The 57,671-nt window shown below is 60.7% G+C and carries 44 protein-coding genes, 1 tRNA gene, 3 pseudogenes and 2 riboswitches (1 of these 50 running past the window's edge); of the genes and pseudogenes, 34 read left to right on the top strand and 14 right to left on the bottom strand.

Annotated elements, in window-relative coordinates; all coding sequences use genetic code 11:
• Positions 1 to 720, bottom strand: a pseudogene (locus ACYVIS_RS00440) (cytochrome C assembly family protein); it reaches 123 nt to the left of the window's first position.
• A gap of 102 nt (positions 721 to 822) precedes the next feature.
• Between ACYVIS_RS00440 and ffh the strand changes: the two are divergent.
• Entirely contained in the window at positions 823 to 2,238 is a 1,416-nt protein-coding gene (gene ffh / locus ACYVIS_RS00435) for a signal recognition particle protein (RefSeq protein ID WP_460872942.1), read from the top strand.
• 135 nt (positions 2,239 to 2,373) lie between these two features.
• Here ffh and pip read toward each other — a convergent pair whose 3' ends face one another.
• Together pip and trmB are read right to left on the bottom strand one after the other, a co-directional pair.
• Positions 2,374 to 3,309 carry a prolyl aminopeptidase gene (gene pip / locus ACYVIS_RS00430; protein WP_460872941.1) on the bottom strand — a complete coding sequence of 312 codons (936 nt, stop codon included), beginning with the start codon at positions 3,307 to 3,309 and terminating at the stop codon, positions 2,374 to 2,376.
• Between the two features lie 26 nt (positions 3,310 to 3,335).
• Positions 3,336 to 4,070: a tRNA (guanosine(46)-N7)-methyltransferase TrmB gene (gene trmB, locus ACYVIS_RS00425; protein ID WP_460872940.1), complete on the bottom strand. Its 735-nt coding sequence runs from the start codon at positions 4,068 to 4,070 to the stop codon at positions 3,336 to 3,338.
• Positions 4,071 to 4,208: 138 nt separating this feature from the next.
• On the opposite strand from trmB, the gene ACYVIS_RS00420 reads away from it, so the two are divergent.
• Positions 4,209 to 4,282 (top strand) — tRNA-Gly (locus ACYVIS_RS00420).
• Between the two features lie 42 nt (positions 4,283 to 4,324).
• Here ACYVIS_RS00420 and yghU read toward each other — a convergent pair.
• A complete protein-coding gene (yghU, locus tag ACYVIS_RS00415; protein ID WP_460872939.1) occupies positions 4,325 to 5,203 on the bottom strand; it encodes a glutathione-dependent disulfide-bond oxidoreductase in 879 nt (292 codons plus the stop codon).
• 343 nt (positions 5,204 to 5,546) lie between these two features.
• On the opposite strand from yghU, the gene ACYVIS_RS00410 reads away from it, so the two are divergent.
• From ACYVIS_RS00410 to ACYVIS_RS00395, 4 genes are all read left to right on the top strand, one after another.
• The gene (locus tag ACYVIS_RS00410; protein ID WP_460873181.1) at positions 5,547 to 6,269 is read left to right on the top strand and encodes an amino acid ABC transporter ATP-binding protein; all 723 of its coding nucleotides are present in this window, start codon (positions 5,547 to 5,549) and stop codon (positions 6,267 to 6,269) included.
• A gap of 88 nt (positions 6,270 to 6,357) precedes the next feature.
• Positions 6,358 to 7,254, top strand: a complete 897-nt coding sequence (locus ACYVIS_RS00405; protein ID WP_460872938.1) for a glutamate ABC transporter substrate-binding protein — start codon at positions 6,358 to 6,360, stop codon at positions 7,252 to 7,254.
• 37 nt (positions 7,255 to 7,291) lie between these two features.
• Complete coding sequence (locus ACYVIS_RS00400) at positions 7,292 to 7,936, top strand: amino acid ABC transporter permease (RefSeq protein WP_232742453.1); 645 nt, start codon at positions 7,292 to 7,294, stop codon at positions 7,934 to 7,936.
• Positions 7,933 to 8,778: an amino acid ABC transporter permease gene (locus ACYVIS_RS00395; RefSeq protein WP_232742454.1), complete on the top strand. Its 846-nt coding sequence runs from the start codon at positions 7,933 to 7,935 to the stop codon at positions 8,776 to 8,778. The genes ACYVIS_RS00400 and ACYVIS_RS00395 overlap by 4 nt, the downstream gene beginning before the upstream one ends.
• A gap of 31 nt (positions 8,779 to 8,809) precedes the next feature.
• Here ACYVIS_RS00395 and ACYVIS_RS00390 read toward each other — a convergent pair whose 3' ends face one another.
• On the bottom strand, positions 8,810 to 9,715 hold the full coding sequence (locus tag ACYVIS_RS00390; protein WP_460872937.1) for a cation diffusion facilitator family transporter: 906 nt from the start codon (positions 9,713 to 9,715) through the stop codon (positions 8,810 to 8,812).
• 174 nt (positions 9,716 to 9,889) lie between these two features.
• Between ACYVIS_RS00390 and kch the strand changes: the two genes are divergently transcribed.
• Positions 9,890 to 11,092, top strand: a complete 1,203-nt coding sequence (gene kch / locus ACYVIS_RS00385) for a voltage-gated potassium channel protein (protein ID WP_460872936.1) — start codon at positions 9,890 to 9,892, stop codon at positions 11,090 to 11,092.
• Here the strand turns inward: kch and metG are convergent.
• On the bottom strand, positions 11,085 to 13,157 hold the full coding sequence (metG, locus tag ACYVIS_RS00380) for a methionine--tRNA ligase (RefSeq protein ID WP_232742457.1): 2,073 nt from the start codon (positions 13,155 to 13,157) through the stop codon (positions 11,085 to 11,087). The genes kch and metG overlap by 8 nt on opposite strands.
• 185 nt (positions 13,158 to 13,342) lie before the next feature.
• The gene (locus ACYVIS_RS00375; RefSeq protein WP_460873180.1) at positions 13,343 to 14,320 is read right to left on the bottom strand and encodes a Bug family tripartite tricarboxylate transporter substrate binding protein; all 978 of its coding nucleotides are present in this window, start codon (positions 14,318 to 14,320) and stop codon (positions 13,343 to 13,345) included.
• Positions 14,321 to 14,457: 137 nt separating this feature from the next.
• Here ACYVIS_RS00375 and ACYVIS_RS00370 point away from each other — a divergent pair, with 137 nt between their 5' ends.
• A complete protein-coding gene (locus ACYVIS_RS00370; RefSeq protein WP_460872935.1) occupies positions 14,458 to 15,381 on the top strand; it encodes a LysR family transcriptional regulator in 924 nt (307 codons plus the stop codon).
• A gap of 31 nt (positions 15,382 to 15,412) precedes the next feature.
• On the opposite strand, the gene ACYVIS_RS00365 is transcribed toward ACYVIS_RS00370, so the two are convergent.
• The 3 genes from ACYVIS_RS00365 to ACYVIS_RS00355 form a co-directional block, all read right to left on the bottom strand.
• Positions 15,413 to 17,143 (bottom strand): hydantoinase B/oxoprolinase family protein, encoded by a 1,731-nt coding sequence (locus ACYVIS_RS00365; RefSeq protein ID WP_232742459.1) that lies wholly within the window; start codon positions 17,141 to 17,143, stop codon positions 15,413 to 15,415.
• A 13-nt stretch (positions 17,144 to 17,156) separates the two neighbouring features.
• A complete protein-coding gene (locus ACYVIS_RS00360; protein ID WP_460872934.1) occupies positions 17,157 to 19,193 on the bottom strand; it encodes a hydantoinase/oxoprolinase family protein in 2,037 nt (678 codons plus the stop codon).
• 246 nt (positions 19,194 to 19,439) lie between these two features.
• The gene (locus ACYVIS_RS00355; protein WP_232742461.1) at positions 19,440 to 19,688 is read right to left on the bottom strand and encodes a hypothetical protein; all 249 of its coding nucleotides are present in this window, start codon (positions 19,686 to 19,688) and stop codon (positions 19,440 to 19,442) included.
• A 101-nt stretch (positions 19,689 to 19,789) separates the two neighbouring features.
• Here ACYVIS_RS00355 and apbC point away from each other — a divergent pair, with 101 nt between their 5' ends.
• The 10 genes and pseudogenes from apbC to ACYVIS_RS00305 all read left to right on the top strand — a co-directional run.
• A complete protein-coding gene (gene apbC / locus ACYVIS_RS00350; RefSeq protein WP_460872933.1) occupies positions 19,790 to 20,875 on the top strand; it encodes an iron-sulfur cluster carrier protein ApbC in 1,086 nt (361 codons plus the stop codon).
• A gap of 8 nt (positions 20,876 to 20,883) precedes the next feature.
• Complete coding sequence (locus ACYVIS_RS00345) at positions 20,884 to 22,656, top strand: autotransporter assembly complex protein TamA (protein ID WP_460872932.1); 1,773 nt, start codon at positions 20,884 to 20,886, stop codon at positions 22,654 to 22,656.
• A gap of 17 nt (positions 22,657 to 22,673) precedes the next feature.
• Positions 22,674 to 26,234: a translocation/assembly module TamB domain-containing protein gene (locus ACYVIS_RS00340; RefSeq protein WP_460872931.1), complete on the top strand. Its 3,561-nt coding sequence runs from the start codon at positions 22,674 to 22,676 to the stop codon at positions 26,232 to 26,234.
• A gap of 74 nt (positions 26,235 to 26,308) precedes the next feature.
• The gene (dcd, locus tag ACYVIS_RS00335) at positions 26,309 to 26,872 is read left to right on the top strand and encodes a dCTP deaminase (RefSeq protein WP_232742465.1); all 564 of its coding nucleotides are present in this window, start codon (positions 26,309 to 26,311) and stop codon (positions 26,870 to 26,872) included.
• A gap of 9 nt (positions 26,873 to 26,881) precedes the next feature.
• Positions 26,882 to 29,143, top strand: coding sequence for an arginine/lysine/ornithine decarboxylase (locus ACYVIS_RS00330; protein ID WP_232742466.1), 2,262 nt, complete (start codon positions 26,882 to 26,884; stop codon positions 29,141 to 29,143).
• 3 nt (positions 29,144 to 29,146) lie between these two features.
• Complete coding sequence (locus tag ACYVIS_RS00325) at positions 29,147 to 30,367, top strand: BaiN/RdsA family NAD(P)/FAD-dependent oxidoreductase (protein WP_460872930.1); 1,221 nt, start codon at positions 29,147 to 29,149, stop codon at positions 30,365 to 30,367.
• A gap of 70 nt (positions 30,368 to 30,437) precedes the next feature.
• Positions 30,438 to 30,526: riboswitch (glycine riboswitch) on the top strand.
• Positions 30,527 to 30,552: 26 nt separating this feature from the next.
• A riboswitch (glycine riboswitch) is annotated at positions 30,553 to 30,665 on the top strand.
• Positions 30,666 to 30,716: 51 nt separating this feature from the next.
• Entirely contained in the window at positions 30,717 to 31,814 is a 1,098-nt protein-coding gene (gcvT, locus tag ACYVIS_RS00320) for a glycine cleavage system aminomethyltransferase GcvT (protein WP_460872929.1), read from the top strand.
• Between the two features lie 42 nt (positions 31,815 to 31,856).
• The gene (gene gcvH, locus ACYVIS_RS00315) at positions 31,857 to 32,237 is read left to right on the top strand and encodes a glycine cleavage system protein GcvH (protein ID WP_232742468.1); all 381 of its coding nucleotides are present in this window, start codon (positions 31,857 to 31,859) and stop codon (positions 32,235 to 32,237) included.
• Between the two features lie 45 nt (positions 32,238 to 32,282).
• Positions 32,283 to 35,180: an aminomethyl-transferring glycine dehydrogenase gene (gene gcvP, locus ACYVIS_RS00310; RefSeq protein ID WP_460872928.1), complete on the top strand. Its 2,898-nt coding sequence runs from the start codon at positions 32,283 to 32,285 to the stop codon at positions 35,178 to 35,180.
• A pseudogene (locus ACYVIS_RS00305) lies at positions 35,165 to 35,353 on the top strand (arginase family protein); the annotation flags it as partial. The gene gcvP and the pseudogene ACYVIS_RS00305, both read left to right, overlap by 16 nt.
• Before the next feature lie 110 nt (positions 35,354 to 35,463).
• Here ACYVIS_RS00305 and aptA read toward each other — a convergent pair.
• Entirely contained in the window at positions 35,464 to 36,789 is a 1,326-nt protein-coding gene (gene aptA / locus ACYVIS_RS00300) for an omega-aminotransferase AptA (protein WP_232742470.1), read from the bottom strand.
• Between the two features lie 141 nt (positions 36,790 to 36,930).
• Here aptA and ACYVIS_RS00295 point away from each other — a divergent pair, with 141 nt between their 5' ends.
• On the top strand, positions 36,931 to 38,358 hold the full coding sequence (locus ACYVIS_RS00295) for an aminotransferase-like domain-containing protein (RefSeq protein ID WP_460872927.1): 1,428 nt from the start codon (positions 36,931 to 36,933) through the stop codon (positions 38,356 to 38,358).
• 28 nt (positions 38,359 to 38,386) lie between these two features.
• Here ACYVIS_RS00295 and ACYVIS_RS00290 read toward each other — a convergent pair whose 3' ends face one another.
• From ACYVIS_RS00290 to ACYVIS_RS00280, 3 genes are read right to left on the bottom strand one after another with little or no spacing between them, the layout of a single operon-like run.
• A complete protein-coding gene (locus ACYVIS_RS00290) occupies positions 38,387 to 38,881 on the bottom strand; it encodes a dihydrofolate reductase (protein ID WP_460872926.1) in 495 nt (164 codons plus the stop codon).
• A gap of 11 nt (positions 38,882 to 38,892) precedes the next feature.
• Positions 38,893 to 39,687: a thymidylate synthase gene (locus tag ACYVIS_RS00285; RefSeq protein WP_460872925.1), complete on the bottom strand. Its 795-nt coding sequence runs from the start codon at positions 39,685 to 39,687 to the stop codon at positions 38,893 to 38,895.
• A gap of 35 nt (positions 39,688 to 39,722) precedes the next feature.
• Positions 39,723 to 40,145, bottom strand: coding sequence for an OsmC family protein (locus ACYVIS_RS00280; RefSeq protein WP_232742474.1), 423 nt, complete (start codon positions 40,143 to 40,145; stop codon positions 39,723 to 39,725).
• Between the two features lie 265 nt (positions 40,146 to 40,410).
• Between ACYVIS_RS00280 and ACYVIS_RS00275 the strand changes: the two genes are divergently transcribed.
• From ACYVIS_RS00275 to ACYVIS_RS00205, 15 genes and pseudogenes are all read left to right on the top strand, one after another.
• Entirely contained in the window at positions 40,411 to 42,075 is a 1,665-nt protein-coding gene (locus tag ACYVIS_RS00275; RefSeq protein WP_232742475.1) for a cbb3-type cytochrome c oxidase subunit I, read from the top strand.
• Positions 42,076 to 42,077: 2 nt separating this feature from the next.
• Positions 42,078 to 42,674 carry a cbb3-type cytochrome c oxidase subunit II gene (locus ACYVIS_RS00270; RefSeq protein ID WP_232742476.1) on the top strand — a complete coding sequence of 199 codons (597 nt, stop codon included), beginning with the start codon at positions 42,078 to 42,080 and terminating at the stop codon, positions 42,672 to 42,674.
• Positions 42,675 to 42,725: 51 nt separating this feature from the next.
• On the top strand, positions 42,726 to 43,319 hold the full coding sequence (locus tag ACYVIS_RS00265) for a c-type cytochrome (protein WP_232742477.1): 594 nt from the start codon (positions 42,726 to 42,728) through the stop codon (positions 43,317 to 43,319).
• 21 nt (positions 43,320 to 43,340) lie between these two features.
• Entirely contained in the window at positions 43,341 to 43,988 is a 648-nt protein-coding gene (locus tag ACYVIS_RS00260; RefSeq protein ID WP_232742478.1) for an SCO family protein, read from the top strand.
• Positions 43,985 to 44,605 (top strand): hypothetical protein, encoded by a 621-nt coding sequence (locus tag ACYVIS_RS00255; RefSeq protein WP_460872924.1) that lies wholly within the window; start codon positions 43,985 to 43,987, stop codon positions 44,603 to 44,605. Before ACYVIS_RS00260 ends, ACYVIS_RS00255 begins: the two co-directional genes overlap by 4 nt.
• Before the next feature lie 45 nt (positions 44,606 to 44,650).
• Positions 44,651 to 45,331, top strand: a complete 681-nt coding sequence (gene coq7 / locus ACYVIS_RS00250; RefSeq protein WP_460872923.1) for a 2-polyprenyl-3-methyl-6-methoxy-1,4-benzoquinone monooxygenase — start codon at positions 44,651 to 44,653, stop codon at positions 45,329 to 45,331.
• A gap of 594 nt (positions 45,332 to 45,925) precedes the next feature.
• A complete protein-coding gene (locus tag ACYVIS_RS00245) occupies positions 45,926 to 47,041 on the top strand; it encodes an MraY family glycosyltransferase (protein ID WP_232744773.1) in 1,116 nt (371 codons plus the stop codon).
• Between the two features lie 78 nt (positions 47,042 to 47,119).
• Positions 47,120 to 48,394 (top strand): Vi polysaccharide biosynthesis UDP-N-acetylglucosamine C-6 dehydrogenase TviB, encoded by a 1,275-nt coding sequence (gene tviB, locus ACYVIS_RS00240; RefSeq protein ID WP_232742481.1) that lies wholly within the window; start codon positions 47,120 to 47,122, stop codon positions 48,392 to 48,394.
• A gap of 18 nt (positions 48,395 to 48,412) precedes the next feature.
• Entirely contained in the window at positions 48,413 to 49,438 is a 1,026-nt protein-coding gene (locus ACYVIS_RS00235; RefSeq protein WP_232742482.1) for an SDR family oxidoreductase, read from the top strand.
• Position 49,439: 1 nt separating this feature from the next.
• Complete coding sequence (gene murJ / locus ACYVIS_RS00230) at positions 49,440 to 50,792, top strand: murein biosynthesis integral membrane protein MurJ (protein WP_232742483.1); 1,353 nt, start codon at positions 49,440 to 49,442, stop codon at positions 50,790 to 50,792.
• A gap of 46 nt (positions 50,793 to 50,838) precedes the next feature.
• Positions 50,839 to 51,933 carry a glycosyltransferase family 4 protein gene (locus ACYVIS_RS00225; protein ID WP_232744774.1) on the top strand — a complete coding sequence of 365 codons (1,095 nt, stop codon included), beginning with the start codon at positions 50,839 to 50,841 and terminating at the stop codon, positions 51,931 to 51,933.
• A gap of 38 nt (positions 51,934 to 51,971) precedes the next feature.
• Positions 51,972 to 53,888, top strand: a complete 1,917-nt coding sequence (gene asnB / locus ACYVIS_RS00220; RefSeq protein WP_232742484.1) for an asparagine synthase (glutamine-hydrolyzing) — start codon at positions 51,972 to 51,974, stop codon at positions 53,886 to 53,888.
• Entirely contained in the window at positions 53,888 to 55,024 is a 1,137-nt protein-coding gene (locus ACYVIS_RS00215) for a glycosyltransferase family 4 protein (RefSeq protein WP_460872922.1), read from the top strand. The genes asnB and ACYVIS_RS00215 overlap by 1 nt, the downstream gene beginning before the upstream one ends.
• Positions 55,021 to 56,043, top strand: a pseudogene (locus ACYVIS_RS00210) (glycosyltransferase family 4 protein); the annotation flags it as partial. The gene ACYVIS_RS00215 and the pseudogene ACYVIS_RS00210, both read left to right, overlap by 4 nt.
• A 126-nt stretch (positions 56,044 to 56,169) precedes the next feature.
• Positions 56,170 to 57,342, top strand: coding sequence for a glycosyltransferase family 4 protein (locus tag ACYVIS_RS00205; RefSeq protein WP_460873179.1), 1,173 nt, complete (start codon positions 56,170 to 56,172; stop codon positions 57,340 to 57,342).
• The last annotated feature ends 329 nt before the right edge of the window (positions 57,343 to 57,671 follow it).

Genomic DNA, 57,671 nt, shown 5'->3' with positions numbered 1-57,671 from the left:
GCCCAGCAGCAGGCCCCCGAAGGTCAGCCACGACAACAGGGTGAACACGGTTTTGTGATCCAGGGGAAACATTTTCCCGGTCAGGCCCATGGAAACGATGGCGCCGGAAATGACCGCCAGGGTCAGGACGAAAAAACCTATCCAGATCAGGCGAAACAGCAGATGCTCCTGCACCAGCAGGGGCGGCATGGAGTCGAGCGCCCGGCTGATGAAATTGCGGTTGGCTTCCTGTTCGACGGGACGGTGCAGATGGCGGTCCAGCGCGATCATGAGTATGGCGTGCAGCGCGGCAATGGTGATAAGCCCGTAGGCGGTCAGCGCAATAAGCAGGTGCGCGCGCAATCAGTCGTTGTGAGCGTGAGCCACGATATAGCCCTGCGGAAACACGGCGGCGACCAGCGAGACGAGCGTGACCGCGGGGAGTAAAATGAGCAGCAGCCCATCGATGCGCAAGATCAGGCTTTCGAGCCAGAATATGATCATGCCTACCCATATGGCGGCCGACATGCCCAGCGCCCAGCTCAGGCGCAGGCTGTTGTCCAGAAGGATGGACTGATGCAGCGCTATGCCGTGCAGGACGATGGCGCTAAGCAGGCATATCCGCCCGACTTTGCCGGCATGGGCCTGGGCGCCGCCAAGGGTGAGGGGGCGCCAGAGCGAAATGGCCAAAATGGCATAAGCCAGCGCGGCTAACGAGTGAAATACAATGCCTGCAGACATATTCCCTGAAGTTCTGATTTGACCGGGTAGGGCATAATGCCCGCTTAAGGCGATTTTAGACCTTATCCCCAGAGATCAACTAGTTTAAGCGAAACAATCGTTATGCTCGACAATCTGACTCAACGCCTGTCGCGCGTGGTGAAAACCATGCGGGGCGAGGCCCGGCTTACCGAAGCCAATACTCAAGAGATGCTGCGCGAAGTGCGCATGGCGCTGCTCGAGGCCGATGTGGCCTTGCCCGTGGTGCGCGATTTCGTCGCCCGCGTGAAAGAGCGGGCGCTGGGCCAGGATGTCGTGGGCAGCCTGAACCCGGGCCAGGCGCTGGTGGGGGTGGTGCATAAAGAATTGACGTCCCTGATGGGCGGCGACCAGAGCGCCGAAGCCGGCGAGCTTTCGCTGGCGGCCCAGCCGCCCGCGGTGGTGCTGATGGCCGGCCTGCAGGGCGCGGGCAAGACCACCACAACCGGCAAGCTCGCCAAATGGCTGAGCGAAGGCGGCCACAGCCAGAATGGGCGCAAGACCGGCAAGAAAAAAGTGCTGGTGGTCAGCGCCGACGTGTATCGTCCGGCCGCCATCGAGCAGTTGAAAATGGTGGCCGAGCAGGTCAAGGTCGATTTCCTGCCTTCCGATACCTCGCAAAAGCCCGAAGACATTGCGCGTGCAGCGCTCGATCATGCCAAGCGCTACCACTACGATGTATTGATCGTCGATACGGCCGGGCGCCTGGGCATCGACGAGGTCATGATGCGCGAGATCCGCGCTCTGCACGATCTTTTGAACCCCATAGAAACCCTGTTTGTGGTGGATGCCATGCAGGGCCAGGACGCGGTCAATGTGGCCAAGGCCTTTGCCGATGCCCTGCCGCTGACCGGTGTGGTGCTGACCAAGCTCGACGGCGATGCGCGCGGCGGCGCGGCCCTGTCGGTGCGCCATGTTACCGGCAAGCCTCTCAAGTTTGTCGGGGTATCGGAAAAACTCGACGGCCTCGAGCCTTTCCATCCGGAACGCATGGCGCAGCGCGTGCTGGGCATGGGCGACATCGTGTCCCTGGTCGAGCAGGCGCAGAAAAATGTCGATATGGCCGAGGCGCAAAAGCTGGCGGCCAAGATCAAGTCGGGCAGCCGCTTCGATTTGAACGATTTTCGCGACCAACTGCAACAGGTCAAGAAAATGGGCGATATGGGTTCGCTGCTTGAAAAGCTGCCGGCCCAGTTCGCGCAGGCGGCCGGGCAGTTGCAAGGCGGCCAGGCCGAGAAACAGCTGCGGCGCACGGAAGGCATATTGAATTCGATGACGGCCGCCGAACGGGTCAAGCCCGAACTGCTCAAGGCGTCGCGCAAGCGCCGTATCGCGGCCGGCGCGGGCGTGCCCGTGCAGGAAGTCAATCGCCTGCTGGCGCAGTTCGACCAGATGCAGGGCATGATGAAGCAAATGAAAAAAGGCGGCATGGCCAAAATGATGCGCGCCATGGGTGGCCTGAAAGGCCTGGGCAAAGGCGGTTTCGGGGGCATGCGCTAGGCAGCTTGCCGGTTCGGGCGGGCACAAGGCCCGCCTCTACGAAGCCACTGCTCGGCGACGGGCGATGGGTGCTTCCACGTTTTGTGGCCCGCCCCTGTCGATTCAGCTACTCCTTCATGTTTCGCGAGCCCACGTCTACTGGCTGTAGCGGTCGGTGGCGGCGAGCAGCTTGGCCAGAATGCCGGGTTCGTCGAAGGCGTGCCCGGCATCGGGCACCAGGTGGAACTCGGCCTGGGGCCAGGCCTTGTGGAGCTCCCATGCGGTTTTCGCCGGCGTGCAGGCATCGTAGCGGCCCTGGATAATAATGCCGGGTATATGCTGCAGCACATGGGCGTTATTCAGGAGCTGTCCTTCTTCCAGCCAGCCTTTGTGCACAAAATAATGATTTTCGATGCGTGCAAAGGCCAATGCCGAGTCGTCGCCCGCATGCGACTGCTGGTGTTGCGGGCTGGGCAGCAGGGTGATGGTCTGGCTTTCCCATTGGCTCCAGGCGTGGGCGGCTTCGAGCTGGATGCTGCGATCGGGGCTGGTAAGACGCTTGCGGTACGCCGCGATCAGGTCGCCGCGCTCTTTGGGCGGGATCGGCGCAAGGTATTGTTCCCACAAGTCGGGAAAGAGCCACGATGCGCCTTCCTGGTAGAACCAGTGCAATTCGGTTTGCCGCATGGCGAAAATGCCGCGCACCACAAGTTCGCTCACGTGCGACGGATGGGTCTGGGCATAGGCGAGCGCCAGGGTCGACCCCCATGATCCGCCAAACACCAGGCTTTTTTCCGCTGCCAGGATTTCGATCCGCAAGCGCTCGATATCGGCCACCAGATGCCAGGTCGTATTGTTTTCAAGGCTGGCATGCGGGGTCGAGCGGCCGCAGCCGCGTTGATCGAACAGCAGCACTTTGTAGCGTTCGGGATTGAACAGGCGGCGGTGCGCCGCCGAACAGCCGCTGCCCGGGCCGCCATGCAAAAAAATGGCGGGCTTGCCCGCCGGGTTTCCGCATAGTTCCCAATAGATGCGGTGTCCGTCTTCCGTGTCCAGAAAGCCTTGCCGGTAGGGCTGTATTTCAGGGTACATTGCTTCCCTTTTAGCGTTATCAGGCCCTAGGCCTGGCGCGTGAAAATCAGGTCCCAGACGCCATGCCCAAGACGCAGCCCGCGTGTTTCGAATTTGGTCTGGGGGCGAAAATCGGGCCGCGGCGCATAGGCCTCGCAGGTGTTGCACAAGCTTGGTTCGGCGCCCAGCACCTCCAGCATTTGTTCGGCATAGTTTTCCCAGTCGGTGGCGCAATGGATATAGCCTCCGGGGGCCAGGCGGCTGGCCAGCAGTGCGATAAACGGGGGCTGGATCAGACGGCGCTTGTGGTGGCGCGTTTTGGGCCAGGGGTCGGGAAAATAGATGTGTATGCCCGCCAGGGAATCCGGCTCGAGCATATTGCGCACGACTTCCACGGCATCGTGCTGGATGATGCGTATGTTTTGCAGCCCCGATGTTTCAATTCTTTTAAGAAGAGCCCCTACGCCGGAGTTGAAAACCTCGATACCCAGGAAATTGTCGCCTGGGCGCGATGTGGCTATTTTCTCGGTGGTTTCGCCCATGCCAAAACCGATTTCGAGTATTGTCGGCGCAACCCGGCCAAAGGTCTGGTTGAAACTCAGGGTCGAGGTTCGATAGGGCAGCGCCCACAAGGGCATCAGGCGGTCGAGTGCTTCTTTCTGCCCTGGCGTGATATGGCTGCGGCGGTGCACAAAGCTGCGGATATGGCCGGGCTGCCCCGCCGGCGGCTCGCCCGTCGCGCCGGGGGCCTCGTTGTTCAAGGGATCGTCGTTCGTATTCATAAGCTGAATTGTAGTGATTGCGGGCCGTTCTTTCACGCTTGTCCGTGAAGAAAAAGCGCGGGGCTTGCGTAACAGTTGGAAGCTGGCGCTATAATGCCTGCGCTGTACGATTGGCTCCGCGTCAATTCACCAGCCTTTGCGGGTGTAGTTCAATGGTAGAACGGCAGCTTCCCAAGCTGCATACGAGGGTTCGATTCCCTTCACCCGCTCCATCGCCTCGATCCACGGAGCTGTGGCCGTCTACTGAAATTCCCTCACGATGGTTCTTCCGCAAGCTTGTCTTGTGTTTTCGTATTGAAGTCGTCGGCGTCGTGGCGTTCGTGCAGTTGCGTGGAAAGATCGCCCGATACGCGATTGACCATGCGCCCGCGAATCACTGCGGGCCGCTCCAGGATTGTGTCGGCCCAGCGCTGTATGTGCTTGTAGTCCTGCACCGACAGGAATTCGGCCGCGCCGTACTGCCAGCCCTTGACCAGGCCGCCGTACCAGGGAAACACCGCGATGTCGGCGATGGTGTAGTCGGCCCCGCTCAGGAACTCGCTTTCGGCCAGGCGGCGGTCCAGCACATCGAGCTGGCGCTTGACCTCCATGGCATAGCGATCGATGGCGTATTCGATCTTGGTCGGCGCATAGGCGTAAAAGTGACCGAAGCCTCCGCCCAGATAGGGTGCGCTGCCCATCTGCCAGAACAGCCAGGACAGGCATTCGGCGCGGGCTGGCTGTGTGGTGGGCAGCAAGGCGCCGAACTTTTCGGCGAGGTAGACCAGGATCGCGCCGGACTCGAACACCCGCACGGGTTCCGGGCCTGAACGGTCCATCAGCGCCGGGATCTTGGAGTTGGGGTTCACTTCGACGAAACCGCTGCTGAACTGCTTGCCCTCGCGGATCTTGATCAGCCACGCGTCGTACTCGGCGCCGGAGTGGCCCAGAGCCAGCAGCTCTTCCAGCATGATGGTGACTTTCTGGCCGTTGGGCGTGGCGAGCGAATAGAGCTGCAGCGGGTGGCGCCCCACCGGCAAGGCCTCGTCGTGGGTCGGGCCGGCGATCGGCCGGTTGATGCTCGCGAAGTTGCCGCCATTGGGCTTGTTCCAGGTCCAGACCTTCGGGGGGGTGTACTCAGGGGTATCTGTCATATTTCATCTCCAGAAAAAACAAAGAGCTCTCGGCCATCATGTCGATCATAGCGTTGTGAGGGCAAGCCTCGATGACCCACTTTATTGCGCCTGCTTACCGACGGTAGTAGACTGTAGTACATTTTCTACGCCATGGTTGACCCGTGGCGTATCTGATCAATCAAGGAGGTCTCACTGTGCGCAAGACCAACAAACAGGCACTCGACCAGCATGCGGGACGCACAAGGGCTCCGAACAACTATCAGTTTATTGCCTAAGCCGCATGTTACGCCGTAGCGCATGGTCGAGGGCAGAAAACACAGGTCTTACGAAAGACGCCAGGGACACGTCCGGCAAGGAAGCCATTGTCGAATTCCGGGGGGTATGGAAACGCTTTGGCGATCTGGAAGTTCTAAAAGATATCAATCTGGCCGTCGGGCGAGGCGAGGTGGTGGTGGTCATTGGCCCCTCCGGGGCAGGCAAGTCCACCCTGTGCCGAACAATCAACAGGCTGGAAATCATCGACAAAGGATCGATATTCGTCGACGGCAAGCCTCAGCCGGTCGAGGGAACAGAGCTATACGAATTCCGCGCCGGGATTGGAATGGTCTTTCAATCCTTCAATTTGTTTTCACATAAGTCGATTCTGGAAAACGTGACGCTGGCGCCGCGTAAAATCCTCGGGCAAGACAGAGCCTCGGCGCAGGCCAATGCTTACCGTCTACTCGACATGGTCGGAATCCGCTCGAAGGCGAATTCGATGCCGGCGCAACTTTCAGGAGGCCAACGCCAGCGCGCGGCAATCGCTCGCGCCCTCGCGATGGATCCCAAGGTCATTCTCTTCGATGAACCCACTTCTGCGCTAGACCCGGAGTCAACCCAGGAGGTCCTGGCAACCATGCAGCAGTTGGCCGGGCAAGGAACCACCATGATCGTTGTCACACACGAAATGTCATTCGCCAGGTCGTGCGCCGATCGGGTGGTCTTCATGGCGGATGGAGCGATCGTCGAGGTTGCAGGCCCGGAAGCCTTCTTCAGTGCGCCAGAGAGCGAGCGTGCCCGCAGCTTTCTCGCCTCCGTGCGTTGAAAGGGCTTGGTTTCTTCGTTGGTCGGGGCGCAGGTGCCCGGGCTGTTTGATCACAAGACAGGTAAAAGGAGTGTCGGATATGAAGTGTATGAAACGGTCGAAAATCTTCGCCTCGATGGCTGTTGCCGCCGCGTTTGCTCTGGGCGCCAGCGAGTGCGCCATCGGCGCGGAGCATACCAACGAGGGCGCTTCATCGGCCGTCAAGGCCTACCCGGCGGGTACGACGATGGCCAAAATACAGCAACGCGGCAAGATAATTGTGGGAGTCAAAGTCGATTTTCCGCTGTTTGGATTGAAAAACCCGGTTACCGGCAAACTGGAAGGAATGGACATTCAGCTCGCTCAGGGAATTGCCAAGGATTTGACCGGCAGCGCCAGCAATATCCAATTCGTTGAAGTCAATAGCGGCAACCGCGAAGTATTTCTGCAGCAAAACAAGGTGGATATCGTGATTGCGACTTACCCGCCAAATCCGAAACGCGAGAAAGCCGTCGATTTTGCCGGGCCTTACCTCATGAGTCCGATCGGCACCATGGTGAACAAAGGCGACGATTCCATAAAGAAGGTGTCGGACCTCAACGGCAAGAATATCTGCGTGACCAAGGGCTCGGGGTCGGAAACCTATGTTCCTTTGAATGCGCCCAAAGCGAAGTTGACGGTATTCAGCTCGATGACGCAATGCATGGAGGCGCTTCAGCAGAGGCGGGTCGACGGTGTTACAACGACCCAGAGTATTTTATTGGGGCAGATGAGCCAGAATCCCGGCAAGTTCAAGCTCGTACCGACAGAGCTGCTGAACACGGCTGGGAAAAAAGCCTCGGATAACGACTCCATCGGCTTGCCGAAGGGCGATAAGGCGCTTCACGACTATCTCGATTCGTACTTGAAGAAAATCTTTGCCAACGGCGAGTGGAAGAAGATGTACGACAGCACACTCGGCTCGGTGATGCCGGGCGACGCAACGCCACCACCCATTTTGTATTAGAGGAAAACGTGGCCAGCGGGACACTTTAGGGGTACCTATGTCGTTTTTGCTCCCCCACCTTGGCGAGTTCGCATGGGGTATCGCGTTTACAGTAGGGCTTGTGGTGCTGGGCTGGATCGGCGCCATGATTCTAGGCACGGTGCTCGCGATAATGCGCGTAAGCCCCATTCGCGCGGCACGGATAGCGGCCACCGCCTATATTCTGGTTTTTCGCAATATTCCGATCCCGGTTCAAATGGTGTTGTTCGTGTTCGGGTTCCCGCTGCTGGGCATTGTGTTTTCATTATTCTCTTCGGCCGTAATCGTCCTTATCGCGTATCACGCGGCGTTCGTTTGCGAGACGCTCAGATCCGGCCTGAATACGGTGGCGGTAGGCGAACTGGAGGCGAGCCGGTCATTGGGGTTTGCTCCATTCGGTACGATGCGTTATCTAGTTCTTCCGCAGGCTTTTGCGGCCGTAGTCCAACCAATGGGCAATGTGTTGATCCTGCTGGTGAAGAACACCTCGGTGGCCGCAATAGTTGGAGTCGCCGAGTTGACTTTCACCGCGGACAAAGTTGCGATCGAGGAAGTGCAGGCATTTATTGTGCTCGGTGGGGCCGCGCTCGCTTATGTCCTCATTTGCATCGTACTCAAACGGCTCGTGTCCTTGCTTGAACGCAGGGTCGCTTTCAGCAAATGAGCACGACGACATTATTCGAAGAGCCCGGGCCTCGTGCCCGGCGCCGCAACCGTGCGCTCGAGATCGTTTCGTGGGTAATCGTGGCCGGCCTGGCGTACGTTGTCATCCGGACATTGAACAAGAGCGGCGCATTCGACGCGGCTGCATGGCAACCGTTTGCTCAATGGGGCGTTTGGCGGCAGCTCGGGCTTGGCTTGTTCAATAACCTGAGGGCGGCTGTCGTTGGCATGTTGTTGTCCATGCTCTTTGGTTGCTTCCTGGGCTGGGGGCTTCTATCGAAGCGAAAAATAGTCCGACGTCCTTGCCGTGTGTTCACCGATGTCTTCAACGGTATTCCGATACTGCTGTTGCTGTTCTTCACCTCGCTGGTACTTCCGTCGTGGGGATTGCCTCTTTCCGATTTCTGGTTTTTGGTCATCGCGTTATCGCTCTATAGCACCGCTGTAGTCGGAGACCTGGTTCGAGCGGGCGTCCTGGCTTTGCCGCGCGGCGAGTCGGAGGCCGCCACCGCGCTCGGATTTTCCGAGATCCAAAGTATGTGGCTGATTCTTCTGCCGCAGGCGCTGCGCTTGATGAGCCCCGCGCTGGTGAGCCAGATGGTGATCGTGTTCAAAGGCACCACATTGGCGTTCGTGCTGGGTGGCTACTTCGATCTGCTCCGCTCGGCAACGGTACTCGGTGCGTACTTCAGCCGTTCATTGCTGCAAGCCCAAGGCGTCGCCGCGATCGCGTTTATGCTGATAAACATCGTTCTATCGCAAATAGCGGCGGCAATCGATCGAAAGGAAAAGCAACGGTACGGGGTTCAAACTGTTGCGCTCGACGAATTGGACACTCACTGAGCTGCCCCACCTCTGGCCCGCTGATTCCGTGTTACGGCAGCGCGCCGCCGCGATTGACTTGCACCGGATCAAAATGGGTTGTCACATCGAGCACGGCTTCGTGCTGCATGACGCGCTTGCGCGCGTCTTCGGCGATGGCATGGCCCTGGGCAATGGTCAAGGTGGCATCCATTTCAAGATCGACCTCGACCCAGATCATGTCTCCCATCTTGCGGGTTTTAAGCCCGTGTATGCCCTGGACGCCGGGCGTGGAGAGAAGATGGCCGCGAATCCGGCTCTCGGTTTCCACGTCGACCGCGCGGTCCATCAGGTCGTTGAAGGCGCTGAAGAAAAATTTCCAGCCCATGCGGGCCACCATGATGCCGACGATAAGCGCCGCCAGGGGATCCGCCATCGGGAAGCCGACCAGATTGGCAATAATGCCTATTGCCACCACCAGCGACGACGCGGCGTCGGAACGGGCATGCCAGGCATTGGCGATCAGCATGGATGAGCGCACGCCCTGGGCGACCCGCAGCATGTAGCGGAACAGCGCTTCCTTGGACAGCAGCGCCACGATCGCCACGATCAGGGCAATGGCATGCACTTTGGGGATGGCGGCGGGATTTTGCAGCTTGACGAAGGCCGCCCACAACATGCCCAGGCCGACCGCCAGCAGCAATGCGCCCAGGATCAGCGAGGCAGCCGTTTCGAAACGCAGGTGCCCGTAGGGGTGATCGGCGTCGGGCGCTTTCTGGCTGTGCTTGTTGGCCACCAGGACGACGGCGTCCGATATCAGGTCCGACAGCGAATGGATTGCGTCGGCGATCAAGGCCTGCGAGTGGGCCAGGACGCCGACAATGATCTGGAGCAGGGTCAATATGATATTGACCGCTACGCTTACCAGCGTGCTGCGATGTCCTGCGGTCTGGCGTTTTGTTTCGAAGCGTGCGTCCATGGGAAATTCTTATGGCGGGGGCGATATCAAGACTCGGCTCATATTAACAGGCAACGATAGGCGGGCCGGATGTTACTGATCGGGAAGCCGCAAATACGAACGCCGGGCTGCCGGATCTGGTTCGCATACGCTAAACTTGGCCGGTTCCGGGCCGGATATTGTTCGAAGGATCCGATGCATTTACGATTTCGCAATCGACTGAAGCGGTTTTACGCCGTCTTGCCGCTGAACTGGTTTCTTGCACTGCTCGTCGCGCTGGATGGCTACCTGTTCCTGCAGCCCGGGCTTCTGGCGGTGCGCCAGGCGCAGCCGCAAAGCTGGCTGGACTGGTTCACGGTCGACAACCTGAATCTTTTCCTGCAGTCGATAGGCTTGGTGGAAATCCCGCGCCTGATGCTGGGGGTGGGCCTGCAGGTCATGGCCATAGGCTTGATACTTCGGGCGCGCATAGCCTGGGCATTTTCCCTGCTTCTACTGGTGTTGACGGGCACGTTTGCGCTGTGGCAGGCCCATGGCCATTTCGGCATGGCGATCTACACGCTGGTGCTGGTGCTGGTATTGGTCGGCTATTGGCGCCGTTTCGATCGGTCCAGCCTGGCGGCGGGCAGCCTGTTTGCCATACTGAGCATCTTGTCCTTGCTGATATACGCGGTTTTCGGGACCTTGTATCTGGGCGAGGAGTTTCAGCCCCAGGTGCGCGACATGGCGACCGCTTTTTATTTTTCGATCGTGTCGATGTCGACGGTCGGCTACGGCGACATTACTCCGCAAACGGTCAGCGCGCGGCTGTTTTCCGCTTCTATCATTATTTTGGGCATTACGGTGTTTGCGACGTCGATCAGCGCGATTGTAGGCCCGCTTATCGGAGGTAATCTTAAACGCTTGGTCAAAGGGCGCTTATCCAATGTCATGAGAAAAAATCACATTATCATCGCCGGGGCGACCCCTCTGGCGCAAAGCGTGTACAAGGGGCTTCGTAAAAGGGGAAATGACGTTACGGTGATTGTGCCCGCGGGCCTGCCGCACGACTACCCCGCCGAGACCGACCTGATTATCGGCGACCCATCCAACTCGGATACTCTGGGCGAGGCGGGCGCCGCCAAGGCCCAGTATGTATTGGCCTTGCGCGACGATGACGCCGAGAACGCGTTTATCGTGCTGGCGGCCAAGGAAGTGGGCGGGCCCGCCACCAAGACGGTGGCCCTGGCCAACACCAGCACGCATCTGCAGAAAATCAAGAGCGTGAAGCCCGATATGGTTTTTTCGCTGCAACTGCTGGGGGGCGAGATTTTGTCCCGCACCCTGAGCGGCGAGCCGTTCGACAGCGAACTGATCACCCAGCTGTTTTTCGCCCGGACCGACGCCGCGGCTAGTTGATGCGCATGCCAGGCTGGGCACCTGCCCAGGGCTCCAGAATGTAAATGCCGGCATCGACGGCTTCGTCGTTATGGCTGGCGGCCAGCACCATGCCCTCGGAGATGCCGAAGCGCATCTTGCGCGGCGCCAGGTTGGCCACCAGCACGGTCAGCTTTCCAACCAGGTCCTGGGGCTTGTAGGCCGACTTGATGCCCGAGAATACCTGGCGATGGCGGCCTTCGCCGGCGTCCAGGGTCAGGCGCAACAGCTTGTCGGAGCCGTCCACCGCCTGGCATTCAATGATTTTGGCAATGCGCAGATCGACCTTGGCGAAATCCTTGATGTCGATGGGTTCGGCAATGGCTTCGCCTCCCGGCATCGGGGCCGCGGCGACCGGAGGCTCGAACAGATCGTCCAGCATTTTTGGATCGACGCGCTGCATCAGGTGCTTGAACGCGGCAATGTGGCCGGGCAGTTGCCCCGCGTCGGACCACTGGTAGGGTTTGGCCGCGCCGAAGAGCTCCAGCGCTACGGTTTTAACGAGCTGCGGCAGAACCGGGGCCAGCATGACCGACAAGGCCTTGAACCCTGCCAGGGCACGCGAACATATGTCTTGCAAGGCGGCTTTCTGCTCGGCATCGGCGTTGGCCAGGCCCTTGGCCATGACCCAGGGCTGGGCCGTATCGAAGGCCTGGTTGATGCGGTCGGCGTGCGCCATGATCTGGCGTATGGCCCGGCCGTATTCGCGCGCCTCGAAATCGGCGCGCACGCTTTCGGTAACGGTTTGCAGCTCGGTTTGCAGCGCCTGCGTGTCACCCCGATACGCCAGTTGGCCGTCGAAGTGCTTGCTGATGAAATTGGCGGCGCGACTGGCAATGTTCACATATTTGCCAATCAGGTCGCTGTTGACGCGGGCGATGAAGTCCTCGGGGTTGAAGTCCAGGTCTTCGACGTGCGAGTTCAGCTTGGCGGCAATGTAATAGCGCAGCCACTCCGCGTTCATGCCGATTTCCAGATAGCGCAGCGGCGAGATTCCCGTACCGCGGCTTTTCGACATTTTTTCGCCGCTGACGGTAATGAAGCCGTGCACATGCAAGGCATCCGGTGTTTTTCGCCCGGCGAATTTCAGCGTGGCGGGCCAGAACAGGGCGTGGAAATACACAATGTCCTTGCCGATGAAATGCACTTGTTCTGTGGTGCCTTGCGGGTCGAGCAAAGCGTCGAAGTCCAGGCCTTGCTTGGCGCAATAGGCTTTGAGAGAGGCCAGGTAGCCCACGGGCGCATCAAGCCAGACATAAAAGAACTTGCCCGGCGCGTCGGGAATGGGGATGCCGAAGTAGGGCTCGTCGCGGGAAATATCCCAGTCGGCCAGATTGGCTTCGCTATCGGCGCCGCCGCTGCCCAGCCATTCGCGGGTCTTGGCCAGTACTTCGGCCTGCAGGCGCTTGTTGCCGCCCGGCGTGCTGCCGGTGGTCCATTCCTGCAGGAACTCGACGCAGCGCGGGTCGGACAATTTGAAGAAAAAATGCTCCGATGACTTGAGCACCGGCCTGGCCTTGGTCAGGGTGGAGTAGGGCTCGATAAGATCGGTGGGCGCGTAGACGGCGCCGCAGGACTCGCAGGAATCGCCGTATTGATCCTTGGTGTGGCAGTTCGGGCATTCGCCCTTGATGTAGCGATCGGGCAGGAACATGCCTTTGACGGGATCGTAGAACTGCTCGATGGTGCGTGTGGCGATGAAGCCGGCCGCTTTCAGGTGCCGGTAGATATCCTGCGACAGCGCCACGTTTTCGGCCGAATCGGTGGAGTGCCAGTGGTCGAACTCGATATGGAAGCCGTTCAGGTATTGCGGGCGTTCGCTGGCGTAACGCGCCACCAGGGCCTGCGGGGTGATGCCTTCGCTTTCGGCCTTGAGCATGATGGGCGCCCCATGCGCGTCGTCCGCCCCGACGAAATGCACGGTATGGCCCGCCATGCGCATGGTGCGGACCCAGATATCGGCCTGGATATATTCCATGATGTGGCCGATGTGGAAGGAGCCGTTGGCATACGGGAGGGCGGTGGTGACAAATAGCGTGCGCGACATGAGTGATGCGTATGGGAATGTGAAAAAGCGATTTTAGGGCTTTTGGGCGGAGCATGCAGTATGGCATACCGCCCAGTTCCTGCGCCGACGGCGGGATTCCGTCGGGCAGGGCCGTCTGTACGGTTATGTCATTGACATCCCCAGGCCATGAAAATCGTTTCCAGGCCGATGGCCGGCCGTCGCATCTACTGGGGCTTGATGTTGGCGATCTGCGCGATTCGACGCCATTTTTCGGTGTCGGCCTTGATGGTTTGCGCCAAAGGGGCTGGCCCGGTGCCGACGGCTTCTATGCCTTGGCTCAAGAGGAATTGCTTCATGTCCGGCGCGGCCAACACAGCGTCCAGGTTGTCGGCGATCTTGGTTTGCAGGGCCGGGGGCATATGGGCGGGGGCCAGGATGGCGAACCAGATAATGGCCTCGAAGCCTGGCAGACCGCTTTCGGCTACCGTGGGCACATTGGGCAGCAGCGGCGAACGGGTCTTGGATGTAACGGCAAGAGCCTTGAGCTTGCCTGCCTTGAGAGGTTCGAGCGAAGTCATGATCACATCGAGCATCATGTCCACATGACCGCCCAGGACGTCGATCAGGGCCGGCCCCGATCCGCGATAGGGAATGCCATTGAGGCTGATGCCGGCTTCGGCGGCGAAGTAAGCGGCGCCCAGATTGCTGGAGGTGCCGGGCCCGGCCGAAGCGTAGCTGATTTTACCGGGACGGGATTTGGCAAGCTTGATGAAATCGCTCAAGGTGTTGGCCGGAACCGTGGGATTGACGACAATCAGGTCGGGTATCGTGCCTATCGTGGTGATGGGCGTGAAGTCCTTGCTCACGTCGTAGGGCAAATTGGCGGTGACGCTGGGTGCGATCGCGTGGCTGGACACCGTGCCTATCATCAAGGTGTAACCGTCCGGCGGCTGGCGTGCGACATAAGAGGTGCCGATCACGCCGCTGGCACCGGCCTTGTTTTCGACCACAACGGTCTGGTTCAGGCGCTTGCCGAGCGCATTGCCGATTTGCCGCGCGACCAGATCGGTGGACCCGCCATTGGCATAGGGCACGATAAGATGTATGGGTTTGCTGCCAGGCCAGGCATCACCCGCAGATGCTGTTCCGGCGAGAGGGAGGGCCATGGCTGCCAATGCCAGTTGCACCAGCGTTTTCCGCATATTCAGCACTGCATTTCTCCTTGGATTTTTAGCTTTGGCGGTCGCTTGTTGGATAAAATGCTACCGTGTTGAAATAGTACGCGGGGCTCTCTGGGGCGTCGACAATGCCAGACTTATAAGCGCATAACTTTTACCTTATGAAATCAACTGATCTGAACCTGCTCGTTCACTTCGATGCATTGATCACATGCAAGAGTGTGTCCCAGGCGGGGGAGGCCCTGGGAATCAGCCAGCCGGCGATGAGCTCGGCCTTGAGCCGTTTGCGCTATTTGTTTGGCGATCCTCTTTTGGAGCGCGACGGCAATAAGTGGACGCCGACGCTGCGCGCACAGGAATTGCATCGCACATTCCAGCCTTTGCTGCATGCCTGGCAGCGTTCGACGTCGCCGGAAACTTCCTTCAATCCCGCCACCAGCGCCCATGGCTACACCATCTACGCCAGCGACTACCTGCAGTATGTGGTGTTGCCGCGCGTGCTGCCTCGCTTGAAGGCCGAGGCGCCGAATATTCAGATTCAATGCCTGCCTCCCAAGGTTTCCGGCGCGCTCGATATGCTGTCGGGCAACTATATCGAGTTGTACATAGGGCACTACCCGCAGCCGCCCGACAGCTTGCGGGCGCGATTTTTGTTTGAAGAGGCCAGCGCCTGCCTGGTTCGCAAGGGGCATCCGGCGCTGGGCCGCGAATGGAACATGGCGGCCTATCTGCAATACCAGCACATGGATGCTTCAGGCTATGCCGGCTACTTCAATACACAGGTCGACGCCGCCCTGCTCGCGCAGGGGCAGCGCCGCACGGTGGGGATTGTGCTTAGCAGCTATGTGGCCACGCCGTTCGTGCTGGCGGCCACCGATATGGTGGCTACCTTGCCATCAAGCATTGCGCAAAGCCTGGCGGCGGCCTCCGGAACGGTCGTGCTGCCCGCGCCGCTGCCTTTGCCGCCGTTGAGCATTTCGCTGTATTGGCACGAGCGTTACCAGAACGACCAGGCGCATGCCTGGCTGCGCCAGTGCATAGGGGCGGCATTCGGCGGCGCCGGCCCGAAGCTTGCTCCGTCATAGCGCCGGCGGCGCGGCCGTTGGACCTTTGCGCCTACTTGGCGGGAGACTTCAGTTGGGCAAGCGCCAGGTCCACCAGTGGACCGTAGGCCATCCGTGCCGCGCCCTCACCCATGAGTCCGTCGGCCAGGTCGCGAGCCAGGGCCTTGGCCGAGCGCTCGGCGGGTATGCCGAAGCCGCCCGCGCCGGAGGTTTCCAGGCGTACGCTTTCACCTCGCCTGAGCGCAATATTGGCCGTCTTTGACGACAGGGTTTCGGCTGTTCCGTCGGCCGCGAAGCGCTGCAGCCGGGATTGCCGCCCGTCGCCGCCGCCCAGAACGCCGATGGAGCGGCCGGCGGTGTGGTTATCCGACCTGGCGGAAAACACGATTCCATCAGCCAGGGAAGATATCTGGCGCGCAATGGCCATGCCGCCGCGCGTACGGCCGATGCCGCCCGATTCCGGCACGAAGGAGTACTCGTCGACCTGCAGCGGATATTCGTTTTCCAGCGCTTCGATGGGCAGGTTCGACGAGTTCGTCATATGCACATGCACGCCGTCCATGCCGTCCAGGTCGGCCCGCGCGCCGGCACCGCCGGCCACGGTCTCCAAATAGACGAAATCGCCCGTGCGGCGTTCAAGCCTGCCCGAGAACACAATGGCGGGGCAGACGTCGTTTCCGGAAGCCATGATGCGCGATTCCGGAAGCACGCCGCGAAAAGCGCCGAAAATGGCGCCCGCCACCTTTTGGGCGGTCAGCGACCGCGCACCGACCGCGGCCGGTGCCAGCGGATTGACGATAGTACCCGCCGGCGCCGTGATATCCAGGGGGTCGAAAAGGCCGGCGTTGGCGGCCAGTTCAGGATCGAGCAAGGCCTTGACCGAATAATATACGCAGGCGTTCAAAGCGCTGACCGGCAGGTTCATCGCGCCGCGCGCCTGTCTTCCCGAACCGGTGAAATCGAACGCCAGACGTCCATCGCCCACGGTTACTTTGACGTGGATCTCTACCGGTTCGCCGCCGCCCAGGCCGTCGTCGTCCATTACGTTCACAAATGAATAAGAACCGGTCTTGAGTTCGGAAATGCGCCGCACCAGCCGGGCCCGGGTGTAGCGTATGACATCTTCGACGGCTGTCAACGCGCGCTCCACACCCATCTGGCTCAACAGGCCCTTGACTGCCTCTGATCCGCGGCTGTTGGTGGCGACCTGTACCTTCAGGTCGAGCATGCGCTCTTCAGGGTCGCGTGTATTGCCGCAAATCAGGCGCAGCATGCCGTCATCGATCTTGCCCTCGCGCGCGATGCGCACCACCGGAATACGTATCCCTTCTTCGAAAATCGTGCGCGAGCCGCCGGCTATCGAGCCTGGCACCGAGCCGCCTACGTCCGAATGATGGCCGACATTGGCTGCGAAAAATACCAGCTTGCCCTGGTGAAATACCGGTGTCACTATATTTATATCGGGTAAATGGCTGCCGCCCGCCATATAGGGGTCGTTGCTGATAAAGGCATCGCCGTCCTTGATCGCCGCCGCTCCGAACTGTGCCAGCACCGCCGCCATGGCGCCGTTCAGGGACCCCAGGTGCAGGGGAATTTGCGTGCCCTGGGCAACCAGGCGTCCGCGTGCATCGAACAGGGCGACCGAGCAGTCTTTGCGTTCTTTTATGTTCGTGGAAAAAGACGATCGAACCAAAGTGTTGTTCATGTCTTCCGTAATCGACAACAGCCGATTGGTGAAGACTTCCATTTCGATCGGGTCGCTGATGATATCTATGTCGTTCATGGCTGTTTCCTGTTCAGGCGATACGTACGATGAGGTTGCCGTAGTCGTCGATGCGCGCGTGCTGCCCCGGTGCAATCACAGTGGTCGAGCTCATTTCCTCGATCACCACCGGGCCTGTGAATTCGGCGTTTGCGCCCAACTGGTCCCGATCGTATACGTCCGTGGGCAGCCAGCCGTGGCTGGCGCCGAAATAAACCTCGCGACGCGACACAGGGGCCGGCACCGGTTTGATGGCCAGCCTGGCCAAGGGTGCCTTGACGACGGCGCCTACCGCCTTGACGCGGCAGTTGATGACCTCGATGGCGCGTTCCGGCACGTTGTATCCGTACTCGCGGAGATGCGCAGCGTGAAAATTCGATTCGAAACTCGCATAATCCAGGGCGGTGCCGCGCGCCATGGCCACTTGCACTTCGAAGTTCTGTCCGACATAGCGCGCATCGATTACCGTGTCATAGGCGCGGTCGGCGGTATCCACGCCTTCGCTGGCCAGCCATTGTTCCGCGTCGTGCGTCAATCGCTCGATCTTTTCGGTGATGCGCGCCCAGCTCGACGCGTCGACCAGTGCGATATCGCTCTCGACGAAGTCAAACGAAATATCGGTCAGCAGCATGCCGCGCGCGCACATGGTGCCGGGTTCCTGCGGCACCACGACGACGGGAATACCGCATTCGTGGGCCACGTCCATGGCGTGCAGCGGACCGGCGCCGCCAAAGGCAAACAGGGCGAATTTCGACAATTCGTAGCCGCGTTCGGTGGAAACCGAGCGGATCGCCCGGCTCATGTTGGCGTTGGCGATGCGGATGATGCCTTCGGCGGCCGCCTCCAGCGTCAAGCCCAGCGGTTCGGCGACTTTTTCCATGATGACCGCGCGCGCCGCGGCTGCCTGAACGGCCATCTTGCCCTTGAGCAGGCTATGGGGATTGAGGCGCTGCAGCGCAAACATGGCGTCCGTGATGGTGGGCAGCGTGCCGCCGCGGCCATAGCCGACCGGCCCGGGCACGGCGCCCGCGCTGTGCGGGCCGACTTTCAGGGAGCCCGAATCGTCGAGCCACGCGATACTGCCTCCGCCTGCTCCGATCACATGGATGTCAACCATGGGAGTCTTCACCGGATACCCCGCGACCTGGCGGTTCGAGGTGAAGATCGGCTTGCTTTCGTGTATGAGCGACACATCGGTGCTGGTGCCGCCGACGTCGAAGGTCACCAATTCGGGAAATCCGGCGACGCGGCCCACTACGGCCGCCCCCACCACACCGGCCGCGGGGCCGGACAGGCAGGTACGCACCGGGTAGTGACGCACTGTTTCCACCGACATCAGGCCGCCGTTGGAGTGGATGGTGAGCGGTTCCGCCGGAACTCCCGCCGCGGATACCCGATCCAGGAAACGCTGCAGGTAGCGCTCCATGCGCGGCCCGACCGTGGCATTGAGCGCGGTGGTCGAGAGCCGTTCATATTCGCGGAACTCCGGCAGGACGTCGCTGGATATGCTGATATACACATCAGGCGCTGCTTCCTTGACGATATCGCGGGCGCGCTGTTCGTGCAGCGGATTGCGGTACGAATGCAGGAAGCAGATGGCGATGGCTTCCACGCCCGCGTCGCGCAGATATCTCGCGGCGGCGCGCACTTCATCCTCGTTCAGGCCAAGCTGGATGGCGCCTTTGGCCGAAATGCGCTCGGCGGCTTCGCAGCGCAGCGCCCGCGGCACCAGCGGTGGCGGTTTGACGACGCTATAGTCATACAGGTGCGGGCGAACCTGGCGCCCGATTTCCAGGACGTCGCGGAACCCCTTGGTGGTGATCAGCCCGCACAAGGCGCCCTTGCGTTCGATGATCAGGTTGGTGGCAACCGTGGTGCCATGGCCGATATGGCTGATCTGGTCCGGTGCGATGCCGTGTTCGTTCATCAACCCGCGGATGCCGTTGTCGATGGCCTCGGACGGATCGTGCGGCGTGGACGGTTCTTTGAAAAATGCGACGCCGCCCTCGTTCTCGTTCACCAATGTGAAATCCGTGAACGTACCGCCGACGTCGATACCTATTCGATACATGCTTGCGCCCCTTGTGGCTTGATGTCATAACCAGCACAGATGGTACGAGCCGGGCTGGGTAGCGTGAAGGGGGGGCGCAGTTATGGTGATATACAGTCCGGCTTATGGCAATCCGGCGTGGGGTGCTTCTTCGAGTCTGCCTGTTGGCGATGCGCGCGAATCGTCGGGGTTCGCCAAGTTTGGTGCGCTCACGAATGGTCACGACTGGTTGCAGTCGGGCGCAAACGCGTGCTGCGTCTGTGCGCCTTAGGGAATTTCGCGCATTTCGACGTCGACCACGTCTTTGTTTTTAAAGGTGTTTTTCCTGGGCTCGGTTTTATGGCGCTGATCCCAGTAGGCTCGCACGCCGAACGGGCGACCCTTTATACGGGCCACGACGTATAGAACGGCAATTGCAATTGCCGTGGAAACCATGAAAATAAACGCCATCACCGTGCCGAAAATAGCCAGCACCAGAAAAAACGCCATGCGAAGTATTTGATTAAATGTATTCATCGTATATGTGTAGACCATTCGTGCAGAAAATAATTCCGCCAATCCGCTATTCTTTAGGCTGATGCAGCAAGTGTAATCCCCTAGACAAGGCTTCGATTGATATGAATTTGAACTCTGAACAAATACGTACTGTACTGGCAGAGGTGATTGACCCTAATACCGGGAACAAATTGAGTATTACGACCAAGAACAGCGACATACAGTTAAACGGAACTGAATTACACCTTACTTTAGCCCTAGGCCAGCCTTTGCACAATCGGCAAACCGAGCTTAGGAAACGAATTGAAACGGCTTTGCAGCCGCACGGGCTGAATTTGAGCGATCTGCGGGTCACCACGGCGATGGTGGCAACGCACGCCGTGCAGCGCGGCCTCAAGCCCTTGCCCAATGTGCGCAATATCATTGCGGTGGCTTCGGGCAAGGGCGGTGTCGGCAAGAGCACCACGGCCGTCAATCTGGCGCTGGCGCTTTTGCGCCAGGGCGCGCGTGTCGGCTTGTTGGATGCCGACATCTACGGCCCCAGCGTACCCATGATGCTGGGCCTGTCGGGGCGCCCCAAAAGCCTGGATGGCAAAACGATGGAGCCCATGGTGGGGCATGGCCTGCAGGCCAATTCCATAGGTTTCCTGATCGACGCCGATGCCCCCGCCATATGGCGCGGCCCCATGGTCACCCAGGCGCTGGAGCAGTTGCTGCGCCAGACAAACTGGGACAATCTGGATTATCTGATCGTCGACATGCCGCCGGGAACGGGCGACATCGCCCTGACGATGGCGCAGAAAGTGCCGCTGACCGGAGCGATTATCGTGACGACGCCGCAGGATCTGGCCTTGGCCGACGCCCGCAAGGCGCTGCGCATGTTCCAGAAAGTCGATGTTCCCGTGCTGGGGGTGGTGGAGAACATGTCCATGCATATCTGCTCCAATTGTGGCCACGCCGAAGCCATTTTTGGTGAAAACGGCGGCAGGAACATGGCGGCGGAATTCAATCTGCCGTGGTTGGGCGCCTTGCCCCTGGTCATGGATATCCGCGTGCAAACCGATTCGGGGCGCCCTACGGTCATTGCCGACCCCGACGGCGAAGTCGCGGCCCTGTACCATGCCATTGCGCACGAAATCACGACGGTCGTGGCCGAATTGCCGCGCGATATGGCGGGCAAGATGCCGCCCGTCGTAGTCCAGCATTAATTGTCTTGATGCGTGCGACGGTTGCTGGTTTTCTGATCATTGTAGGTTTGGGCGATTGCGCGTACGCCGCCCAGCCCGAAGTCGTGATCGATCCCGGCGGCGTCGGGCCTGCGGCCCTGCAGTCGATCACCAGCGCCGTGGGCGTCATTACCCGCCTTGCCGAAGACCAGGACGCCAGCGAAATGTCGCGCCTGCAGCGCCGCGCCCGCCAGGCCACGATTTCGGCACTGGAAACCCAGGGGTATTTTTCGTCCAAAGTCACGCTCGATGTCGGCGAAGACGTGGGCGGCCAGACCTGGAACATCACTATAGAGCCTAACGAACGCACGACGGTCAAGACGGTCGAACTATCTTTTACGGGCGGCATCGCGGCACCGGAATTCGCCGGCCGCCTCAAGTCCATTCGGGACCAATGGCTGCTCAAGGAAGGCATGCCTTTTGTCAATGAGCGCTGGGGCAAGGCCAAGGCCGACCTGATCGACAACGTCGGCACCAAGGATTTCTACCTGGCCCGCCTGGTCAGTTCGCGGGCCGCTATCGATGCCGATGCCGCGAAGGCCGATTTGCGCATGGCCGTGGACAGCGGCCCGCGGGTGAGGTTGGGGAAAATGACGGTCACCGGGCTCAAGAGAGTCCCCCAGAAGCTCGTGGACCGTTATGTGGATTACCAGCCCGGCGAGCCCTACGACCAGACGCAGCTCGATGAATGGCAGCAGGCTTTGCAGTCGACCACGTTTTTCCGCGGGGCATTCGTAACGCTGGATAATGATCCCCAGCATCGCACCGTCTTGCCCAATGGCGATGTCGAGTTGCCGGTGCAGGTCAAGTTGACCGAAGCGCCGGCGCGGCGTTTTTCCACGTCGCTGGGCGTGGATAGCGACAATGGTGTTCGCGCGGAGGTCTTGTATCGCCAGAATGTGGTGTTCGGCGAGCCGATCTGGATAGAAACCGGCGCGGGGGTCGACAAGAATCGCCAGCGGGCGTTCTACGACGTGCATTTCGCGCCGACCGCCAGTGGCTACAACGACAGCGTGGGCGCGCTTTTCAGCCACTCCAACATCGAGGGGCTGGATACGACGCGCACCGGCCTGGGATGGAAGCGCACGCAGACGCGCAATGCCGCCGGCAACAGCCGGGTGCAATTCGAAACGCAGTGGTATCTGGCCGCCGCCTACGACAAAGTCAAGATTGCCGGGGCCACCGGGTACGAAGTCCCCACCCTGGTGGGCACCTGGGATTGGCTGCGCCGCGATGTCGACGACAAATACGATCCGCGCGAGGGCAACCTGATCGATGTGGGCCTGGGTTCGGGAGTCACTCTGGATAAGGGTGAGCCCTTTTATCGTGCCGGCCTGCGAGCCCAGAAATGGTGGCCGGTAGGCCGGCGCGACGTCCTGACCCTGCGCGGCGAGGTAGGCAAGGTGTGGTCCAAGACCTCGCGGCTGCCTGAAGATTTTGGATACCGCACGGGCGGCGCGCGCAGCATACGCGGCTATCGCTATCAGAGCATAGGCTTGCAGCAGGGCGCCGCGGTAGTTGGAGCGCCGGCCCTGGCGGTGGCCAGCATCGAGTACATGCATTATTTCAACGAGCGTTTCGGTATGGGCGTGTTCGTCGATGCCGGAGATGCCGCCGAGTCGTTCAGCGCCATGAAATGGGCGGTCGGCTATGGGGTGGGGGCGCTGGTGCGTACGCCGGCGGGCCCTTTCAATATAGATGTGGCTTATGGCCAGCGCGATCATAAATTGCGTTTGCACTTTTCCCTGGGTATTGCGTTTTGAACAGTCTGGCGCGATGGATGCGGCGTATTTTCGTCGGACTGGGTCCGACGGCCGTTCTGTTGCTCGCCGTGGCCTGCGGCTTTGTGTACTGGTGTGTCGGCACGCAGGCCGGCACGCGCTGGGTGTTCCTGACCGCGGCCGAACAACTGGATGGCAAGGCGGAAGGAATTCAGGGCTCCATCTGGAACGGTGTGCAGATAAGCACCTTGCAGATCAAGGTGCCCGGCATGAACATGGCGGCGGAAAACCTGCAAGTCCAGGTCAACTGGGGGGACTTTCTGGATCACAGCTTGCACATACGCATGCTGTCGGCCGACAAGCTGGATCTGGATTTGATCAGCTCGCCTCCGAAGTCCCCGAACGAGCCATTCAAGATGCCCGGCCTGCCCGTGGGAGTGGAGCTGGACCGGTTCGCGCTGGGCGAATTGGCCATCCGCCAGGACGGCAAGGCGCTGCCCCTTACTGTAAGGGATGTGGTGGCGTCCTTGTCGCTGTCGGAGCTTGGGGCGCAATTGTCGCTGCATCATATCGGGCTGGGTCGCGATTCCATGAAAGTGGACGCGGACGGCGAGGTGAAGCTGCTGAAGCTGAAAGATCCCTGGCCGGTTCAGGCGAGCCTGGTCATACATGCGCGCGACCTGCCGCCCGATTCGCTTTTATGCGCGCGCCATTTCGTGCCTACCTTGCCCGAAGGCGACAAGGAGAATGCGTCGATCGAGGCCTGCGTGGTCGATTTGACGGCCAAGGCGGAAGGCTCGCTCGATGCCTTGAAAGTCGTGCTGGCGGCCAATGGCCAGGGCCTGCAGCTCGATGGCGATGTGAATCTTGCGCCGCGTGCCGCATTTCCCCTGCGCGATGCGGTCGTGAATCTGAGCCTGATGGATGGATCCTCTTTGCATGCCAAGCTTGGCTGGCAGCAGGAAACCGTGGGCAACGCCGTCCAGGACCATGTGCAAGGCACGGTCAGCACCCAGAAACTGAATGTGGGGCTGCTTGCCGGCCCGACGATTCCCTCCTCGCTGCTGACTTCGACCATCAAGTTCGATGCGCAGCTGCGCAACCGCAGCGATTTGCTGGCCGCCAGCCTGGACGTGGCATTTGGTCCGGGATCGCGCTGGAATAAGCAGCCCTTGTCGGGGACCATCAAGACCAAAATCGTCAACACGGCGCCGCCACCCGATGCGTCAGCCACCTCGGCCGTGAACGCGGAGGAATGGAAGTTCCTGCAGATCCAGGAACTGGCCATGGATGTACGCTTGGGCAAGAATCGCATGCGGGCGGACGGTTCGCTTGGGCGTGTCGATGGCCATATGAAGCTGGACGTACAGGCCCCCGAGCTGGCTGCCTTCTGGCCGGATGCGGTTGGCGGGCTCTCCCTCCAGGGCGAAATAAACGGCTGGTGGGCCAAACACTCCACCGATCTGAAGATTGTGTATTCTCCTCCCGGTCAGGGGAAACCGGCTGGTCAGTCCGCCAAGCGTGGGGGTGGGGCGGCGGGCAGGCAGGTGCAGCTCCATATGGCCACGACAGGCGCGTGGGGGCCTTCCAAGACTGGCCTTGACAGCTGGCAGGGCAAGATTACCCAGTTCCAGCTCGCCCAGTCGGGGGCCAGCGTAGGTATCCAGGGGCCTATTGCCGTTTCCATGAGCCCCGGGGCGGTGGCGCCTGAGTGGGAATGGCAGGTCGGGGCCGCGTCGCTGGATTTTCGCCTGCCGTCCAAAGCGGGTTTTGTGATGCAGCACAAAGGGTCGCGCGGCCGCGCCGGAATCTGGGAAACTCAGGGGGGTATCGGCCAGTTGACCCTTTCTCCCCAGTTGATCCAGGAATTGCGCCAGACCTTCAACATGACAGACAAGGCGAAGGCCGATCGGGGCGGCGTCAATGTCAAGTCAAAGCGTGCCGGCCAGATCAAGGACCTGGTGCTGGCCGCCGACTGGCATTTCAAGTTTGCGGGGACGCTGGGGGGGCAGGCCACGATCAAGCGCATTTCCGGAGATCTGGTGGTTCCGGGCGATCCGCCATACGCGCTCGGGCTCCAGGACCTGATCCTGGACTTGAAGGCCGGCAAGGCGGGCGCCGCCGCCAGCCGCCTGAATGTCGATTTGAAAATGAATACGGCCAGGCGGGGCCAGATTACCGCGAGCGGCAGCACGCTTCTAAGAACCACGCCGCAGGGGCAGTTGAATTATGATTCCAAAGAACCCCTGAACCTGGCTGTGCGTGCGGATATTGCCGATATTGCCTGGCTCAGCAGGTTTATCGGCGACAACACCGACCTGGGCGGTTCGCTGCATGCCGACGTGCAGGCCAAGCGCGCGGCCAATGGGTCATGGGCAACGACAGGCGTCATCAACGGGAAAAACATCAAGTTCGTGCGCCTCGACGATGGGGTTCGCCTTTTTGAGGGTACGCTCGAGGCGCATTTGGCCAACGAACGCCTGATACTCGACAAGCTGAGCTTTCCAGCCCGCCTGAGGGTCGATCCCAAGGAATGGCGCACCAATGAGTGGGTGCACACCAGCCCGGATGCCAAGAACGGCCACCTGACCCTGAGCGGCGACTGGGACCTTCTGCATTCGACGGGGGTGGTCAACATCGATCTGTATCGCTACCCCATTCTGCAGCGTTCTGATCGTTACGCCATGATCAGCGGCAAGCTGAAGATCGATGCGCAGATTCCGAAGATTTCCATCGTGGGCGATATCAAGGCGGACGCGGGCTGGTTCGACCTGGACATGCTCAGCAGCGTGCCGACGCTCGACAGCGATGTCGTGGTCCTGCGCCCCGGCGTCGAGGTGGCCCCCAGTACGCCCATGGCTATTTCCATGGACCTGAAAGTGGACCTGGGGCCGCGGTTTTACATCACCGGTTTCGGCCTGGACTCGGGCCTGATCGGCAGCATGCGGATCATCATGGCCGACGGCAAGCTGACGGGCGAGGGTGCCCTGAGAACGCGCGGCGGCGCCATTTCGGCCTATGGCCAGCATTTGCAGCTCAGGCGCGGGACGATTACTTTCCAGGGCGATATCGCCAACCCGGTTCTGAACATCGAAGCCTTGCGCACCGGCGTGGCCGTTGAAGCCGGCGTGCGTGTGGCGGGCACGGGCAAGCGCCCGCGCATCGACCTGGTGTCCTATCCGAATGTCAGCGATGTGGAAAAGCTTTCGTGGCTGTTGCTGGGCCGCGCGCCGGATGAAGGCGGAGGCGACGCCGCGCTGCTGCTTTCGGTGGGCACATCGCTGATCGGCGGCGGCGCGCCTTTCTATCGCAAGCTGGGCCTCGACGAAGTCAGCATACAGTCGGGCGAGCTGGCCAGCACGGGCAGCCTGTTGCCGGTCCAGACGGTGGTCAATGACATCAGCAACAGCAGCAGCAACAACAGCACGCTCGAGCAGCAATTCGTGCGCGCCAGCAAGATTCTTTCCAAGGGCATTACCGTGAGCGTCGAGCAGGCCCTGTCCCAGACGGGTACGGTGGGGCGGCTCAGCTACTTGCTGGCCAAGGGCTTGACCGCCGAACTGAGCGTCGGTACGGTAAGCGGAATAGCCTTGGTTTACCGTACTTTCTTCAAAGATTAGCGGTTTCTTGCCGCCGCCGTACATCTTCCCTGGCTAAGGGATAAAATAGGCGCCCACGCAACTAGGTGATGGATATGAGCATTAAAAGTGATCGCTGGATCAAGCGCGTTGCCGGGGGCGGCATGATAGAGCCGTTCGAGCCGGGCCAGGTGCGCACGGCCAATGGCGGCAAGATAGTCAGCTACGGGACCAGCAGCTATGGCTACGACGTGCGCTGCGCCCGTGAGTTCAAGATTTTCACGAACATCAATTCGACTATCGTCGACCCCAAGGCCTTCGATGAAAAGTCGTTCGTCGATTTCGAAGGCGATGTCTGCATCATTCCTCCGAACTCGTTCGCCCTGGCGCGCACGGTCGAGTACTTCCGCATTCCGCGCAGCATCCTGACCATCTGCCTGGGCAAGAGCACCTATGCGCGCTGCGGCATCATCGTCAACGTCACCCCGCTCGAACCCGAGTGGGAGGGCCATGTCACGCTCGAGTTCTCCAACACTACGCCGCTGCCCGCCAAGATCTATGCCGGCGAAGGCTGCGCGCAAATGCTGTTTTTCGAAAGCGACGAAGTCTGCGAAACCTCGTATCGCGATCGCGGTGGCAAATATCAGGGGCAGCAAGGCGTCACCTTGCCTCGCACCTAGGAGTTCCCCATGAAATTTCGTTTTCCCATCGTCATCATCGATGAAGACTATCGCTCCGAGAATGCCTCGGGTTTCGGCATCCGCGCCTTGGCCTCCGCCATCGAAGCCGAGGGCGTGGAAGTGCTGGGGGTCACGAGCTACGGCGACCTGAGCTCGTTCGCCCAGCAGCAAAGCCGCGCCAGCGCCTTTATCTTGTCGATAGACGATGAGGAGTTCGACGTCGATTCGCCCGAAGACGTGGCCAACGCGATCAAGAATCTGCGCCTATTCATAGGCGAGCTGCGATTCCGCAACGAAGATATCCCCATTTACCTGTATGGCGAGACGCGCACTTCGCAGCATATCCCGAACGATATCCTGCGCGAGCTGCATGGCTTCATTCATATGTTCGAGGATACGCCCGAGTTCGTGGCGCGGCACATTATTCGCGAGGCGCGTTCCTACCTCGATGGCCTGGCCCCGCCGTTTTTCCGCGAGCTGGTCAAGTATGCGTCCGACGGCTCCTATTCCTGGCACTGTCCGGGGCATTCGGGCGGCGTTGCCTTCCTGAAAAGCCCGGTGGGGCAGATGTTCCACCAATTCTTCGGCGAGAACATGTTGCGGGCCGACGTCTGCAATGCCGTCGATGAATTGGGGCAGCTGCTGGACCACACCGGCCCGATTGCCGAGTCCGAGCTCAACGCGGCGCGCATATTCCATGCCGACCATTGTTTTTTCGTGACCAATGGCACGTCGACCTCGAACAAGGTGGTATGGCACGCCAATGTGGCCTCGGGCGACGTGGTGGTGGTCGATCGCAATTGCCACAAGTCCATCCTGCACGCCATTACCATGACGGGGGCCATTCCGGTATTTCTGCGCCCCACCCGCAATCACCTGGGAATTATCGGGCCCATACCGCTCGATGAGTTCGAGCCCGAAAACATCCGCAAGAAAATCGAGGCCAACCCGTTTGCCCGCGAAGCCAAGGACAAGCGGCCGCGCATCCTGACACTGACTCAAAGTACCTACGACGGGGTAATCTACAACGTCGAAATGATCAAGGAAAAGCTCGGTTCCGAAATCGATACGCTGCACTTCGACGAAGCATGGCTGCCGCATGCGGCATTCCACGAGTTTTACCAGGACATGCACGCCATTGGCTTGAATCGCCCGCGCAGCAAAGATGCCATGGTGTATGCCACGCACTCCACGCACAAGCTGCTGGCGGGTATTTCCCAGGCCTCGCAAATCATTGTGCAGGAATCCGAAACGCGCAAGCTCGACCGCAACATTTTCAATGAAGCGTACCTGATGCATACCTCCACCTCGCCGCAGTACGCGATCATCGCTTCGTGCGATGTGGCCGCGGCCATGATGGAGCCGCCCGGGGGCACGGCGCTGGTCGAGGAAAGCATACGCGAAGCCCTGGACTTTCGCCGCGCCATGCGCAAGGTCGAATCGGAGTTCGGCAAGAACGACTGGTGGTTCAAGGTGTGGGGCCCCAACCGGCTCGTGGGCGACGGTATCGGCAATCGCGACGAGTGGATGCTCGAGTCGGGCGAAGAATGGCATGGCTTCGGCGATCTGGCCGAAGGCTTCAATATGCTCGATCCCATCAAGGCCACGATCGTCAATCCGGGGCTGGACATGTCGGGTACGTTTGCCGAAACCGGCATCCCCGCCGCCCTGGTGTCCAAATACCTGACCGAACACGGCGTGGTGGTGGAAAAAACCGGCCTGTATTCGTTCTTTATTCTTTTCACCATAGGTATCACCAAGGGCCGCTGGAATACGCTGTTGACCGCCTTGCAGCAATTCAAGGACGATTACGACCGCAACCAGCCGCTCTGGCGCATTCTGCCGGATTTCTGCCGCGGCCATCGGCATTACGAAAAAATGGGTTTGCGCGATTTATGCCAGATGATCCATATCGCTTATCGCGAGCACGATGTGGCGCGCCTGACGACCGAGATGTACCTGAGCGATATGGTGCCCGCCATGAAGCCTTCCGACGCCTATGCCAAGATGGCGCACCGCGAGGTCGAGCGGGTATCCATCGACGATCTGGAAGGGCGGGTAACCGGCGTGCTGCTGACTCCCTACCCGCCCGGCATTCCCCTGCTGATTCCCGGCGAACGATTCAATCGCCGCATTGTTCAGTACTTGCAGTTTGCGCGCGAGTTCAATGCCAGGTTTCCGAGCTTTGAAACCGATATACACGGCCTGGCTGAAGAAAAAATGCCCGATGGCGAATCGCGTTTCTACGTCGACTGTCTCAGAGAAGACTAAGGCGTGTCGGCGGGGCGCTTTGATGTAGCGGTTATCGGGGCCGGGGCCGCCGGCATGATGGCGGCTGCCGTGGCCGGCCAGCGCGGCTTGCGGGTGGTGCTGGTCGAGCACGCCGCCAAGCTGGCCGAGAAAATCCGCATTTCAGGCGGCGGCCGCTGCAATTTCACGAATATCGGCACAACGCCCGCCAATTTTCTGTCGCAAAATCCCAATTTTTGCCGGTCGGCGCTGGCGGCCTACACGCCGCGCGATTTCATCGATCTGGTCGAGAAGCACGGCATACGCTGGCACGAAAAACATCGCGGCCAGCTTTTTTGCGACGATTCCAGCGAGTCGATCATCGAGCTGCTCAAACGTGAATGCGATATGGGCCGCGTGACCTGGCGCATGCCGTGTTCCGTGGCGGAGCTTGAGCACGACAAGACCGATTTTGTCTTGCGGACTTCGTTGGGTGAAATACGGGCGGCCCAACTGGTGCTGGCCTGCGGCGGCATGGCGATCCCTCAATTGGGGGCCACCGATTTCGCCTTGAAGGTAGCGCGCCAGTTCGGCCTGAAAGTGGTGGAACCCCGTCCTGCCCTGGTTCCGCTGACCTTCGATCCGGAACACTGGAAGGCGTTCGGGGCCCTTAGCGGCGTCGCGCTCGAAGTGGGCGTCACGGGCGGCCAGGGCAAGGGCCGTGCTGAATTTCTGGAAGACCTGCTGTTTACGCACCGAGGTTTGTCGGGGCCCGCCATTTTGCAGATTTCGAGCTTCTGGAATCCGGGCGAGCCGATCACGCTGGACCTGGCTCCGGGGCGCGACCTGGAGCGGGAACTGCTGGTGGCCAAGCCGGGCAACCGGCAGCAGCTCAATTCGGTCCTGTCGGACCTGTGGCCCAGGCGCCTGGCCGAGCAATGGCTCTCCAACGTCGACGGGGTCGAACACGGAGTAACGAGCCTGCGCATGGCCGATGCGCCCGACCGGCTGCTGCGCCGGTTGGCCGGGCAGATTCATCGCTGGTCGCTGACGCCCACCGGAACCGCCGGCTATAAAAAGGCCGAGGTCATGCGTGGAGGCGTGGATACCCGGGGCCTCGATCAAAAAACCATGCAGGCCAAGGCTGTGCCTGGCCTGTATATTGTCGGCGAAGCGCTCGATGTCACGGGCTGGCTGGGTGGTTACAATTTTCAATGGGCCTGGGCTTCCGGCATGGCTTGCGGGCGCGCCCTGCAGGCGAAATAAACCCCTGTCAGGTCCGCCGAATTCGCTTGGTGTTCGATCCCCTTTCGAGTTATGCTTTGCGCTGCTGTCATTACATGTGGCGGGAGAGAGCCGATTTTTCGGCCGCCGAAGGCGCAATTCGCCCAGAATCGCTCAGGTACCCGGTACCGTCCATGTATTGTCTGTGTCGCTATCCGAGGCAGGCAGGGCAGCAATCTGGAGAGACTTGCGCGGCACTCGTGGGTGACGCGGCAGGCGCCGAAGGTGAACACTCGCTGCGTGCGGGTCAACTCTCAGGCAAAAGGACAGAAGGGCGGCACTCGCCAATCAGCTTGTTGGCATCCGTCGTTCCCTGTTTCTCGGAGTCTCCATGTCTTCTGCGCTCAAGCGTACCCCTTTATTCAGCGTCCACATCGAGTCGGGCGCCAAAATGGTCGATTTTGGCGGCTGGGAAATGCCGTTGGCCTACGGGTCGCAGCTCGAGGAGCACCACGCCGTGCGCCAGGACGCCGGCATGTTCGATGTGTCGCACATGCTCAATGTCGAGGTCAAGGGGCCCGATTCCAAAGCCTTTTTGCAGCGCCTGCTGGCCAACGATGTGGCCAAGCTGAGCGTGCCCGGCAAAGCCCTGTATTCGTGCATGCTGAATTTCGAGGGCGGCGTTATCGACGACCTGATTGTCTATTTTTTTGCCGCCGACAATTGGCGCATTGTGGTCAATGCCGCCACGGCCGACAAGGATGTTGCCTGGATGCAACGCGTTGCGCATGCCGGGCATTTCAATGTGACGCTTAATCCGCGACGCGATCTTGCCATGATTGCGGTGCAAGGCCCGAATGCGCGCCAAAAGGTCTGGGCGGCACGGCCTGCCTGGCAGACTCCCACTGAAGCGCTGACCCCTTTCGTGGGCACTTTTATCGATGAACTTACCCTAGTGGCGCGCACCGGCTATACGGGCGAAGACGGCTTCGAAATTGTTTTGCCCGCAACCCAGGCCGAGGCCCTGTGGCGCGACCTTGCCCGGCAGGGCGTCAGGCCATGCGGGCTGGGCGCGCGGGACACCTTGCGTCTCGAGGCGGGCATGAACTTGTATGGCCAGGATATGGACGACTTTGTGCATCCCCAGGAAGCCGCGCTGTCCTGGACGGTGTCGCTCAAAGATCCGCAGCGCCAGTTCGTTGGCCGGGCCGCCATCGAAGCCGTGCCGGCCGCACGGTCTCTGGTCGGGCTCAAGCTGCTGGAACGCGGCGTGATGCGCGCTCACATGAAGGTTCGCACCGCGCAGGGCGAAGGCGAAATCACCAGCGGCACCATGTCGCCCACCATGGGCGTGTCGGTGGGCATGGCCCGTGTTCCAGCCGGTGCGCAAGCCGGCGATAAAGTCGAAATTGAAATACGTGGCAAATGGGTTCCGGCCCAGGTCACGCCCATGCCTTTTGTCCGCAACGGCAAAGTCCTTGCGGCCTGAACTGTTTTTTCGAAAACTTCATTACTTTTAACGAGGTCTATCATGAGTCTTCCTTCCGATCGCAAGTACACGTCGTCGCACGAATGGGTTAAAGCCGAGGGCGATGTGTTCCTTGTGGGCATTACCGATGCCGCCCAGGATCAACTCGGCGACCTGGTTTTCGTGGGCGATGTCAATCCCGGCGCAGTGCTGGCCGCCGGCGAAACCGCGGGTGTGGTGGAATCCGTCAAGGCGGCGTCCGATATCTATGCGCCGGTCGATGGCGAGATCGTGGCATTCAACGAGGCCCTCGATTCCGAACCCAATCTGATCAACGATGCGGCTTTCGATACCTGGATTTTCAAGATCAAGCCGAAAAATGCGTCCGACATCGACGGCCTGCTCGATGCGGCCGGTTATGAAGCCGTGGTCAACGCGGGTTGAGCTTTCATTTTTTTATTAGCCATTCGTTCTGTTTAGGTTGTGCATATGCTGCGTGAATTAGACCCCCATACCGATTTTGTGCCTCGCCATATCGGGCCCGCCCAAGCCGATCAGGCAAAAATGCTGTCGGCGATCGGGGTTGCAAGCCTGGAAAGCCTGATTCAGGAAGTCGTGCCCGCCAGTATCCTGAGGCGCGGGGCACTGGATTTGCCGGCGTCGCGCAGCGAGGCCGATGCCTTGGCCGAATTGAAAGCGATCGCCGGGCAAAACCAGGTGTTTCGCAACTACATCGGGCAGGGCTACTACGGCACGCAGGTGCCCAACGTCATCCTGCGCAATATTCTTGAAAATCCCGCCTGGTATACCGCCTACACGCCTTATCAGCCCGAGATTTCCCAGGGGCGCCTCGAAGCATTGCTGAATTACCAGACCATGGTGGCCGACCTTACCGGCCTGGGCATTGCCAACGCCTCCCTGCTCGACGAAGGCACGGCGGCAGCCGAGGCCATGACTCTGGCGCGCCGCGGTTCACGCGCCAAAAGCAATGTGTTCTTTGCCTCGCGGCATTGCCACCCGCAAACGCTGGAAATCCTGCGCACGCGGGCCAGCGGCCTGGGCATCGAAGTCGTCGTGGGCGACGAGTCGCAAGGCGTGCCCGAGTGCTTCGGTGTACTGCTGCAGTACCCGCACAGCCTGGGCGCAGTCGCAGACTACCGCGGCCTGACCGAAGCCGTGCATGCCAAGGGCGGCGTGGTTGCGGTCGCCACCGACTTGCTGGCGCTGGCCTTGCTTGCCCCGCCGGGAGAGTGGGGCGCCGATATCGCCATAGGCTCGGCCCAGCGGTTTGGCGTGCCATTGGGTTTTGGCGGCCCGCATGCGGGCTTCATGGCCTGCAAGGATGCGTTCAAGCGCAATATGCCCGGCCGCCTGGTCGGGGTTTCCAAAGATAGCCAGGGCGCAGCGGCCTTGCGCCTGGCGCTGCAAACGCGCGAACAGCATATACGCCGCGAAAAAGCCACTTCGAACATCTGCACGGCGCAGGTGCTGCTGGCCGTCATGGCCGGCATGTATGCCGTATGGCATGGCCCGCGCGGCATCAGGCGCATTGCCGAACGGGTGGCCTGTCTGACCGCCTATTTAAGGCAATCGCTGCAGGCGCTGGGGCTGGTCAGCCGCAATGACAGTTTCTTCGATACCTTGCTGCTCGACAGCGGCGAGCACACTCAGGCGATCGTGCGCGCCGCGGAAGCGGCCTCCATCAATTTGCGCCAGGTCGGCGCGGCTCAGTTGGCCGTGTCGCTGGACGAGACCGTGACCGTATCGGATATCGCCGATTTGCTGCGGGTGTTTGCGCAGGCCCTGGGCAAGACCTGGAACGAGCCCGACTGGGCCAGCCAGGCCCTGCCGGCCAGCCATGGTATTCCCGCCGCCTTGCAACGCTCTTCGGCGATCTTGTCTCACCCGGTATTCTCCAAAGTCCAGTCCGAGACCGATATGCTGCGCTACCTGCGCAGCCTGGCCGATAAAGACCTGGCCCTGGACCGGACCATGATTCCCCTGGGCTCGTGCACCATGAAGCTCAATGCCACGGCCGAGATGATTCCCGTCACCTGGCCCGAGTTCGGCGATATGCATCCCTATGCGCCGGTGGCGCAAACCAGGGGCTACCAGGAACTTATTCGTCGCCTGTCGGCGGCGCTGTGCGAGATTACCGGTTACGACTCGGTCAGCCTGCAACCCAATTCGGGCGCGCAGGGCGAGTATGCCGGCTTGTTGGCCATACGCGCCTATCATCGGGCCAATGGGCACCATCAGCGCAATGTCTGCCTGATCCCGTCTTCGGCCCACGGCACCAATCCCGCGTCCGCGCAATTGGCCGGCATGGAAGTGGTGGTCGTAGCGTCCGACGATCAGGGCAATGTCGATGTGGCCGATCTGCAAGCGAAGATTGCGCAGGTGGGCGATCGCCTGGCGGCGCTCATGATTACCTACCCCTCCACGCACGGCGTGTTCGAAGTGGCGGTGACGCAGATTTGCGATTTGGTGCACGAGGCCGGCGGCCAGGTGTATCTTGACGGCGCCAATATGAACGCCATGGTGGGCCTGGCCCAACCCGGCAAATTCGGCTCGGATGTGTCGCACCTTAACCTGCACAAGACATTTTGCATTCCGCACGGCGGCGGCGGACCGGGCGTCGGGCCGGTGGCGGTGCGGGCCCATCTGGCGCCGTACTTGCCGGGTATCCTGAACGAGCAGGGAGAACTGTCGAAAGAGGCCGTGGTGGGGCCGGTTTCGGCGGCGCCTTATGGGTCGGCCAGCATCCTGCCCATTCCCTATCTGTACATAACCCTGATGGGGGCCGAGGGCCTGCTGCAGGCGACCGAAGTCGCCATACTCAATGCGAACTACATCGCCGAGCGCTTGCGTGGGTATTATCCGGTCTTGTATGCGGGGCATAATGGCCGCGTGGCGCACGAATGCATACTCGACATACGCCCCATCAAGGAAAGCAGCGGAATCTCGGCGGAAGACATTGCCAAGCGCTTGATCGATTATGGGTTCCATGCCCCGACCATGAGTTTCCCGGTGGCCGGAACGCTGATGGTCGAGCCGACCGAGTCTGAAGGCCTGGCCGAGCTGGATCGTTTTATCGATGCCATGATTGCCATCCGTGCCGAAATCGCACAGATTGAAAGCGGTGCGAAAGATGCCGAAGACAATGTCCTGAAAAATGCTCCGCATACGGCGCAGATGCTTCTGGTGACGGAGTGGCATCACGATTACACGCGCGAAGAGGCGTCGTATCCCGTGCAGAGCTTGCGCGACAACAAGTACTGGCCGCCGGTGGCGCGCGTCGATAATGCCTATGGCGACCGCAATCTGGTTTGCGCCTGCCCGCCGCTCGAGGCTTATACCGACGCCGGAGAGAAATCCCTGGCCTGACGGTGCCCCAGGCGCTTGAAATCATTCGTGGCGCCTGGGGGCTCGATATAGTGGGCGCGGATCTCGTCGAGATCGCGCCCCCGTACGATCCCCATGGCACGACGGCGCTGCTGGGAGCCAACCTGGCTTATGAAATGTTGTGCGTACTGCCAGGAGTTCCGCGCCGAGCTTGACTGTAGTGGCACGCTTTGTGGGTGCCCGAAACGAATTTATGACCATACGGCAGGGCGGCCACAACGGCCGCCCCTAAGCATGATGTAAAAAGAGTGTCCCGCTACAGGTCTCAATCGATGGTTTTGAGAACCGCCGCTATGGTTTCGAATAGCTGGGCGATCTGCGCCTCGTCGATGATGAGCGGCGGCGAGACAGCCAGGATGTCCCCCGTATATCGAACCATCAGGCCCTGGTCGAAACATTTCTTGAAGGCTTCGGCGGCGCGTGCTCCGGGCGCGCCGCTGCGCGATTCGAGTTCGATGCCGGCAACCAGGCCCAGGTTGCGCACATCGACCACGTGCCGCGCGTTTTCGAGCCCGTGGGCCGCTTTTTCAAAAACGGGAGCCATGGTGTTGGCGCGTTGAAAGAGCTGGTCCCGTTCATAGATGCCCAGCGTGGCCAGTATGGCGGCTGTGGCCAGCGGATGGCCCGAATAGGTGTATCCGTGGAAAAACTCAATGCCGTTGGCGGCGGCGCCCACAATGGTGTCGTGGACCTCGCGTTTGACGGCCACGGCGCCGGCCGGGACGCTGGCGTTGCTGATCCCCTTGGCCAGGGTGATCAGGTCGGGCGTAACACCGAAACGTTCGCTGGCGGTGGCGGCTCCCAGGCGGCCGAAGGCGCTGATGACTTCATCGAAAATCAGTAGGATGCCGTATTTTTCGGTAATGGCGCGCAGGCGTTCGAGGTAGCCTTTGGGTGGGATCAGCACGCCGGTGGATCCGGCCATGGGTTCGACGATGACAGCCGCTATCGTGGATGCGTCATGCAAGGCAACCAGGCGTTCGAGGTCGTCGGCCAGATGCGCGCCCCACTCCGGTTGCCCGCGCGTGTTGGCGTTTTTGGACAGATCGTGGGTGTGCGGCAAGTGATCGACGCCAGGCAGCAGGGCGCCCGAAAATGCCTTGCGGTTGGGCGCGATGCCGCCCACTGAAATTCCCCCGAAACCTACGCCGTGGTAGCCGCGTTCGCGGCCTATCAGGCGCGTGCGCTGGCCTTCGCCGCGTGCGCGATGGTAGGCCAGGGCGATTTTCAGCGCCGTATCGACGGACTCCGAACCCGAGTTGGTAAAGAAAATTCGATCAAGCCCGGCCGGCATGATCTTGGCAACGGCGGTGGCGGCCCGGAATGAATTCGGGTGTCCGATCTGGAAGCTTGGGGCGTAGTCGAGTTCCGCCGTTTGATGCGCAATGGCTTCGATGATTTCTTCGCGCCCGTGTCCGGCATTGACGCACCAGAGCCCTGACGTGCCGTCCAGAATCTGGCGGCCGTCGGCCGAGGTGTAATACATGCCCTTGGCCTTGGCCAGCAGAAGCGGGTGCTCCTTGAATTGCCGGTTTGCCGTAAACGGCATCCAGAGGTGCGACATGTTTGGAACAGCGGTTTGGGTACTCATGATTATCCCCGAAGGCGAATTGGACAAGACTGCACAGATGCCCATTTTCGTCTGGCTCAAAGAGGATTGAAATATACAGATGTTGAATAAATCAATAACTGTACTGGTAAAATTAAAAAAATCGTACTTTAATGGATGGCCATGAACTTTTTCGAACCTGTGCGGGATCGCAGCCGCGGCCCGAGCCTGGTGGATCAGGTGGTGACCGCCTTGCAGGCGGCCATCCAGACGCAGCTGTTGCGGCCAGGCATGGCCATTCCCTCGGTGCGGCAGTTTGCGCACGATCACGGCCTGAGCACCTTTACCGTGGCGGCCGCGTACAACCGCCTGGTGGCGCAGGGCTGGCTTGGCGCGCGCCCCGGCTCGGCGTATCGGGTAATGCCCGGCCGGCGCGTCGCGCGGATCGCATCGACCTCATCGGATTGGCACCCTCCCAAGATAGGCGCGTCGTGGCTGCTGGCCGATGTGTTCGCCGATCACTCGATTCCAATCAAATCGGGATGCGGATGGCTGCCGTCCGAATGGCTCAATGAGGCGGGCCTGCAACAGTCCTTGCGGCAACTGGCGCGGGTGCCCGCCGTGCAGATCGCCGGCTATGGGCATCCCTACGGTTACGCCCCTCTGCGCGAGCACATGGTCCATGTGCTGGGCGAGCGCGGCATCAATCTGGAGCTTGGCCAGGTCCTGCTTACGCAGGGCGCTTCGCAGGGCCTGGATATCGTGACCAGAACCTTGTTCCGCGCGGGCGATGCGGTCGCAGTCGAGGTTCCCTGCTATGCCAATCTTCTGCCTGCCTTGCGCCTGGCCGGGCTCAAGGTGCTGGGCGTGCCGCGAACGCAGGAAGGTATCTGCATTCAATCCCTTGAGGAATTGGCGCGCAACCATGATTTGAAAGGAATTTTCATCAACACCGTGCTGCACAACCCGACCGGCGCGAGCCTCACCATGGCCAATGCATTCCGGGTGCTGCAGGTCGCCGAACAGCACGATTTCTGGGTGATCGAAGACGATGTGTCGCGCGATCTCCTGCCCGGCGTGGGGCCGATGCTGCTGGCCTTGGCGGGAACGCAGCGAGTGGTGCATGTTTCGGGGTTTTCCAAGAGCATTACGCCCTCGGTGCGCGTGGGCTATATCGTATCCAGCATCGAGCTGTTGGGCGAGTTTGCCAAAACCAAGATGGCGATTGGCCTGACCTCCACCGAAATGATGGAGCGCACTGTGTACCAGGTGCTGCGCCTGGGGCGGCATCAAGCTCATTTGAGCAAGGTGCAGGATCGCTTGCGGCAGGCGCACGATGAGCTGTGCGGCCTGATGGAACGGCATGGCTTTGAAGTCTTCACCCAGCCTCGGGCGGGCTTGTTTTTATGGGCGCGGCCGGCGGCCGGCAAGTGGCGCGAACAGGGCGCCGCAAAATTGGCCGAACTGGCCCTGAAGGATGGAATCTGGCTGGCTCCGGGGTCTTATTTCGACCCGGACCAGATCGACTCGGGATGGATACGCTTCAATGTGGCGTATTCCCTGAGCCCCCTGCTGTGGCAGTTCATGCGGCGCGTCGGGGCGGCAAGCTGAAGCGCACCCAACCAAGGGGCCTGGCGTATCAGGCGGGTTTGCGCCGGTACGTGACGAAGTCGTAGCGGTAGCCGTTTTCTTCGGCCTGCGGCAGACGTTCCGTTTCCTGCCATTCGGCCTTGTTCAAAGACGGAAAGAATGCATCGCCATCGACCTGCGCATGAACCTCGGTGGCAATGATTTCGTGGGCATATTCCAGGGCCTGGGCGTAGATCTGGGCGCCGCCGATAATGCAGACGCCGGGTTCGGCGCGGCAGGCGGCCAGCGCTTCGGTGAGAGAACCATGGACAGAGGCTCCGCTGGCCGTGAATCCGGGGTTGCGGCTGACGACCACATTCCGGCGGCCAGGCAGGGGCCGGCCCAGCGAGTCCCAGGTATTGCGTCCCATGATGATGGGCTGGCCGAGCGTGGTGCGCTTGAAATGGGCCAGATCGCCCGGCAGGCGCCAGGGCAGCGTGTTGTTGCGGCCTATGGCCCGGTTTTCCGAATAGGCGACGATGATTCTTACGATGGGAGAGGGCATGGGCTGTGCACTTAAACCGCTACGGGCGCCTTGATGTGGGGGTGCGATTCGTAGCCGACGATTTCGAAATCGTCGTACTCGTATTCGAAAATGGAGGCGGGCTTGCGCTTGATATTGAGCCGCGGGTAGGGGTAGGGCGCGCGGGCAAGCTGCTGCTCGACCTGCTCGAAGTGATTGCTGTACAGATGGCAATCGCCGCCGGTCCAGACGAAGTCGCCCACGTCGAGCCCGCATTGCTGGGCCACCATGTGGGTCAGCAGGGCATAGCTGGCAATATTGAAGGGTACGCCCAGGAATATATCGGCGCTGCGCTGATACAGCTGGCACGACAGCTTGCCGTTGGCCACGTAGAACTGGAAGAAGGCATGGCAGGGCGGCAGGGCCATATTGGCAATTTCGCCGACATTCCAGGCCGACACGATCAGCCGCCGCGAGTCGGGGTTGCGGCGTATCTGTTCGAGGACCTGCGTAATCTGATCGATGTGCCGGCCGTCGGGCGCCGGCCAGGAGCGCCATTGCACGCCGTACACGGGGCCGAGATCGCCGTTTTGATCGGCCCATTCGTTCCAGATGCTGACGCCGCGCTCTTGCAGCCAGCGCACATTGGAGTCGCCGCGCAGAAACCACAGCAGCTCGATGAAAATGCTTTTGGTATGCAGCTTCTTGGTGGTGATGAGCGGAAAGCCCTGAGCCAGGTCGAAGCGCATTTGGTGCCCGAACACCGAGCGCGTGCCGGTACCGGTGCGGTCCGTCTTGGTTTGGCCATGTTCGTAGACATGGCGCATGAAGTCTTCGTACTGGTGCATGGTGGAGGCAGCGCTATTCTGGCCGCAACGCCTGTTCAGGCGTTGACGACGGTGGTTGAGCAGGTGATTTCGGCCGTCTTGGCCAGCATGGCCGAGGCCGAGCAATATTTTTCGTGTGACAGCTGCACGGCCCGTTCGACGGCTGCCTGCGGCAGGTTCGAGCCGGTAACCGTAAAGGCGAAGTGGATCTTGGTGAACACCTTTGGGTCGGTTTCGGCACGCTCGCCGCTCAGTTTAACCTGGCAGCCGCTTACAGCGTGCCGGCCGCGCTTCAGTATGAGGACGACGTCGTAGGCCGTGCATCCCCCGGTTGCCGCCAACAGCATTTCCATGGGGCGCGGCGCCAGATTGTGGCCGCCGCCTTCGGGCGCGCCATCCATGGCGGCAATATGGCCGCTGCCTGTCTTGGCCACGAACAGCATGCCTTCGGGGCCGCCCCAATCAATCGTACATTCCATTTCAACCTCGTTGCCTTGTGTCAGATGCTAATCATTGCCTATCCCGCCGCAAAGCGCAACGCGGCGTGAATACCCGGATTGCGCGAAGGGATTTCACGGCTTCAGAGCCCATACCTGTTTTAAAATTGCACTGTCATTTTAAAACATATGGGCGGGCCCATTTCGGTCTCGGTATTGGTGCCGTATTTCACGCCGCGTGCAACGGCCCGGGTTCGCGACATGGGTTTTGGAAGTGAGCTGATGTTCTTACTTTTATTGGATCGTGATGGATACTGTCACAATATTGCTGCTTACCTTTATCCTGTCGGTTACCGGCCTGTTCATTTTCATCTGGTCGTTGCGCAAGAACCTGTTCGACGATAACCCCGCGGCCGCCAGAGTTATTTTTTCCGAAGGGGAAATCGGCCGTGTCGAAGAGCCGGCGCTGACCCCAGGCCAGCTCCAGAGTCTGCAGGATACCGTAGGGGCTCACAAGATGCCCGACGATCCCGCCAAGGTTGCCCGCATGCAGGCGGAATTGGCCAGCCGCATACAGGCCGATCGTTCCACATCCCTGATTACCTTTGTATTCCTGTCTTGCGCCATTGTCTGGCTTGTTTTCGCCTCGACAGCGGGGCTGATCAGTTCCATCAAGCTGCACCAGCCCGACTTCCTGACCAGCCAGGCATGGATGACGTTCGGCCGCATGCGTACCTTGCATTTGAATGCGGTGGCCTATGGCTGGTGTCCCATGGCGGCGTTTGGCATCGCCATCTGGACCATACCCCGCCTGCTGAAGACCGAACTGGTCGGCGGGCGTTTTGCTCTGTTGGGCTGCATGCTCTGGAATGCCGGGTTGATAGCCGGACTGGGAAGCATCGCCGCGGGTTTCAACTCCGGCCTCGAGTGGCTGGAAATACCGTGGCAGATCAGCATATTGCTGGTCATAGGGGGCGCCCTGATCGGCCTGCCGCTGGTCTACACCTTGCAGAACCGGCGCGTCGACCATCTTTACGTTTCGGTCTGGTACATGGGGGCCGCGCTGTTCTGGTTTCCGGTCCTGTATCTGGTTGCCAAGATTCCCGGCCTGCATTTCGGGGTCGAACAGGCCACCATGAACTGGTGGTACGGCCACAATGTGCTGGGCCTGTACTACACGCCCATAGCCTTGGGGACCATCTATTATTTCCTGCCCAAGATCATCGGCCGTCCGATCCAGTCGTATAACCTGTCGCTGCTCGGTTTCTGGGCGCTGGCTTTCTTTTATGGGCAGGTTGGCGGCCACCATCTGATCGGCGGGCCGGTGCCCGGCTGGCTGGTCACGCTGTCTATCGTGCAAAGCATCATGATGGTCGTGCCCGTGATTGCCTTCTCGGTGAACCAGCACCTGACCATGCGGGGGCATTTCAAGACCCTGGTTTACTCGCCCACGCTGCGCTTCATCGTCCTGGGCGGCATGATGTACACGCTCAGTTCCCTGCAGGGCTCCGTCGAGGCCTTGCGCAGCGTCAACACCATCACCCATTTCACTCATTTCACCGTGGCGCACGCCCATCTTGGGCTGTACGGGTTTTTCTCGCTGGTCATGTTCGGGGCCATCTACTTCGTGATGCCGCGCGTGATGTCGTGGGAATGGCCGTATCCCAGGCTGATCGCTCTGCATTTCTGGTTGATCGTGACGGGCTTTGCCATTTATTTCGTCGGCCTGTCCATAGGCGGCTGGCTGCAAGGGCTCGATATGCTCGATCCGGCCAAGCCATTCATGGATTCGGTGCGCGTGACCATCCCGTATCTCGAGGCCCGCAGTGTCGGCGGCAGCATCATGACTCTGGGGCATCTGGTTTTCGCCTTTCACTTCGTGTCCATGGCGTTCCGCAATGGGCCTGCCCGTATCGGGCCCGCCTTGTTCCACAGGCGCACTGCGCCGACCGTTGCGCTGAAAGGAGCCTGATCATGGAAAGCGAAATCAAGCTGCTCAGCGGCGCCATGGTGACCCTGGCTCTGGCCACGGCCACCCTGGTGGTGGTGCCTTATATGCAGTTGTCTCATGTCGAGCCTTCTCCAGGCCTGAAGCCCTACACCTCGCAGCAGTTGCGCGGGCGTGAAGTCTATATACAAAATGGCTGTGTGTACTGTCATTCGCAGCAGCCGCGCAGCCAGGCGCAGACTCCTGCCGACTTCAAACGCGGCTGGGGCAGGGCTCCGGTTGCCGGCGACTACTATTACGATTCGCCTCATTTGCTGGGCACCATGCGCACCGGGCCCGATCTGTTCAATATCGGCGCGCGCCAGCCCAGCGCCGACTGGAACCTGGGGCATCTCTACCAGCCACGCGCCTATACGCCGGGCAGCATCATGCCTTCCTATCCGTTTTTATTCGAGGTCAAAGACAAGGCCGGCCCGGGCGATAAGGTGGTGAACCTGCCTCCAGGCTTCGCCCCGCCAGGAGAGGTCGTCGTGGCCAGGCCCGAGGCGGTGGATCTGGTCGAGTATCTGCTTGGGCTCGACCACACTTATCCAGTCAAGAACGATCTGAATCCCGGCAAGTAATCGCCTGCGCCTGCCAGGCGCGGCGATCCGCCGGATCGAAGGGGAATCATAGTGGCGCAAGACAAAATATCGGAAGCCCAGAAGCGTGAAATGCCGGAGCCTTCCGAGGGCAGCCGGCCCATACCGTGGGCCGTCATCGTTATTGTGGCGGCGGCATTCCTGTCGGCGGTGGCGTATCTTTGGATGACTCCTCAAAGCAATGATCCCAGCCTGGGAGACCATCGCATCGCGGCGGACTTCGCCGTGGCCAAGTCCAGCTCCACCGGCGCCGTCGATGGCGCGCAAATCTACGCGGCCCAGTGCGTGGCCTGCCACCAGGCCAACGGGGCCGGCCTGCCCGGCGTATTTCCGCCCCTGGCCGAGTCGGAATGGGTGCTGGGCAAGCCCGAGGTCGCCGCCCGCATCGTGCTGCATGGCGTTACCGGGCCTCTCAAGGTCAAGGGGGCTACGTACAATGGACAGATGCCCACTTTCAAAGACAAGCTCAGCGACAAGGAAATTGCCGCGGTGCTGACCCACGTGCGATCCAGCTTTGGCAATAAGGCCGACAAGGTCGATGAGGCCCTGGTCAAGAAGGAACGCGCCGCGACTCAATCCCATGACAAACCCTGGAACGGCGATGCGGAGCTGGACAGTATGCGGTGATGCCCGCTTTGCGGGAATCGGATGAAGTCGCTTGTATCCATAGTCCTGGTTTGCGTGCTGGGCCTGGGAGCCATCTACGCGCAGACCGACGGCTTCTCCGTGGTCACGACGGAGTCGGCTCGCAGGCTGTCGGTGGCAAGTCATCCACGCCAGTTGCCCGATGCGCTGCTGCAGATGGCTTCGGGTGGCCAGGACACCTTGCTGCATGCCTTGCGGTCCGACGGACGCATTACCGTCGTCAACTTCATTTATACCCGCTGCCTGTCGATTTGCCTGGCCATGGGTTCGGAGTACCAGCAAATGCAGGCGGCGCTTCGGGCCAAGGGCTTGGCGGGCCGGATCCGCCTGTTGAGCATCAGCTTCGATCCCGCCGATACGCCCGGGCAGCTTGAACGCTACGCGCAAGGCATGCACGCCGATCCCGGCATATGGCAATTTGCGGCGGTACCGCAGGCCGCGCAGCGGCGCGCATTGCTCGATGCCTTTGGTATTGTCGTGGTTCCGGCGCCGCTGGGGCAGTTCGTGCACAATGCCGCCTATCACATCGTGACGGCCGACGGACGCCTGGCGCGTGTCATCGACTATAGCGAGCCGCATTCGGTGCTGGACTTTGCGGCCGACCAGGCGCGGCGCAAGAGTGCTTTCATTCCCGGCGCGGGGCATTCATGAATCTGCGCGGCTTGCCTCGCCCATCTCTTGCCATGCGCCATGCCCTGGTCAGCGTGGCCTTGCTGTTGCTTGCGATTGTTTTTGTCAGGCCGTTGACGGCCTCGATGGCGCTGCATATGCTGGTTCATATCCCGGCGTTGCTGATCGCCGGCATGTTTGCCTGGCGTGCGGCGGCGGCAAGTGGCGGGGCCAGGAACAGGTTCCTGGCCAAAGTCTTGCGCCGCTATCGCGAATACGATGAATTCGGCATTCCCGGCCTGCTGCTGGCGAGCTTTGCCGGTGCGTACTGGATGCTTCCCAAGGCCCTGGACCAAGTGCAGGCTTTGCCCTGGGCAGAAGTGCTGAAGTTTTTTGTGTTATTTATATTAGGGATGATACTGCTTGACTCCCTGGCGCGGGCAAACAGGGTCGTCAAGTTATTTTTTCTGGGGAATTTCTGCTGGATGGCGGCGATTGTCGGAATCCTGTATCAAGACGGCTCCGTCCGGCTATGCAATTTTTATCTGGTGGATGATCAGGTCCTTGCCGGGCGGGGCCTGCTAGTGCTTTCCATTGCGTTGCCCGTGTTGTGGCTGTTGAGCAATTGGGCAGCCGTTCGGCGGTTTTTGCGTGCATAGACGGCATGGCGCCGCTTGTGTTTGTTTTCAGTAAAGGTTTTAGGCATGTTCAAACAGGATGTGGTACCGGGCGCCGTGGCGCTGCCTCGGCGGCTCAATCGCGCGGACGGCGTTTTTGCCGAGATAGGGCGCGCCTTGCAAGTGCTGGATGGCGCCGTTCATGCCGGCCGGCCCAATCCCGCCGGCAAGCCCGGGCCGGCGGCCCCCGATTTGTCGGTTCGCGAGCAAAAACATGCGGCGGCCCTGATGCGGGTCAATCATGTAGGCGAAGTCTGCGCCCAGGCCCTGTACCGGGGGCAGGCGGTTTTTTGCCGCGATGAGAAAATAAAGGAACTGTTCCGGCATGCCGCCTCGGAAGAGGTGGATCACCTGGTCTGGTGCCAGGATCGCCTGCACGAACTGCAAAGCCGCCCCAGTTATCTCAATCCTCTTTGGTATGCGGGCTCGTTCTCGCTGGGTTTGGTGGCGGGTTATGCCGGAGTTTCCAGGAACCTGGGTTTCATGGCCGAGACCGAATCCCAGGTTGAACAGCATTTGAATACGCACTTGAACAAGCTGCCGGCCGACGACGTGCGTTCACGACAGATCGTCGAACAAATGCGCAACGACGAGGTGAATCACCGTGCCACGGCGGAACATCATGGCGGTTTGCCGCTGCCCAGACCCGCAAGGTGGCTTATGCGCGGAATGGCCAAGGTCATGACCGGCACGGCATATTGGGTTTAAGGGTATACGCTTATTTGTAACAAAATAATTTTTTGTGTGTGATCGCGTGTACGCTACGGGGGAACGAGCTGTAAAAAAGCAACATATAGGGGAATTTGCGATATTTTTCCTTGGTCATCTTGCAATGCACAAAAAATGGTTATACACTTTGGTTATCGGATGTCGAAACGTGATTGCAGAGGGAAAACCCGGATCACACGGTCTCAAGCTTGATGCTTTAGCAGCCCGACATGCCACGGTTGTCTCCTCCACCCTCCTCCTTTGGTGGATTTAGCCCGAGATCTTACGATCTCGGGCTTTTTTTTATTTTTTTTCCGGTGTGGCGAGTTTTTCCGGAATGAAAAATACCCGGGTCGTAAAGCGGCAAATTATCGTGCTCCAGGCTTTGCCGGATCGGATATGGCGGTTCAAGCCTATTTTTGATGGCTGCAGGGTGCCTGTCTCCGTTGAGGAGGGCAATCCGCAGTATGATCTTTTTGTTGCACTTCTTCCGGGGTTTCCCCGTGATTCGCCACCAATACAACCGATAATGTCAGCTTCAGCTATTCAATTGCGTATGGAGGTTTTGTGCCCTCGCATCAAACTTGGGACTCGGTGACCTGGCTTTATATTTGTATTGTGGCGTTTACCATAGGCGGCCTGATTGTCGCTTCCGAACGCTGGCATGGAGCCTACACCGGCGATTCCGACCTGCATAAACCACAGGCTTCCCACTCGCGCGCGACGCCGCGCGTAGGCGGCCTGGCAGTGCTGGCCGGCAGTCTGGCCGGCCTGTTGGTGTTGGGCCCGCGCAATATGACACTGACCTGGCTATGGCCGGTTTTGTTTGTGGCCGCCTTGCCTGTGTTTGTCGCCGGCCTGCTCGAAGACATCACCAAAGATATCGGCTCGGGCAAGCGTTTGCTGGCGGCGTTCATTTCGGCGGCGATTGCATGGTGGCTGCTGGGCGGAGTCTCGCGGGTCGGCCTGTCGGGCGTCGACTGGATTCTCGGTTTCTGGCCGGTTTCACTGGTGTTCACCATGGTGGCCGTGGGGGGCTGTACGCATGCGCTGAATATTGTCGATGGCATGAATGGCCTGGCGGGAATGGTTGCGACCCTGATGGCTTTGTCCATTGGCCTGGTTGCCTTGCAAGTGCAGGATATCCCCATATTTTTGATTGCCGCGGCGCTGGCGTCCGCAACGCTGGGCTTCCTGGTCTGGAACTTTCCTTTTGGGCGCGTGTTCCTGGGCGATGGCGGAGCCTATTTCCTGGGGTTCATGCTGGCCGAACTGGCCGTGCAACTGGTGGTGCGCAATCCAAGCGTATCGCCGTTCTATGCGTTGGCCGTGCTGTTTTATCCCGTGTTCGAAACCTTGTTTTCCATTTGGCGGCGGCGGTTCAAGCGCGGTACGCCAGTCGATCAGCCCGATGCCTTGCATTTGCATCAACTGGTATTCCGGCGCCTGGTTCGGGTGACATTCAGCCGCGATAGCCGCCATTCGGTCCCGGCGCTGTGCAATGCCATGGCCTCGCCGTATTTGTGGGTGCTGACCCTGATCGGCCTGGTCCCCGCCACAATCTGGTGGGATAACGCGTGGGCCTTGTGCGCCAGCCTGGTGGTGTTCGCAGCGGTGTATATCTGGTTGTATTCCAGGCTGGTATCGTGGCGCCGTCCCATGTGGCTGTTGCTGCCCTCGCTGGGCCGCGACCACAACCGGCACAAGTAGCTACAAACGGGCGCCCATCAGGGGCGCCCCTACAGTTTTAATGTTCTAATTTTCAGCGTGTAACGTGGGAGATTCAAGTTGCAAATTCAAGATGTGAAACTTGCGGTAGTGGGCCTGGGCTATGTGGGCCTGCCTTTGGCGGTCGAGTTCGGTAAAAAGCGCTCGGTGCTGGGCTTCGATATCAATGCCCGCCGGATAGCCGAACTGAAAGAGGGCCGGGATCACACTCTGGAGGTCGATGGGCCTGAGCTGGCGCAGGCCAGCCACCTGAGCTTCAGCAGCGAAGCGGCGCAATTGGCCGAAGCCAATGTGTTCATCGTGACGGTTCCGACGCCTATCGACGAATACAAGCAGCCCGACCTCACGCCATTGGTTCGCGCCAGTGAAACCATAGGCAAAGTGCTCAAGCGCGGCGACGTGGTCATCTACGAGTCCACGGTATACCCGGGCGCCACGGAAGAAGAGTGCGTGCCGGTGCTGGAACGGGTTTCGGGCTTGCGCTTCAATGAAGATTTCTTCGCGGGCTACAGCCCCGAGCGCATCAATCCGGGCGACAAGTCGCATCGTGTTTCGACGATTAAAAAGGTCACGTCGGGATCCACGCCTGAAGTTGCCGAGCTGGTAGATGCTTTGTATCGTCAAATTATTGTCGCGGGCACTCACAAGGCTTCGTCCATTCGCGTGGCTGAAGCGGCCAAGGTCATTGAAAACACACAACGCGATGTCAATATCGCGCTCATCAACGAGTTGGCCCTGATTTTCAACAAGATGGGCATCGATACCCAGGCGGTCCTCGAGGCGGCCGGTACCAAATGGAATTTCCTGCCTTTTCGCCCGGGTCTGGTCGGCGGCCATTGCATAGGTGTCGATCCCTACTATCTGACGCACAAGGCCCAAGCCATAGGCTATCACCCGGAAATCATCCTGGCGGGCCGGCGGCTGAACGATTCCATGGGCGGCTATGTGGTGTCGCAACTGGTCAAGACCATGACCAAGCGCCGCATCCAGGTGCAAGGCTCGAAAGTCCTGGTCATGGGTCTGACCTTCAAGGAAAACTGCCCCGATCTGCGCAATACCCGAATCGTCGATATTGTGCGCGAACTTGGCGAATACAACATTGATGTCGACGTCTACGATCCCTGGGTCGATCCGGCGGAAGCCCAGCATGAATATGGCTTTACCCCTGTGGCCAAGCCGCAGGCAGGCTCCTACGACGGTATCATCCTGGCCGTGTCGCATCATCAGTTTGTCGAAATGGGCGCGCAGGCGATCCGGGCCTTGGGCAAGGCCGAGCATGTTTTATACGATCTCAAGTATGTGCTGTCCGTCGATGATTCCGATTTGCGTTTGTAATTTGTATTGAAGGCTTATATGACTACCCGTTATCAAGAAGTACTGGCCGGCTTGCGCAGCGAACCCAAGACGTGGCTGGTGACAGGCTGCGCCGGATTCATCGGCTCCAACATTCTGGAGACTCTGCTGGTGCTGGGCCAGAAAGTGGTGGGCCTGGATAATTTCGCAACGGGCCATCAATACAATCTTGACGAAGTCCGCGATACCGTCACTCCCGAACAGTGGGCGCGGTTCACCTTCCAGCAAGGCGACATACGCGATCTGGCGGCTTGCCAAAAGGCTGTTGCCGGTGTCGATTACGTTTTGCACCAGGCTGCGCTGGGGTCTGTGCCCCGTTCGCTGGCCGACCCGATCACTACCAACGAAGTCAATGTGGCCGGCTTTTTGAACATGCTGGTGGCGGCGCGCGATGCCAAGGTATTGTCTTTTGTTTATGCCGCATCAAGCTCCACGTATGGCGACCACGAAGCGCTGCCGAAGGTTGAAGACCGCATTGGCAAGCCATTGTCGCCGTACGCGATCACCAAGTATGTGAACGAACTCTATGCCGATGTCTTTGCCCGCTCTTACGGTTTCGGCAGCATAGGGCTGCGCTACTTCAATGTATTTGGCAAGCGTCAGGACCCCAATGGCGCGTACGCCGCCGTGATTCCCAAGTGGGTGTCCGCGATGATACGCGGCGAGCCGGTGGTTGTGAACGGCGATGGCGAGACAAGCCGTGATTTCTGCTTTGTCGACAACGCGGTGCAAGCCAATATACTGGCCGCCCTGGCGCAGCCCGACGGCGTCAATCAGGTTTACAACGTGGCCTACAACGCCCGCACCAGCCTGAACGAATTGTTCGAATATCTGGCCAAGGCCCTGGGCAATAATGGTGTCGTGTACGACAAGCAGCCGGTCTATTCCGATTTTCGCGCCGGCGACGTGCGCCATTCGCAGGCCGATATCAGCAAGGCCAGAAGCCTGCTGGGGTACGAGCCCATGCACAACATCGTGCAGGGGCTCGAGGTAGCGATGCCCTGGTACACGCAATTCTTGCGTTGACTTGAAAACATTCACCCAGCGACTTTCGAGCCTGCACTCCGATCACCGGCGTATCGCGCAAGGTGCGGCCCGGGTCGCTTTTTTCCTGCTTCTGGGCAAGGCGGCGGGCGCGCTCAAGGAAATGGCTGTTGCGTATCGCTACGGCGTGAGCAGCGTGGTGGACGCCTATCAATTCACCATGACCATGGCCAACTGGCTGCCGGTCACTATTGTGGGTGTGTTGTCGGTGGTGCTGATCCCGGTGCTGGTTCGCACGCGCTATGAAGATGCCCGTATCCGTGTCCGGTTTCTGGGCGAGCTGCAAGCCTGGGTGATCGGGCTGGGGGTCGTTCTGGCTGTGCTGACTTATACGGCGTGGCCCTATGTACTGCAATTGGCCGGCAAGGGCTTGCCCCCGGATGTGCAATTGATGAGCTCGCAGCTTACCCTGGCTTTTGCCCCGGCGGCCTTGCTGACGCTGGTGACCGGCGTCAGCGCGGCGCGCTTGAGGGCTCATGAGCGGCATATCAACACACTGCTCGACAGTGTGCCGGCTGTCGCGATCCTGGTCTGGGTCATGTTGGCCGCCACCGCGCACGATGTAGGCCCGCTGTTGTGGGGGACCCTGGTGGGGTATGCGATCCAGTCGGTATGGCTGCTGTGGTTGGCGTCAAGGGCCGATGGCACGTGGGGACGTCCCACGCCGGGGCTGAGTTCGCCGCACTGGCCCGATCTGGTCAAGGCCGCCGGAGTGATGTTGCTGGGGCAGGTCGCCATGAGCTTTGTCGGCCCTATCGATCAATACACGGCGGCCAATCTGGGGGCCAATGCCAATGCCACGCTGGGTTACGCAAGCCGTTTGCTGTCGCTGGTGCTGGGCATAGGCGCCGCGTCGGTCGGCCGGGCCGCCTTGCCGGTGCTGGCCGACATCCAGGGGCGTGGCGATGTGGCGCATGCGCGCAGCACCGCGCTGAAATGGTCGGGGCTGATGTTGCTGGCCGGTGCCATGGTGACGCTGGCGGGCTGGTTCCTGGCTCCTTGGGGTGTAAGCCTGTTGTTTCAGCGCGGCGCCTTCACGGCCGAGAATACGCAGACGGTCGCGCATGTGCTGCGCTGGGGTCTGTTGCAGCTTCCGTTTTATTTCGGGGTGCTGATACTTGTGCAGTTATTGGCCAGCCAGAACCGCTACCGGATCATGGCCGCCATCGCCATTGCCAATTTCGCCCTGAAGGCCGTCATGAATTATGTGCTGGCGCCAACCATGGGGGTGGCGGGCATCATGCTGGCCACCAGCGTGATGTACGCCTTGTCCTATACATGCTATGTCGTGGTTGCGCTGCGTGCAGTGCCGGCCATCGGCCGCCCCAAGTCCTGAACACGAAGGTATTGTCTTGAGTTTTTCGCCCCGTCCTCCCCACTTGATGATTGTGATCCACTCCCTGAATGGGGGAGGCGCCGAGCGGGTTGCCGTCGATCTGGGCGCTTACTGGGCTGAACGTGGCTACAGCGTCACCATGGTTACGCAGGCCGACGCCGCCAGTGATGCATATGCGCTGCATCCATCGGTTCGGCGTATCGCGCTGGGCACGGCGGCGTCCAGCGCGGGCCGGTTCGGCGGGATGCTGGCCAATCTGCGCCGGGTATGGGCATTGCGGCGCCTGATCAGGCGCCTGCGGCCGACTCTTGTGCTGGGCATGATGACTACCGCATCGATCCTGGCGATCATTGCCGCGCGCGGATCGAAATGCCGTGTGATCGCGACCGAGCATACCCATCCGCCATCGCAGGAACTGAGCGAGATGTGGTTGCGCCTGAGGCGCTGGGCGTATCCGCAGGCGGCCAAGGTGGTGGCCTTGACTTCGGGCACGGCGCACTGGCTGGAAGAGCATGTCCCCGGATCGAAGCTTGCCGTCATTCCCAATGCGGTGCGCTGGCCCCTGGAAATTGCCGAGCCGATACTGCCACCTCCGGAAAAGAACGGCCGCTACAGGTTGTTGGGCGTTGGCCGGCTGCATCCTCATAAAGGGTTCGATCTGTTGATACAGGCTTTTCAGATGCTCGCCAGCCATGTCCCCGACTGGGATCTGGTGATACTGGGCGAAGGCGGCAGCCGCGAGGATTTGCAACGGCAGATAGACGCGGCCGAACTCGGCGGGCGCATCAGCATGCCCGGCCGGGTGGGTAATGTCGGACAATGGTACGAGCAGTCTGATTTGTATGTGCTGAGCTCCAGGGTCGAAGGGCTGTCCAATACGCTGATCGAATCCATGGCCAGCGGCCTGGCGCCGGTGGCGTTCGATTGCGAGACCGGGCCGCGGGAGATCGTGCGCAATGGCATAGACGGTGTATTGGTGCAGCCCGCCGAAGATGTCGAGGCGCTTGCCGCCCATTTGTGCAACTTGATGACACGCCGCGAGCAGCGCGAGGCTTATGCGAAGAGGGCGGTGGATGTGCGGGACCGCTTTTCTACCGCTCGTGTCATGGCATTGTGGCGGCATGTGTTTGAAGGCGACTGACATAGCCCCCAGGGGCATTAGCGTATAGCGAGTAGATTATGTGCGGAATCGTTGGGGCTTGGGGAGTTTTGCCCAATAAGCGGGCGGTCATCGAGCGCAGTTGCCATAATATGCGGCAGCGAGGGCCCGATAGCCAAGGCTACTGGGAGGATGCGCAGGCGCGCCTGGCCCTTGGCCATGTGCGTCTGGCCATTCTCGACTTGTCGCAGGCGGGGCATCAGCCGATGCTGTCGGCATGCGAACGCTTTGCGCTGGTGCTCAATGGTGAAATCTACAACCATCTGGAATTGCGTGCCGTGCTCGAGGGCGAAGGCAAGGCACCGGCGTGGCGTGGTCATTCCGATACGGAAACCATTCTGGCCGGTTTTGCGGCCTGGGGGGTGGAACAAACCCTGTACAAGGCCCGCGGCATGTTTGCCATGGGATTGTGGGACAGGCAGGAGCGCACGCTTGCGCTGATGCGCGATCGCATGGGGGAAAAGCCGCTGTACATGGGTTTCGCGGGCGGCAATTTCGTGTTCGGGTCGCAGCTCAGCGCTTTGGTGAATATCCCGGGGTTCTCCCGGGAAATCGATCGGCGCGCGTTGTCGCTGCTGGTTCGCCACAACTATATTCCCGCGCCCTGGAGCATTTATCGCTCCATGCAGAAATTGCTGCCCGGCACCTGGATCTGCATGACGGAAGATCAATGCCGGCGCCGTGAAATACCGCCCGCCCAGGTCTATTGGTCGGCGCTGACGGTGGCGGGACAGGCCAGCGAGCAGCTATTGAGTTTCGACTCGGACGACATGGCCGTCGATGCCCTTGAAGAAGTGCTGGAAGACGCGGTGAAAGGGCAGATGCTGGCCGACGTGGGGCTTGGCGCCTTTCTTTCGGGAGGTGTCGATTCCTCGATAGTCGTGGCTATGATGCAGGCGCATAATGCGCGGGCCGTCAATACTTTTTCCATAGGCTTTAACGAGCCTGAGTATAACGAGGCCGAGCACGCGAAAGCAGTCGCCCGGCACTTGGGTACGTCTCACACCGAGCTGTATGTCACGCCCGAGGACGCCCTGGCGGTTGTTCCGACCCTGGCGTCCATGTACGACGAGCCGTTTGCCGATTCCTCGCAGATACCGACGTCCCTGGTGGCTCGCATGGCCAGGCAGCATGTCACGGTGGCGCTGTCGGGCGATGGCGGCGACGAACTGTTTGGCGGCTATTCACGCTATTTCCGCGCCCGGCGGTGGTGGGACAAGCGGCGGTCCGTGCCGGGCGCATTGCGCAAGCCGGTGTCTTTCCTGAGCCGGGTCGGTGCGGGTTTGGTGCCTGCGGGGCACGCCAGGGATCAGCTCGACAAGCTGGCCGAACTGGCTTGCGCCTCGCATTCCGGGCAGTTCTATCGGCAGTTTGTCGCATACTGGAAAGATCCGGCCAAAGTAGTGCTGAATGCCGAAATACCGCTTACGGCGTTTGATGAAGAGTCGGACAACAGTTTTTTCGAACACATGATGCTGCTTGACGCCATCACCTATCTACCCGACGACATTCTGGTCAAGGTCGATCGGGCCGCCATGGCCGTGAGTCTCGAAACCCGCGTGCCGATGATCGATCACCGCGTGTTCGAGTTTGCCCAGCGCTTGCCGCTGGATTACAAAATCCGCGATGGGCGCGGCAAATGGCTATTGCGCCAGCTGCTGTACAAACATGTACCCAAGGCGCTGGTCGATCGGCCCAAAAAAGGGTTTTCGATTCCTCTGGCCGCCTGGCTGCGTGGGCCTTTGAAGGATTGGGCGGCGGCTTTGCTGGACCCGGCCAGATTGCGCCGGGAAGGCTTGTTCGATGAGCGTCCTGTCTCGCGAAAATGGCAGGAGCATCAATCCGGCAGGCGCGACTGGAGCACACACTTGTGGAGCATATTGATGACCCAGGCCTGGCTCGATGAAACCACGCGCAATTCGGGGTCGAGGCTGTAATGAGAATCGTCTTTCTGGTCAGCTCCATGCATGCCGGCGGTGCTGAGCGGGTGGCGGCTACTCTGGCCAACGCCTGGTCGGCGCGCGGCGAGTCCGTGGTCCTGGTGCCAACCTATACCGGAAAAGGCTCCTGTTTTTACCCAATTTCGCCGGAGGTCGAGTTGCTGTGGCTGGCCGACCGCATCGGCGCGGCCGCCAACCCGGCGCTGGCGGGGCTGAAAAAGTTGCGCGCCTTGCGGCGCCTGGTCCGGGAAAAAAAACCCGACCTGATCGTATCGTTTCTGACCAATGTGAATGTCATGGCCCTGCTGGCGACTCGCGGCCTGGGGGTTCCCGTGATCGTCTGCGAGCGCACCAACCCCGCGTTCAGCAGCAATGTGGGCGCGGTGCTGCGCCTTCTGCGCAAGTGGACGTACCCTTGGGCGAGTCTTGTGACTGTGCAGGCCGAGGCCAGCGCGGAGCCGTTCAAACACATGGTGCCGGGCATTCGCCGCCTGGCTGTCATACCCAACCCCCTGCCTCCCGAGTTGTTCGACACGCGTCTGGCCGCCTGTGTGCCCGATGCGCGCGGCCGCTATCGCTTGATGGCCATGGGGCGCCTGGTGCCCGCCAAGCAGTTCGGCGCTTTGATCCAGGCATTTTCCACCTTGGCGGCGCGTCATGCCAACTGGGACTTGTCCATCTGGGGCGATGGGCCATTGCGCGGCGCGCTGACCCAGCAGATCGAGGCCGCCGGCATGTCGTCGCGCATTGCCTTGCCGGGCCGCACGGAGACCCCGTGGCAAGAGCTTGCGCAGGCCCACGCCTTTGCGCTGACCTCCAGGGTCGAAGGGTTTCCCAATGTGCTGCTCGAAGCCATGGCGCTCGGCTTGCCGTGCCTTGCCGTGGATTGCCCAAGCGGGCCGCGCGAAATGACGCGCAACGGAGAAGACGGAATGCTTGTTCCTTTAGGCGATCAGGCCGCTCTGACGCGCGGCCTGGATCGTTTGCTGGGCGATTCCGTGCTGCGCCGCTCGCTGGCCGATCGCGCCGCTGTCTCGGTGCGCAAGCGCTACTCGCTATCGTCTGTGCTGATGGCCTGGGATGATTTGATGGCGCAAGCCGAAACTTCACACGTGAAAGGGAACAATGCATGACTCAGGCTGTATCGGAATTGCATCCCGCATTGAGAATCGTGCACGTCATTTCCGGCCTGGGCCAGGGCGGCGCCGAAACGGTTTTGCACCGACTTGTCACCGCTCCCGGGCAGCCCAACCGGCACACGGTCATTTCCATGACCGACGAAGGCGTGTTCGGTGCGCGCCTGCGTGAAGCGGGCATTACGGTTCATGCCTTGAACATGCGTGCCGGGCGCCTGTCGCCGGGCGGCGTGTGGCGCTTGTATCGTCTGCTGCGCGCCAGTGCGCCAGATGTGGTGCAAACCTGGATGTATCACGCCGATCTGATAGGCGGCGTGGCGGCGCGTCTGGCCGGCATCAAGGCCGTGTCCTGGGGCATACGCAATTCCGGCGCCAATTTACAAGAGGGCAGCCGGTCCGCCCGAGCCCTGGCCTGGTTGTGCGCGCGGCTTTCCTGCCTGGTGCCTGCCGTCATCGTGGCATGCGCCGAGAATGCATCGGCGCGTCACCAGGAATGGGGCTATCGTGCCGATCGCATGCTTGTCATCCCCAATGGCTACGATTTGACGCGCTGGCAAGCCAGGCCGCAAGCCCGGATCGATTTGCGGGCCGCGTGGAGGGTGGATGCCGACACACCCCTGATCGGCAGCGTGGCGCGCTGGAATCCCCTTAAAGACCATGCCAACCTGCTGCAGGCTTTTGCGCAAAGCCTGTCGGCGCATCCGGCCTTGCGCTGTGTGCTGGCGGGACGCGGCATGGATGAAGGCAATGCCGAACTCATGGCGCTGCTCGCGCGGCTGAACCTGCGGGACAAGGTCATCCTGCTGGGGCAGCGCGATGATATCCCCGATATCATGAGCGCGATCGATGTGCATGTTTTGTCGAGCTGCGCCGAAGGCTTTCCGAATGTGGTGGCCGAGGCCATGGCGGTCGGGACCCTATGCGTCGTGACCGATGTAGGCGATGCGGCGAAGATTGTTGCCGGTGAAGGCTGGGTGGCGCCGCCCCGCAATCCGGCTGCCTTGTCCGAAGCGGTGAACCAGGCCGTGGCGGCGCTGGGTACGGCCGACATGGCAAACCGGTCGCGGCGCGGGCGGGAACGCGTACGGCAGGAATACAGCCTGGCTACCATGGTGGAGGCGTACCAGCTTGTGTGGCAGCGTCTGGCGGCTGATTTTCCGTCGCGACTTGTCCGGGCCGCAGATACGCGGTCTGCGCCACGCCTGCTGTTCGTGGTGAACAACCCCGCCTTCTTCCTGTCTCACCGCCTGCCTTTGGCGCTGGGTGCCCGGGATGCCGGCTTCGATGTTCATGTGGCGACCATGGATGGGGCATCGGTGGCGCAAATCACGGCTTGCGGCCTGCGGCATCATGTGATTCCCATGAGCCGCAGCGGTAAGAATCCGGTTCAGGAAATACATACTATCTACGCCTTGTGGCGCTTGTATCGCCGCTTGCGTCCCAGTGTTGTTCATGCGGTCACGATCAAGCCGGTGCTGTATGGCGGTATTGCCGCAAGGCTGGCAGGTGTGCCGGCTTTTGTGGCAGCGGTATCCGGCCTGGGTTTTGTTTTTACACGATCCGGCCAGGGCTTCAATTTTGTGCGGGCGGCGGCCATTGCCTTGTATCGCCTGGCCCTGGGGCACCCGAACAGTCGCGTCATTTTTCAGAACACGGACGATCGTGATTTGCTGAGCGATGCCGGCGTTGTCAGGCCGGAGCAAGTGGTATTGGTGCGTGGCTCGGGAGTCGATCTCGATCGGTTCCAGGTCACGCCCGAGCCCGAGGGGGCGCCGGTCGCGATCATGGCGGCCCGCCTGTTGCACGACAAAGGTGTGCGGGAGTTCGTGGCCGCGGCCAAGGCCTCGGCGGGGCATCCGACGGGCCTGCGTTGGGTCCTGGCCGGCAGCCCCGACCCGGGCAATCCCGCCAGCGTCAGTCAGGACGAGTTTGTCCGGTGGCAGCGGGAAGGGGTTGTTGAGTGTCTGGGGGAACGTTCGGATATCGCCGAGCTTTACAACGCATCGCATATTGTCGTCTTACCCTCCTACCGGGAGGGCTTGCCCAAGTCGCTGGTCGAGGCGGCGGCCTGCGGCCGCGCGGTGGTAACCACCGATGTGCCGGGGTGCCGCGATGCGATCGAAGTCGGCGTCACCGGTTTGTTGGTGGCCACACGCGATGTGGCCGGTTTGGCGGCGGCGGTGCAGCGCCTGGCCGGCGATCCTGTTTTGCGCCAGCGCTTTGGCGCGGCCGGGCGGCAGTTGGCCGAGCGGGAATTCGATATCCGCAAAATCGTGCGGATCCATTTGGATATCTATACCTCCTTGTGCCGCTAGGGTATTTTCGGTTCGAGTGTTTACAGCACTCGATGCTTTGGTCGCTTTGGTATTTAAAGACGCCGTCTATCGGGGCTTGGGGTCAGGACCGGCACGGCGTGCTTCATCCGGATTTAGCTCGGCAAGGCGGGCGTCGGGCGAACTCGCGTCGCCCCGCGATGCGGGGCGCCACTCAGACAGCGCCCGCCGACTACCCCCGCCTTGCCGAGCTAAATCCGGCGCACGCCTTACGCCGGTCCTGACCCCAAGCCCCGATAGACGGCTCACGTGATGGCATGCCTGGAATGAACTTGCCAGCTCAAGGTATACCTCGCTGCATGACCTCAACG

The sequence above is a fragment of the Paralcaligenes ginsengisoli genome (assembly GCF_054781135.1).
Note: the sequence above shows the minus strand (reverse complement) of the source record. Positions and strands in the feature narration are given on the sequence as shown.

Excerpts from the sequence above, each read along its gene's own strand:
- ffh (WP_460872942.1), top strand. The coding sequence starts at position 823 with ATGCTCGACAATCTGACTCAACGCCTGTCGCGCGTGGTGAAAACCATG.
- pip (WP_460872941.1), bottom strand. The coding sequence starts at position 3,309 with ATGTACCCTGAAATACAGCCCTACCGGCAAGGCTTTCTGGACACGGAA.
- trmB (WP_460872940.1), bottom strand. The coding sequence starts at position 4,070 with ATGAATACGAACGACGATCCCTTGAACAACGAGGCCCCCGGCGCGACG.
- yghU (WP_460872939.1), bottom strand. The coding sequence starts at position 5,203 with ATGACAGATACCCCTGAGTACACCCCCCCGAAGGTCTGGACCTGGAAC.
- ACYVIS_RS00405 (WP_460872938.1), top strand. The coding sequence starts at position 6,358 with ATGAAACGGTCGAAAATCTTCGCCTCGATGGCTGTTGCCGCCGCGTTT.
- ACYVIS_RS00400 (WP_232742453.1), top strand. The coding sequence starts at position 7,292 with ATGTCGTTTTTGCTCCCCCACCTTGGCGAGTTCGCATGGGGTATCGCG.
- ACYVIS_RS00395 (WP_232742454.1), top strand. The coding sequence starts at position 7,933 with ATGAGCACGACGACATTATTCGAAGAGCCCGGGCCTCGTGCCCGGCGC.
- ACYVIS_RS00390 (WP_460872937.1), bottom strand. The coding sequence starts at position 9,715 with ATGGACGCACGCTTCGAAACAAAACGCCAGACCGCAGGACATCGCAGC.
- kch (WP_460872936.1), top strand. The coding sequence starts at position 9,890 with ATGCATTTACGATTTCGCAATCGACTGAAGCGGTTTTACGCCGTCTTG.
- metG (WP_232742457.1), bottom strand. The coding sequence starts at position 13,157 with ATGTCGCGCACGCTATTTGTCACCACCGCCCTCCCGTATGCCAACGGC.
- ACYVIS_RS00375 (WP_460873180.1), bottom strand. The coding sequence starts at position 14,320 with ATGCGGAAAACGCTGGTGCAACTGGCATTGGCAGCCATGGCCCTCCCT.
- ACYVIS_RS00370 (WP_460872935.1), top strand. The coding sequence starts at position 14,458 with ATGAAATCAACTGATCTGAACCTGCTCGTTCACTTCGATGCATTGATC.
- ACYVIS_RS00365 (WP_232742459.1), bottom strand. The coding sequence starts at position 17,143 with ATGAACGACATAGATATCATCAGCGACCCGATCGAAATGGAAGTCTTC.
- ACYVIS_RS00360 (WP_460872934.1), bottom strand. The coding sequence starts at position 19,193 with ATGTATCGAATAGGTATCGACGTCGGCGGTACGTTCACGGATTTCACA.
- ACYVIS_RS00355 (WP_232742461.1), bottom strand. The coding sequence starts at position 19,688 with ATGAATACATTTAATCAAATACTTCGCATGGCGTTTTTTCTGGTGCTG.
- apbC (WP_460872933.1), top strand. The coding sequence starts at position 19,790 with ATGAATTTGAACTCTGAACAAATACGTACTGTACTGGCAGAGGTGATT.
- ACYVIS_RS00345 (WP_460872932.1), top strand. The coding sequence starts at position 20,884 with ATGCGTGCGACGGTTGCTGGTTTTCTGATCATTGTAGGTTTGGGCGAT.
- ACYVIS_RS00340 (WP_460872931.1), top strand. The coding sequence starts at position 22,674 with ATGCGGCGTATTTTCGTCGGACTGGGTCCGACGGCCGTTCTGTTGCTC.
- dcd (WP_232742465.1), top strand. The coding sequence starts at position 26,309 with ATGAGCATTAAAAGTGATCGCTGGATCAAGCGCGTTGCCGGGGGCGGC.
- ACYVIS_RS00330 (WP_232742466.1), top strand. The coding sequence starts at position 26,882 with ATGAAATTTCGTTTTCCCATCGTCATCATCGATGAAGACTATCGCTCC.
- gcvT (WP_460872929.1), top strand. The coding sequence starts at position 30,717 with ATGTCTTCTGCGCTCAAGCGTACCCCTTTATTCAGCGTCCACATCGAG.
- gcvH (WP_232742468.1), top strand. The coding sequence starts at position 31,857 with ATGAGTCTTCCTTCCGATCGCAAGTACACGTCGTCGCACGAATGGGTT.
- gcvP (WP_460872928.1), top strand. The coding sequence starts at position 32,283 with ATGCTGCGTGAATTAGACCCCCATACCGATTTTGTGCCTCGCCATATC.
- aptA (WP_232742470.1), bottom strand. The coding sequence starts at position 36,789 with ATGAGTACCCAAACCGCTGTTCCAAACATGTCGCACCTCTGGATGCCG.
- ACYVIS_RS00295 (WP_460872927.1), top strand. The coding sequence starts at position 36,931 with ATGAACTTTTTCGAACCTGTGCGGGATCGCAGCCGCGGCCCGAGCCTG.
- ACYVIS_RS00290 (WP_460872926.1), bottom strand. The coding sequence starts at position 38,881 with ATGCCCTCTCCCATCGTAAGAATCATCGTCGCCTATTCGGAAAACCGG.
- ACYVIS_RS00285 (WP_460872925.1), bottom strand. The coding sequence starts at position 39,687 with ATGCACCAGTACGAAGACTTCATGCGCCATGTCTACGAACATGGCCAA.
- ACYVIS_RS00280 (WP_232742474.1), bottom strand. The coding sequence starts at position 40,145 with ATGGAATGTACGATTGATTGGGGCGGCCCCGAAGGCATGCTGTTCGTG.
- ACYVIS_RS00275 (WP_232742475.1), top strand. The coding sequence starts at position 40,411 with ATGGATACTGTCACAATATTGCTGCTTACCTTTATCCTGTCGGTTACC.
- ACYVIS_RS00270 (WP_232742476.1), top strand. The coding sequence starts at position 42,078 with ATGGAAAGCGAAATCAAGCTGCTCAGCGGCGCCATGGTGACCCTGGCT.
- ACYVIS_RS00260 (WP_232742478.1), top strand. The coding sequence starts at position 43,341 with ATGAAGTCGCTTGTATCCATAGTCCTGGTTTGCGTGCTGGGCCTGGGA.
- ACYVIS_RS00255 (WP_460872924.1), top strand. The coding sequence starts at position 43,985 with ATGAATCTGCGCGGCTTGCCTCGCCCATCTCTTGCCATGCGCCATGCC.
- coq7 (WP_460872923.1), top strand. The coding sequence starts at position 44,651 with ATGTTCAAACAGGATGTGGTACCGGGCGCCGTGGCGCTGCCTCGGCGG.
- ACYVIS_RS00235 (WP_232742482.1), top strand. The coding sequence starts at position 48,413 with ATGACTACCCGTTATCAAGAAGTACTGGCCGGCTTGCGCAGCGAACCC.
- ACYVIS_RS00225 (WP_232744774.1), top strand. The coding sequence starts at position 50,839 with ATGATTGTGATCCACTCCCTGAATGGGGGAGGCGCCGAGCGGGTTGCC.
- asnB (WP_232742484.1), top strand. The coding sequence starts at position 51,972 with ATGTGCGGAATCGTTGGGGCTTGGGGAGTTTTGCCCAATAAGCGGGCG.
- ACYVIS_RS00215 (WP_460872922.1), top strand. The coding sequence starts at position 53,888 with ATGAGAATCGTCTTTCTGGTCAGCTCCATGCATGCCGGCGGTGCTGAG.